The organism is Corallococcus sp. Z5C101001, from assembly GCF_007352635.1.
In the GTDB taxonomy this organism is placed as follows: domain Bacteria; phylum Myxococcota; class Myxococcia; order Myxococcales; family Myxococcaceae; genus Corallococcus; species Corallococcus silvisoli.
Genome location: NZ_VKLU01000016.1, coordinates 115,344 through 170,708, shown reverse-complemented (window position 1 = coordinate 170,708; position 55,365 = coordinate 115,344). Strand labels below are relative to the sequence as shown.

General features: G+C 72.1%; 54 protein-coding genes and 1 pseudogene (2 of these 55 running past the window's edge). 16 read left to right on the top strand and 39 right to left on the bottom strand.

Annotation, left to right across the window (positions count from 1 at the left end; genetic code table 11):
• The 3 genes in view from FOF48_RS31370 to FOF48_RS36630 are tightly spaced (each overlapping or abutting the next) and all read right to left on the bottom strand, a layout consistent with a single transcriptional unit that may run on beyond the window.
• Positions 1-1,697: the 5' portion of a cbb3-type cytochrome c oxidase subunit I gene (locus tag FOF48_RS31370; protein WP_143907710.1), read on the bottom strand. It extends 37 nt beyond the left edge of the window; 1,697 of the gene's 1,734 nt are visible here — the first part of the coding sequence; it begins with the start codon at positions 1,695-1,697; its stop codon lies off the left edge, out of view.
• Positions 1,694-2,527, bottom strand: coding sequence for a cytochrome c oxidase subunit II (locus tag FOF48_RS31365; protein ID WP_186002146.1), 834 nt, complete (start codon positions 2,525-2,527; stop codon positions 1,694-1,696). Before FOF48_RS31365 ends, FOF48_RS31370 begins: the two co-directional genes overlap by 4 nt.
• The gene (locus FOF48_RS36630; protein ID WP_186002145.1) at positions 2,527-2,820 is read right to left on the bottom strand and encodes a hypothetical protein; all 294 of its coding nucleotides are present in this window, start codon (positions 2,818-2,820) and stop codon (positions 2,527-2,529) included. Before FOF48_RS36630 ends, FOF48_RS31365 begins: the two co-directional genes overlap by 1 nt.
• 251 nt (positions 2,821-3,071) lie before the next feature.
• Here FOF48_RS36630 and FOF48_RS31360 point away from each other — a divergent pair, with 251 nt between their 5' ends.
• The gene (locus FOF48_RS31360; RefSeq protein ID WP_255442879.1) at positions 3,072-3,656 is read left to right on the top strand and encodes an SCO family protein; all 585 of its coding nucleotides are present in this window, start codon (positions 3,072-3,074) and stop codon (positions 3,654-3,656) included.
• 395 nt (positions 3,657-4,051) lie between these two features.
• Here the strand turns inward: FOF48_RS31360 and FOF48_RS31355 are convergent, their stop codons facing one another.
• From FOF48_RS31355 to FOF48_RS37630, 11 genes are all read right to left on the bottom strand, one after another.
• Positions 4,052-4,468, bottom strand: a complete 417-nt coding sequence (locus FOF48_RS31355; RefSeq protein ID WP_143907706.1) for a hypothetical protein — start codon at positions 4,466-4,468, stop codon at positions 4,052-4,054.
• A gap of 130 nt (positions 4,469-4,598) precedes the next feature.
• Positions 4,599-5,057: a hypothetical protein gene (locus tag FOF48_RS31350; RefSeq protein WP_143907704.1), complete on the bottom strand. Its 459-nt coding sequence runs from the start codon at positions 5,055-5,057 to the stop codon at positions 4,599-4,601.
• Positions 5,058-5,276: 219 nt separating this feature from the next.
• Positions 5,277-5,858 carry a Fis family transcriptional regulator gene (locus FOF48_RS31345; protein WP_143907702.1) on the bottom strand — a complete coding sequence of 194 codons (582 nt, stop codon included), beginning with the start codon at positions 5,856-5,858 and terminating at the stop codon, positions 5,277-5,279.
• A gap of 139 nt (positions 5,859-5,997) precedes the next feature.
• Positions 5,998-7,356: a universal stress protein gene (locus FOF48_RS31340; RefSeq protein WP_143907700.1), complete on the bottom strand. Its 1,359-nt coding sequence runs from the start codon at positions 7,354-7,356 to the stop codon at positions 5,998-6,000.
• Between the two features lie 254 nt (positions 7,357-7,610).
• Positions 7,611-8,030 (bottom strand): type II secretion system protein GspG, encoded by a 420-nt coding sequence (locus FOF48_RS31335; protein ID WP_143907698.1) that lies wholly within the window; start codon positions 8,028-8,030, stop codon positions 7,611-7,613.
• Positions 8,031-8,050: 20 nt separating this feature from the next.
• Entirely contained in the window at positions 8,051-9,511 is a 1,461-nt protein-coding gene (locus tag FOF48_RS31330; protein WP_143907696.1) for an adenylate/guanylate cyclase domain-containing protein, read from the bottom strand.
• 180 nt (positions 9,512-9,691) lie between these two features.
• The gene (locus FOF48_RS31325; protein WP_143907830.1) at positions 9,692-10,813 is read right to left on the bottom strand and encodes a hypothetical protein; all 1,122 of its coding nucleotides are present in this window, start codon (positions 10,811-10,813) and stop codon (positions 9,692-9,694) included.
• A gap of 19 nt (positions 10,814-10,832) precedes the next feature.
• Positions 10,833-11,393: a Uma2 family endonuclease gene (locus tag FOF48_RS31320; protein ID WP_143907694.1), complete on the bottom strand. Its 561-nt coding sequence runs from the start codon at positions 11,391-11,393 to the stop codon at positions 10,833-10,835.
• Positions 11,394-11,676: 283 nt separating this feature from the next.
• Positions 11,677-12,543 (bottom strand): tryptophan 2,3-dioxygenase, encoded by an 867-nt coding sequence (locus FOF48_RS31315; protein WP_143907692.1) that lies wholly within the window; start codon positions 12,541-12,543, stop codon positions 11,677-11,679.
• A gap of 128 nt (positions 12,544-12,671) precedes the next feature.
• The gene (locus FOF48_RS31310; protein ID WP_143907690.1) at positions 12,672-13,196 is read right to left on the bottom strand and encodes a cell wall protein; all 525 of its coding nucleotides are present in this window, start codon (positions 13,194-13,196) and stop codon (positions 12,672-12,674) included.
• A 180-nt stretch (positions 13,197-13,376) separates the two neighbouring features.
• Complete coding sequence (locus FOF48_RS37630) at positions 13,377-13,874, bottom strand: hemerythrin domain-containing protein (RefSeq protein WP_268903983.1); 498 nt, start codon at positions 13,872-13,874, stop codon at positions 13,377-13,379.
• 184 nt (positions 13,875-14,058) lie between these two features.
• On the opposite strand from FOF48_RS37630, the gene FOF48_RS31300 reads away from it, so the two are divergent.
• Genes FOF48_RS31300 through FOF48_RS31290 form a run of 3 tightly spaced genes read left to right on the top strand, consistent with a single transcriptional unit; the run spans position 14,059 to position 16,628 of the window.
• The gene (locus FOF48_RS31300; protein ID WP_143907687.1) at positions 14,059-14,781 is read left to right on the top strand and encodes a lysophospholipid acyltransferase family protein; all 723 of its coding nucleotides are present in this window, start codon (positions 14,059-14,061) and stop codon (positions 14,779-14,781) included.
• The gene (locus FOF48_RS31295; protein ID WP_143907685.1) at positions 14,774-15,652 is read left to right on the top strand and encodes an alpha/beta fold hydrolase; all 879 of its coding nucleotides are present in this window, start codon (positions 14,774-14,776) and stop codon (positions 15,650-15,652) included. Before FOF48_RS31300 ends, FOF48_RS31295 begins: the two co-directional genes overlap by 8 nt.
• Before the next feature lie 37 nt (positions 15,653-15,689).
• Complete coding sequence (locus FOF48_RS31290) at positions 15,690-16,628, top strand: proline dehydrogenase family protein (protein ID WP_143907683.1); 939 nt, start codon at positions 15,690-15,692, stop codon at positions 16,626-16,628.
• A 35-nt stretch (positions 16,629-16,663) separates the two neighbouring features.
• Here FOF48_RS31290 and FOF48_RS31285 read toward each other — a convergent pair whose 3' ends face one another.
• From FOF48_RS31285 to FOF48_RS31250, 8 genes are all read right to left on the bottom strand, one after another.
• A complete protein-coding gene (locus FOF48_RS31285; protein ID WP_143907681.1) occupies positions 16,664-17,029 on the bottom strand; it encodes a monovalent cation/H(+) antiporter subunit G in 366 nt (121 codons plus the stop codon).
• Positions 17,026-17,313: a monovalent cation/H+ antiporter complex subunit F gene (locus FOF48_RS31280; RefSeq protein ID WP_143907679.1), complete on the bottom strand. Its 288-nt coding sequence runs from the start codon at positions 17,311-17,313 to the stop codon at positions 17,026-17,028. Before FOF48_RS31280 ends, FOF48_RS31285 begins: the two co-directional genes overlap by 4 nt.
• Positions 17,314-17,325: 12 nt before the next feature.
• Positions 17,326-17,823: a Na+/H+ antiporter subunit E gene (locus FOF48_RS31275; protein ID WP_143907677.1), complete on the bottom strand. Its 498-nt coding sequence runs from the start codon at positions 17,821-17,823 to the stop codon at positions 17,326-17,328.
• Positions 17,824-17,902: 79 nt separating this feature from the next.
• Positions 17,903-19,270 carry a complex I subunit 5 family protein gene (locus FOF48_RS31270; protein WP_143907828.1) on the bottom strand — a complete coding sequence of 456 codons (1,368 nt, stop codon included), beginning with the start codon at positions 19,268-19,270 and terminating at the stop codon, positions 17,903-17,905.
• Positions 19,270-19,635 carry a sodium:proton antiporter gene (locus tag FOF48_RS31265; RefSeq protein WP_143907675.1) on the bottom strand — a complete coding sequence of 122 codons (366 nt, stop codon included), beginning with the start codon at positions 19,633-19,635 and terminating at the stop codon, positions 19,270-19,272. Before FOF48_RS31265 ends, FOF48_RS31270 begins: the two co-directional genes overlap by 1 nt.
• Positions 19,632-20,075: an MnhB domain-containing protein gene (locus tag FOF48_RS31260; RefSeq protein WP_143907672.1), complete on the bottom strand. Its 444-nt coding sequence runs from the start codon at positions 20,073-20,075 to the stop codon at positions 19,632-19,634. Before FOF48_RS31260 ends, FOF48_RS31265 begins: the two co-directional genes overlap by 4 nt.
• 7 nt (positions 20,076-20,082) lie before the next feature.
• Positions 20,083-22,362, bottom strand: coding sequence for a hydrogen gas-evolving membrane-bound hydrogenase subunit E (gene mbhE, locus FOF48_RS31255; protein WP_143907670.1), 2,280 nt, complete (start codon positions 22,360-22,362; stop codon positions 20,083-20,085).
• Between the two features lie 145 nt (positions 22,363-22,507).
• Positions 22,508-23,389 (bottom strand): AAA family ATPase, encoded by an 882-nt coding sequence (locus FOF48_RS31250; protein ID WP_143907668.1) that lies wholly within the window; start codon positions 23,387-23,389, stop codon positions 22,508-22,510.
• A 247-nt stretch (positions 23,390-23,636) separates the two neighbouring features.
• Between FOF48_RS31250 and FOF48_RS31245 the strand changes: the two genes are divergently transcribed.
• Positions 23,637-24,191, top strand: coding sequence for a hypothetical protein (locus FOF48_RS31245; protein WP_143907666.1), 555 nt, complete (start codon positions 23,637-23,639; stop codon positions 24,189-24,191).
• 3 nt (positions 24,192-24,194) lie between these two features.
• On the opposite strand, the gene FOF48_RS31240 is transcribed toward FOF48_RS31245, so the two are convergent.
• The 14 genes from FOF48_RS31240 to FOF48_RS31165 all read right to left on the bottom strand — a co-directional run bounded on the left by FOF48_RS31240 (position 24,195) and on the right by FOF48_RS31165 (position 39,223).
• Complete coding sequence (locus FOF48_RS31240) at positions 24,195-24,596, bottom strand: cytochrome C oxidase subunit IV family protein (protein ID WP_143907814.1); 402 nt, start codon at positions 24,594-24,596, stop codon at positions 24,195-24,197.
• Between the two features lie 14 nt (positions 24,597-24,610).
• Complete coding sequence (locus FOF48_RS31235) at positions 24,611-25,240, bottom strand: cytochrome c oxidase subunit 3 (protein WP_143907664.1); 630 nt, start codon at positions 25,238-25,240, stop codon at positions 24,611-24,613.
• Positions 25,230-26,837 carry a cbb3-type cytochrome c oxidase subunit I gene (locus tag FOF48_RS31230; RefSeq protein ID WP_143907662.1) on the bottom strand — a complete coding sequence of 536 codons (1,608 nt, stop codon included), beginning with the start codon at positions 26,835-26,837 and terminating at the stop codon, positions 25,230-25,232. Before FOF48_RS31230 ends, FOF48_RS31235 begins: the two co-directional genes overlap by 11 nt.
• Positions 26,818-27,858, bottom strand: a complete 1,041-nt coding sequence (gene coxB / locus FOF48_RS31225; protein ID WP_143907660.1) for a cytochrome c oxidase subunit II — start codon at positions 27,856-27,858, stop codon at positions 26,818-26,820. Before coxB ends, FOF48_RS31230 begins: the two co-directional genes overlap by 20 nt.
• Positions 27,855-28,217: a hypothetical protein gene (locus FOF48_RS31220; RefSeq protein ID WP_143907658.1), complete on the bottom strand. Its 363-nt coding sequence runs from the start codon at positions 28,215-28,217 to the stop codon at positions 27,855-27,857. The genes coxB and FOF48_RS31220 overlap by 4 nt, the downstream gene beginning before the upstream one ends.
• Entirely contained in the window at positions 28,214-29,404 is a 1,191-nt protein-coding gene (locus FOF48_RS31215) for a hypothetical protein (protein ID WP_143907656.1), read from the bottom strand. Before FOF48_RS31215 ends, FOF48_RS31220 begins: the two co-directional genes overlap by 4 nt.
• On the bottom strand, positions 29,401-30,366 hold the full coding sequence (locus FOF48_RS37365) for a cytochrome c (RefSeq protein WP_255442878.1): 966 nt from the start codon (positions 30,364-30,366) through the stop codon (positions 29,401-29,403). The genes FOF48_RS31215 and FOF48_RS37365 overlap by 4 nt, the downstream gene beginning before the upstream one ends.
• Positions 30,363-30,893 (bottom strand): DUF3341 domain-containing protein, encoded by a 531-nt coding sequence (locus FOF48_RS31205; RefSeq protein ID WP_143907654.1) that lies wholly within the window; start codon positions 30,891-30,893, stop codon positions 30,363-30,365. Before FOF48_RS31205 ends, FOF48_RS37365 begins: the two co-directional genes overlap by 4 nt.
• A complete protein-coding gene (gene nrfD, locus FOF48_RS31200) occupies positions 30,890-32,314 on the bottom strand; it encodes an NrfD/PsrC family molybdoenzyme membrane anchor subunit (RefSeq protein ID WP_143907652.1) in 1,425 nt (474 codons plus the stop codon). Before nrfD (FOF48_RS31200) ends, FOF48_RS31205 begins: the two co-directional genes overlap by 4 nt.
• The gene (locus FOF48_RS37360) at positions 32,311-35,550 is read right to left on the bottom strand and encodes a TAT-variant-translocated molybdopterin oxidoreductase (RefSeq protein WP_255442876.1); all 3,240 of its coding nucleotides are present in this window, start codon (positions 35,548-35,550) and stop codon (positions 32,311-32,313) included. Before FOF48_RS37360 ends, nrfD (FOF48_RS31200) begins: the two co-directional genes overlap by 4 nt.
• Positions 35,538-36,188: a cytochrome c3 family protein gene (locus FOF48_RS31180; RefSeq protein ID WP_143907650.1), complete on the bottom strand. Its 651-nt coding sequence runs from the start codon at positions 36,186-36,188 to the stop codon at positions 35,538-35,540. Before FOF48_RS31180 ends, FOF48_RS37360 begins: the two co-directional genes overlap by 13 nt.
• Before the next feature lie 209 nt (positions 36,189-36,397).
• Positions 36,398-37,354: a protein kinase gene (locus tag FOF48_RS31175; protein WP_161666304.1), complete on the bottom strand. Its 957-nt coding sequence runs from the start codon at positions 37,352-37,354 to the stop codon at positions 36,398-36,400.
• A gap of 118 nt (positions 37,355-37,472) precedes the next feature.
• Positions 37,473-38,069: a hypothetical protein gene (locus FOF48_RS31170; RefSeq protein ID WP_143907646.1), complete on the bottom strand. Its 597-nt coding sequence runs from the start codon at positions 38,067-38,069 to the stop codon at positions 37,473-37,475.
• Positions 38,070-38,236: 167 nt separating this feature from the next.
• A complete protein-coding gene (locus FOF48_RS31165) occupies positions 38,237-39,223 on the bottom strand; it encodes an SDR family oxidoreductase (protein WP_143907644.1) in 987 nt (328 codons plus the stop codon).
• A 287-nt stretch (positions 39,224-39,510) separates the two neighbouring features.
• On the opposite strand from FOF48_RS31165, the gene FOF48_RS31160 reads away from it, so the two are divergent.
• Positions 39,511-40,044, top strand: coding sequence for a DUF1440 domain-containing protein (locus FOF48_RS31160; protein WP_161666306.1), 534 nt, complete (start codon positions 39,511-39,513; stop codon positions 40,042-40,044).
• 67 nt (positions 40,045-40,111) lie between these two features.
• Here FOF48_RS31160 and FOF48_RS31155 read toward each other — a convergent pair whose 3' ends face one another.
• Positions 40,112-40,711, bottom strand: a complete 600-nt coding sequence (locus FOF48_RS31155) for a DUF2378 family protein (protein ID WP_161666307.1) — start codon at positions 40,709-40,711, stop codon at positions 40,112-40,114.
• 134 nt (positions 40,712-40,845) lie between these two features.
• Positions 40,846-41,238, bottom strand: a complete 393-nt coding sequence (locus FOF48_RS31150; RefSeq protein ID WP_161666308.1) for a response regulator — start codon at positions 41,236-41,238, stop codon at positions 40,846-40,848.
• 198 nt (positions 41,239-41,436) lie between these two features.
• Here FOF48_RS31150 and fdh point away from each other — a divergent pair, with 198 nt between their 5' ends.
• The 3 genes from fdh to nrfD (FOF48_RS31130) are packed head-to-tail and all read left to right on the top strand — an operon-like array spanning position 41,437 to position 46,719.
• Positions 41,437-44,700: a formate dehydrogenase gene (gene fdh, locus FOF48_RS31140; RefSeq protein WP_255442873.1), complete on the top strand. Its 3,264-nt coding sequence runs from the start codon at positions 41,437-41,439 to the stop codon at positions 44,698-44,700.
• A 4-nt stretch (positions 44,701-44,704) separates the two neighbouring features.
• On the top strand, positions 44,705-45,505 hold the full coding sequence (locus FOF48_RS31135; protein ID WP_186002144.1) for a 4Fe-4S dicluster domain-containing protein: 801 nt from the start codon (positions 44,705-44,707) through the stop codon (positions 45,503-45,505).
• Positions 45,502-46,719: an NrfD/PsrC family molybdoenzyme membrane anchor subunit gene (gene nrfD, locus FOF48_RS31130; RefSeq protein WP_143907637.1), complete on the top strand. Its 1,218-nt coding sequence runs from the start codon at positions 45,502-45,504 to the stop codon at positions 46,717-46,719. The genes FOF48_RS31135 and nrfD (FOF48_RS31130) overlap by 4 nt, the downstream gene beginning before the upstream one ends.
• A 126-nt stretch (positions 46,720-46,845) precedes the next feature.
• Here the strand turns inward: nrfD (FOF48_RS31130) and FOF48_RS31125 are convergent, their stop codons facing one another.
• Entirely contained in the window at positions 46,846-47,457 is a 612-nt protein-coding gene (locus FOF48_RS31125) for a molybdenum cofactor guanylyltransferase (RefSeq protein WP_143907635.1), read from the bottom strand.
• Positions 47,458-47,636: 179 nt separating this feature from the next.
• On the opposite strand from FOF48_RS31125, the gene glp reads away from it, so the two are divergent.
• The 7 genes and pseudogenes from glp to epsX all read left to right on the top strand — a co-directional run.
• A complete protein-coding gene (gene glp, locus FOF48_RS31120) occupies positions 47,637-48,890 on the top strand; it encodes a gephyrin-like molybdotransferase Glp (RefSeq protein WP_143907633.1) in 1,254 nt (417 codons plus the stop codon).
• A pseudogene (gene mobB, locus FOF48_RS37355) lies at positions 48,887-49,345 on the top strand (molybdopterin-guanine dinucleotide biosynthesis protein B); the annotation flags it as partial. The gene glp and the pseudogene mobB, both read left to right, overlap by 4 nt.
• A 24-nt stretch (positions 49,346-49,369) precedes the next feature.
• Positions 49,370-50,344 (top strand): formate dehydrogenase accessory sulfurtransferase FdhD, encoded by a 975-nt coding sequence (fdhD, locus tag FOF48_RS37350; RefSeq protein WP_370456616.1) that lies wholly within the window; start codon positions 49,370-49,372, stop codon positions 50,342-50,344.
• 358 nt (positions 50,345-50,702) lie between these two features.
• Complete coding sequence (gene epsZ / locus FOF48_RS31110) at positions 50,703-52,112, top strand: exopolysaccharide biosynthesis polyisoprenyl-phosphate hexose-1-phosphate transferase EpsZ (protein ID WP_235685913.1); 1,410 nt, start codon at positions 50,703-50,705, stop codon at positions 52,110-52,112.
• Positions 52,113-52,226: 114 nt separating this feature from the next.
• Positions 52,227-53,780 (top strand): exopolysaccharide biosynthesis flippase, encoded by a 1,554-nt coding sequence (wzx, locus tag FOF48_RS31105; RefSeq protein ID WP_201756460.1) that lies wholly within the window; start codon positions 52,227-52,229, stop codon positions 53,778-53,780.
• 14 nt (positions 53,781-53,794) lie between these two features.
• Positions 53,795-54,430 carry an exopolysaccharide export protein EpsY gene (gene epsY, locus FOF48_RS31100; RefSeq protein WP_143907628.1) on the top strand — a complete coding sequence of 212 codons (636 nt, stop codon included), beginning with the start codon at positions 53,795-53,797 and terminating at the stop codon, positions 54,428-54,430.
• Between the two features lie 4 nt (positions 54,431-54,434).
• Positions 54,435-55,365: the 5' portion of an exopolysaccharide export protein EpsX gene (gene epsX, locus FOF48_RS31095; RefSeq protein WP_143907626.1), read on the top strand. Its footprint extends 377 nt past the window's final position; the window shows 931 of its 1,308 coding nt (coding positions 1-931); its start codon is at positions 54,435-54,437; its stop codon lies beyond the right edge, outside the window.

Genomic DNA, 55,365 nt, shown 5'->3' with positions numbered 1-55,365 from the left:
ACCGGCTCCGCCGCCAGTCCCCCCGAGGGCAGCGGCTCCGCCTGTCCAATCCAGTCGCGACCCAGTTGCTGCTGTACCTCCGGTTGCGACAACGCGTGCGGCCCGCGCAGCACCACGGCGGCGGGCCCCGCGTCCGTCCACTCCAGCGTGCCCACCCGCCACGGATTCGGCTCCGAGGCCCGGCCCCACCCGAGCGTCCGCACCAGGTTCACCACGAACACCAGCTGCACCGCGCCCAGCAGGAACGCGGCCACGCTGGTCCACCGGTTCAGCGTGAGCAGGTGCGCGAGGAACGCGTACTGGTACGGGTCATAGAGCCGCCGCAGCTGGCCCGCGTACCCCGCGACCAGCTGTCCGCCAAAGACGGCGATGAACAGCACCGCGCTCGCCACGACGTGCACCTTCGCGAGCCGCTCATCCAGCGCGCGGCCATACATCCGGGGGAACCAGAAGTAGAGCCCCGCGAACACGGCGAGGAAGCTGGCCGCGCCCATCGTCAGGTGGAAGTGGCCCACCACCCACATCGTCCCGTGCAGGGGCACGTCCGTCGCCACCGCGCCCAGCGCCAGCCCGGTGATGCCGCCCAGGCCGAAGACAATCATCGTCGCCAGCGCCGCGAGCATCGGCGACGTGAGCCGCACGCTGCCCCGCCACAGCGTCATCAGCCAGTTGAGGAACATCACCTCCGCGGGCAGGGAGATGAGCAGCGTGAGCACCATGAACGTGCGCCCCAGCACCGGCGCCATCCCGCTGGTGAACAGGTGGTGCGCGTACACCGCGCCGCTCAGCGCCGTCACCGCGCCCATCGCGCCCGCCGTCAGCCGGTAGCCATGCGCGGGCTTGCGGCTGAAGAAGGCCACGAAGTCCCCCACCATGCCCCACGCGGGCAGGATGAGGATGTAGACCTCCGGGTGGCCGAACAGCCAGAAGAGGTGCTGGTAGACCACCGGGTCCCCGCCCCCGCCCACCGCCGCCGCGCCCGCGATGAAGAACTGCGTGCCCGCCACCCGGTCCAGCAGCAGCAGGCCCGTGGCCGCCGCCAGCACCGGCACGAACAGCACGTTGAGCACCGCGCCGTAGAACAGCCCCCACACCACCAGCGGCAGCCGCCCCCACGTCATGCCCGGCGCGCGGCAGCGCACCACCGTGACGACGAAGTTGAGCCCGTAGAGGAACGCGGACACGCCCACGCACAGCACCGCCACCGTCACCAGCGTCTGGCCCAGGCCCGGCGTGAACGCGGGCGTCGCCAGCGGCGGATACGACGTCCAGCCCGCGCTCGCCGGCCCCAGCCGCACGACGAACGACGCCAGCATCAGCGCGCCGCCCCCCGCGTACGCCCAGAACCCGAGCGCCGACAGCCGGGGCAACGCCATCTGACGCGAGCCGATGGCCAGCGGCAGCACGAAGTGTCCCAGCGCGCCGAAGAGCAGCGGCGTCACCGCGAAGAAGATCATCAGCAGGCCGTGCATCGTGAACACGGCCGTGTACGTGGGGGGCGTGATGGCGCCGCCGGACTCGGGCAGGGCCCAGGCGAGCCCCGGCACCGGCTGCCCCGGCCAGCCCCACTGGAAGCGGATGACCATGGCGAGCAGGCCGCCCACCAGCAGGAACAGGAAGCCGCCCCACAGGTACTGCCGCGCCACGCGCTGGGGGTCGGTGGTCCACAGCGAGCGCAGCAGCGCCCCCGGCGTCATGGCGTCCTCCAGGCCCAGCCCCAGTGGGCCGCCGTGTCATCCGCGTCGTAGGTCTGGGCCGCCTGCCGGCCCGCCTCGCGCAGCCAGGCCGCGTACGCCTCCGGCGACATCGCCGTCAGCATGCCGCGCATCCGGTAGTGGCTGGTGCCACAGTGCTGGTAGCAGGCCGCCTCCCACGCACCCTCGCGAGCGGCCTGGAACCAGGTCTGGTTCACGCGGCCCGGAATCGCATCCAGCTTCACGCGGAAGGCCGGCAGCGAGAAGCCGTGCACCACGTCCGTGGAGACCAGCTGCACCCAGACGGGCACGCCCGCCGGGATCCGCAGGTCGTTCCACGTCACCACGTCGTCCTTCGTGCCGAACGTCCCGTCCGCGCCCGCGTAGCGCGCTTCCCAGGACCACTGATGCGCGTTGATTTCGATGCGCACCGTGCGCGGATCCTCGGCGGGGACGCGGAGGTTCCAGAGCACGTCGCGCAGGTAGCCCTCGGAGCCCAGGAACAGCGTCCCGTCCACGACGCCGAAGACGCCGAGCGCCAGCCCCAGCACCCACGCCCGCGAGCGCCGCGTGCCGCCATCCGGCGCCACCTTCCGGGCGCCCCGGAAGCGCAGCACCGCCACCAACAGCCACCCGAGCATCACCGCCGCCAGCGCGAAGTCGAAGCCGTGGCTCCTGGCCAGCAGCGCGTCGATGCGGTCCCCCGTCGCGCTCGCGTTCTCCGGGGGTGAAAGGCTCCACGCTCCACGCGAGGGCGCCACCGCCAGGGGAGCCTGCGCATCCGGCGGCGCGGATGTCGCAGCCACGGCCGTCGAGTCACTGGACGCGGGCATCACGGATGCTCCTGTTCCACGGGCGCCGGGGTCCGCTCCTCACGGGCCGCCCGCCGGGCCGCCCAGAGCCCCAGGCCCACCAACGCGAAGGGCACGAACATCAGCGCCAGCAGCAGCACGCCCGCTCCCCCAGGGGACTCCGGTGCGCGGGCCGTGCACGAGGGACACGCCAGCACCTCCACCGGCGCGAGCGCCACGACGCACCCGAGGAGGCACCCGGACAGCGGCCGGAGTCCTCCCCACCTGCCCCACGGAGAGCGGCCACCCTGAAGCTGGAAGAAGGCGCGGACCATGTCTGGACCTTCCGGCTAGCACGCACCTGGAGTCCCCTCAAGGCGCACCCCATCCCCGCGCCCCCACCCCGAAGCGGCCACTCTCCCTCATGCCTCGCATGCGGCCAGCCCCTAGCCGCCCCGAGCCTGGCGCTTGTGCGCCCCCCGCCGATGCCGTTACCTGCCGCCCCATGTCCGCCGAATCGCCCTCCTCCCCCGCCGCGCCCCGTCCCCAAAGCCTCCGCCGCTCCTGGGTCTGGGCAGGGGTCGTGGTGGCGTCGCTCGGGATGCTCGCGGTGGCGATCCACGACCTGGCTGACGCCCGCTCCACGCCGCCCCCTCGGCTGGGCGCCCTGCCCGACTTCACCTTCACGCGGCAGGACGGACAGCCCTTCGGGTCGAAGCAGCTCCGCGGCCAGCCCTTCATCGCCAACTTCATCTTCACCCGCTGCCCCACCGTCTGCCCCGTCTTCACCCAGAAGATGGCGCGCGTGCAGGAGCACACCGCGGGGCTCGGGCAGAAGCTGCGGCTGGTGTCCTTCTCCGTGGATCCGACCTACGACACCCCGGAGCGGCTCGCCGAGTACGGCGAGAAGTACCGCGCGGACTTCGCCCGCTGGAACTTCCTCACCGGCGACTACGCGACCCTCAAGGACACCATCGTCCAGGGGTTCAAGATCAGCATGGGCCGCGAGCCCGGCGCCGCCGAGGACGACCTGCTCTCCATCTTCCACGGCACCCACTTCGTGCTCGTGGACGGCACCGGCGAGATTCGCGGCTACTACGACAGCGCGGACCCCGAGGCCACCCAGCGCCTGGAAACCGATGCCCGGCGGCTCGCCAGCGAAGAGGGCTGAAACCCGCCGTTCCTGATCGCGCCCACACTGGAAGTATGGCTTTCGAGGTCGCGTTCAACCCGCATTCCATGGCCCCCCCAAGGCCTCGGAAGGGCCCCACGAAGCCGGAGGGCCGGTGCGGGACCGGGGCCGACGGAGGATCGGCCGGCGCCCGGCGGAGTCCGGCACGCCCCACTCCAGCAAGAAGGCCCGCGCCCCACCCGGAACGGATGGAGGACGGGCCCACGAAGCAGCAGGGCCGGCGCCCCACCCGGAACGGATGGAGGACCGGCCCTCGCCCGGCGGAGTCGGGCATGCGCCTCCGAAACGGAGGCCCGCAAAGCCGAAAGGCCGGCCCCCACCTCGCGGTGAGTACCGGCCCTCGTGCCTGAGTCACGCCAACTTCAGCGGGGAACTCAGTTGATGAGCGCAGCCTGCGCGTGGGCGAACAGGTTCTGCACGTTCTGCTGCGCGGGAGCGGAGGCCAGCGCGCCGACCTTGTCCGCGCCCTGCTTCACGACGCCCGCGATGTCCGCGATGGACTTCACGGTGGGGGCGAACTTGGTCAGCTGGGACAGACCGGCCAGGGGGCCCTTGGAGAGCAGGGACGCGCCGGAGTCGATGAACTTGTCGACGAACGGCTTCGCCAGCTTGCCCAGACCGAACGGGAGCTTGTCCAGGAGGCCGCCCGCGATGCCCTTCAGGCCACCGGCCAGGGCACCCACCGGGTTCTGCACGAAGTTCAGGGCCTTGCCCGCGATGTTCGCGACGCCGCCGGCCACATTGCTGACCGTCTTCGCGATGCTGCTGACAATCTTGCCGATGCCGCCCATGGTAATACCCCCTGCTTAAGTCTGGTTTGGAGAGTGTGTGCCGAAGTGAAGCTGCAAAAGGATTCTCGGAAGGGGAGGGGAAATGTTTCCTCCGAATTTCCGATCAATTTCACGGGGATTCCGGGCGACCTCAGCCGCGGGTTCCGCCGCCACCCTTCTTCAGCTGGTCCATCAGCTCCTGACGCTTCGCCTCGTCCTCCGGCACCTTGGGGTGACCCTCCCCCGTAGGGTTCAGGCTGGGCTTGCCCGCGGTGGAGTTCCCCTTGCCGGCCTCGAACTCGGACTTGGCGAACGGGTTGCCCTGGCCGGGCAGCTCACCCTTGGCACCCGCGACGAGGAACTCACCCACCTCCTCCACCGTGTGGACCGGGAAGCCGTTCGCCTTCAGCTCCTCGTCGGAGACGACGTTGAGCATGGGCTCCTTGTCCTTGTCCTGCGCGTACTCGAGGACCAGCTCGACGTAGTCCTCCAGCTTCATGCCCACGGCATCCGCGATGCGCTTCGTCTCGGGATCCTTGAGCAGCTCCGCGCGGACGACTTCCACGGGACGGGACAGACCACGCTTCTTGCCAGGGGCTTGCTGGGACATGGTGATTCGCTCCGGAGAGGAGAGGAAAGAGGACCTGAACAACTCTAGCCCATCTTTCCAGTAGTACCCATTCCCTCACCCGGAGTGCATTCCGGCCCCCTCCGTCCCCCCTCCAGCCGGGCCCCGCGCCTCCCCTCTGTCGGGCCCGGCCCACGGCCAGACACGCCCTCAGGGGAGGGGGGCCGCGACCGGGGCGGGCAAGGCCCCGGGGCGTCCCGGTCAGCGGACCGCGTTGCGGGGCGCGCCCTTGCGGGTGGACGACGAGGCCTTGCGCTTGGGGAGGATGCGGGTGACGGAGCCGGGGCGGCGGGCCACGGCGGCGGCGCGCTCCTTCTCCTCGGCGGCCTTCAGCGCCGCGGCGCGCACGGCCAGCTGCTCCGCCTGCTGCGCCCAGCGGCGCTTGAGCGCGTCACGCAGGCCGTCCGTCTGCAGGTCCACCTGCGCCTGGTTCAGCCGGTAGTGGAGGTCCTCGCGCAGCGTGCCTCGCGTGAGGGCCGCGGTCGCCGTGCCCGACACGCCCACCACCACCTTGGGCCGCTCCTCCTGCATCTGCAGGCAGCGCAGGATGAGCCCCTGGGCTTCCAGCGGCAGCTTCGCCGCGTCCGCGATGAAGACCACGCCGTTGGGCTGCCGCAGCGCCGCGGACAGCTCCGGCGCCTGACGCACCTCCGTGAGGGAGACGCCAAAGTTGCGCGCGGCTTCCTCCGCCCAGGCCCTGCGCTCGTCCTCGGTGCCTCCGTGGATGAGCAGCGATGCACGGTTGGAGACGAGGTCCTCTTCTCGATAACCGCGAAGAGCCACGGGATGCCCTACCCTTCTGGGAAAGCGGGTCCTCCCAAAGTCTAACGCCCTCCTGGGTCGCCTGTTCAATCCCTTACTTGCGATAAAAAAACATGGACCCGCGCCCCGGGGACCCGAGAACTGAACACGCATTCATGGGTCAGGCGGCGGGCACCACCATCACCGGTCGGCGGCAGCGCAGCACCAGCTGGCGGGCCACGGCGCCCGCCAGTCCGTCCGTCACGACTTCGTGACGGTGCGAGGTGCCCACGCAGACCAGGTCCACGCCCTCGCGCTCCGTGGCCTGGCAGATGGCGGTGGCCACGTCCTCCCCGCTGACGCCCTCCACGCTCCAGTGCACCGCCAGCGCGTCGGCGTCCTGGGGGACCTGCTCCCAGAGCCGGCCCAGCACGGCGTCCCGTTCGCCCGCGGGCTCCGGCAGCACGCCGTGGAAGTCCCGGGGGCCCCGCTCACGGCCCCGGAGCCGGTGCACGTGCAGCAGGTGCACGCGGCCCCCCGGGCCCACCAGCGAGCACGCCTGCGCGATGGCCCGCCCGGACGCGGGGCTGAAGTCCACCGGCACCAGCGCGCTCCGGGGCGGAGGGAGGCGGCGGGGCTCGCGCGCCCCCGGCGGGATGCACGCCACGGAGCGCTCCGAGTGGCGCAGCACGCCCTCGGACACGGAGCCGTGCCACAGCCGCTGCATGCCGCCGCGCAGGTGCATGCCCACCACCGTCAGCTCCGCGGCCCGCGCGTGGGCCACGTGCAGCAGGTGGTCCGCCGGGCGGCCATAGCCAGGCTCCAGCACCACCTCCACGCAGCCTTCGCCCTCCAGGTCTCCCACGCGCTCGCGCACCTCGCGCTGGAGCACGCGCTCCACCAGGGGGTCCAGGCCCTCCATGTGGCGGGCCCAGGGGTCCAGCCGCTCCACGTGCACCGGCGTATGGACGCCCAGCCGCGCGCGCTCCTCCATGGGCGAGCACACGAAGGTGGCCAGCACGTCGCACCCGCCCACGCGCCGCAGCTCGCGCAGGAAGGTGAGCGCCGCGTCCGAGGTGACGGAGCGCGGATCCACCCCAACCGTCACCAGCAGCCGGCGCCGGCCCCGGGCCCAGTCCAGGAGCGCCTTGTCCTGGCGCACCGCCAGCACCGGGGCACAGCCGTGCCGGGCCAGCCGCTCGGCCAGGGACGTCTTGCGCCAGGGGGACGTGCGCCAGCCGTCCGCGGCCACCACCACCAGCCGGGCGTCGCGGCACTCCTCGTCGCCCAGCAGCGTCTCCACCGAGGCGCCTCGCTGCATGCGGGGCTCCACCGTCCCGGTGAGGGTCCGGAGGCGCACGACCTCCTCGGCGAGCCCCCCCTCCGCGGCGGAGAGGGCCTCCGGCGCGTTCGCGTCCGGGACCTCGTCATCCACGCCCAGCAGCAGCAGGGGCTCCCCCAGCCGCTCGGCGACGGTCGCCGCGACGGTCGCCGCGTGCACGGCCTCGGCGGACAGGTTCGTTGCGCAGATGATGGCCATGGCGGCCCCCCTCCGAGGAGGCGATGCCCGCTGGGCCTCCTCTCGCGGGAAGGATGCGCACGCGGCCCGCGCGGTGGCGGCTCGCCGGGCATGCCGGCCCGTCCGCCCTTCCGACCTGCCTGCCCCCTGCCCCACCGCCTGGGCGTGCAGGCGCCCCTCCACGCACGCCGGTGCCGTTCCCCCTCCCAGGCAGACCCCCGCGCGGAGGGGCCGCCGGCCTCCACCGCGCGGCCCTACCGGCCCGCGGCGCGGACCTAGCGCAGCAGCTCCTGGTGCCCGTCGTGGTTGGTGTGGTCCTGGTCCTCGCCCACGCCGCCGCGCAGGTTCTCCCGGCCGAAGGTGGCCAGGAACACGCCCTGGGCGTTGCTCGCGTAGTGGTACGCCCGGCCCCACGGGTCCGCCGGCACGGCGGGGAGGTAGCGGGGCACCAGCAGCGCGTCCAGGTCTCCCTCCTCCGGCAACCGGCCCTCGTGGTCGGACTGGTAGCGCTCCAGCGCGGCCAGGATGACGGTGAAGTCGGCGTGGATCTGCCGGGCCAGCTCGGGGTCGCGGCGGCGGAAGGCGGTGAACACCAGGGCCACGACGAGCGCCAACCCGAAGACGACCGCCACCCAGGGCAGCGGGGAACGGCGGGACTTCTCGGGGACGGCGGAGGCGGAGGACGTGGCGGCCATGGCGCGCCCACCCTACCGCGTCAGAGGGCGCGGTACAGCGGCACCGGCTGCTGCTTGCCCTTCAAGCGCACCGGCGGCAGGTCCTCGAAGGCCGTCTCGTTGGCGTCCACCAGCTCGCGCGTCCGCTCGCCCACCAGGATTTCCCCCGGCCCGGCCAGCGCGCACAGCCGCGCGGCCACGTTCACCGCGTCGCCAATGCAGGTGTACTCCGCGCGCAGCGCGCTGCCGATGTTGCCGGACACCACCACGCCCGAGTTCAGCCCCACGCCCAGCTCCAGCACCAGGGGCCGGCCCTCGCGGCCGTGGGCCACCCACTCGGCCTCCGCCGCCGCGCGCAGCTCCGCCACCGCCTCCATCATCATCTTCGCGCACTGGAGGCCCCGGAGCGCGTCGTCCGGGCGGCCCACCGGCGCGCCGAACACCGCCATCAGCCCGTCCCCCAGGAACTTGTCCAGCGTGCCGCCGCAGGTGAGCACCGCGTCCGACAGCCGGCCCAGCACCTGGTTGAGCACCGCCACCACCTGCTCGGGAGGGAGGCTCTCCGCCAGGCCCGTGAAGTTGCGGATGTCAGCGAACAACACCGTCACCTCGCGCTTCTCCCCGGCCAGCACCGCCGCGTCCGCGCTCTTGAGGATCTCCTCCACCACCGCGTCGGACGTGTAGCGCGCGAACAGCTTGCGCATGCGCTCCGTCTCGCCCGTGCGGCGCACCACGCTCTCGATGCGCGCCGCCAGCTCGTCCATGGACGCGGACTTGTTCACGTAGTCGTCCGCGCCCGCGCGCAGGCCCCGCACGCGCTCCGCCTCGCGGTCGTTCGCGGTGAGCATGATGACCGGGATGGCGCTGCGAGGGCCCTCCTTCAGCCGCCGGCACAGCTCCACGCCATCCAGCCCCGGCATCTCCAGGTCGCTCAGCACGATGGCGGGCTGCAGCCGGCCCATGCCCTCCAGGGCCTCGTAGGGGTCCTGGAAGCAGAGGACCTCATAGCCCAGCCCCACCAGCCCCTCCTGCACGAACGCGCACGCCAGGGGGCTGTCGTCCACCACCACCACCCGGCGGCGGCCCTCCATCGCGGGACGCGGCAGGTCCTGCCGTCCGGCGATGCGGTTCTGCAACCCCAGCGCTTCGTAGATCTGCTTGTAGGTGCAGTGGCCCTGCTCGACGAGGATCTCCCCCAGCCGCCGCCCGTCGCGCCGCTGCCGCGCCAGGGCCTCGCTCAGCTGCGCGAGCGTCACGTATTTGAGGCCCACCAGGAGCTCGCCCAGCGGCGGCTGCGCGGGCCCCTTCTCCGGGTTCAAGCCCAGGGCCTCGCCGAGCGCGTCCTGGATCTGCTCGCGCGACACGTAGCCCAGGGAGATGAGCGCCTCGCCCACGCGCTGCCCGGTGAGGGCCTGGAGCGCGAGCGCCTCCTGCACCTGCCCCGGCGTCACGACGCCCAGCTTGAGCAACAGGTCACCGAAGAGGGGGTTCGAAGCACTCACGCGGCAGCCTCCATCCGCCAAACGTAACCCAACCCCGCGCGCCGCGAAGCCTCCTCGCGCGCCGCGAACGTCCACGTCCATCCTTTCGCGCAGCCCCCACGTCCGGCACCCGACGGCATGCCCCTCCCTCCGGGCGAGCCCCATCCGCCAAGCCCCCCCACCGGCGAACGCCGCCGCCCGTCAGTGCTGGAACACGCGGCCAAAGGCGAGCGCGGTCTCCAGGATGATCAACGCGACGATCATCACCTCCAGGATGTGCGAACGGTCGATGTCCACCTCGCCCTTGAGCAGGCCGTACGTCTGCGCGAGCAGCAGCTGCTTGCGCGTCACGGAGCCCTGCCACGCGGGGATGCGCATCCGGCGCACGGCGCCCTCGTAGACCTTGGCCAGGTAGAAGTCGCCAATGATTTTCAGGCTGTTCTCCACCCGCTCCACGAACTCATTGAGGTCCACGAGCGTGCCCAGCGTCTCGCGCGCGAGGTCGCGGTAGGGGCTGCGGAACAACGCCATCCAGCCGCGCTTGCGCGCCTGCACCTCGTCGTGGATGCGCGCGATGTGCTTGTCCAGGCGCTCGTCGTAGTAGCGGAACTCCAGCAGCTGCGCGTTGGCGATCTCCAGCAGGTCCGGGATGTCTCGCGAGCCAGACGGCTCGTAGACGAACGCGCTGTTCCAGTCCACGACGACCAGGTCATGGGCGGTGTAGCTGAAGCGCACCTGGGTGACGGCCTCGCGCTCGCGCGGCGCCAGGTCCGCCGGGGTGATCTCCCCCAACAACAGCCGCGCGATGTCCGCGCGCTGGAACAGCTCCTCCGCGGACGGGTTGCCCTGGATGCGTTCAGCGAAGATGACGGTGTAGCTCTCGCTCTGGTCCCACAGGTGCGGCCCCTGCACCGCCGCCGAGATGGTGCGGCGCACCCCCTCCACCAGCTCCAGCGCCAGGTCCTCCAGCGCCTGGCTGTCATAGAGCTCGTCGGCCACCTGGGTCAGGGTCTCCCAGGTGGTGCCAGGCGGCACCGGCACCCGCAGGATGATGGACGCGGCGCCGTGGTCGAACAGGCGCGCGGTGGCGTCCACGGTGACGGGGCCGTCACGCAGCGCCAATGGCTTGCGGCCCAGCTCATAGGCCACGGGCGGGTTGGGCAACTGGATGTACTGGCTGTTCTCACGCGACAGCTTCAACCGGCGCGAGTCCTCCGACAGCGCCTTGCGCGCGCGCTCCAGGTCGATCTCCTCCGCGATGTCGAACGTGCGGTAGCAGAGGATGTGGGCCTGTTCGAAGAGCAGCGGCACTTCCGCGGACACGGACATGGTGCCCGTCAGCCTACTCCGCGATGTCGTCCCACAGGACCCCCAGTTCCAGCGCGAACACCTCGAATGGCTCCGCGCGGACGGTCTCCACGTCCTCGTGGGTGCCCATCAACAGGTAGTGCGCCCCTTCGAGCCGGAGGACCTCCAGCGTGCGCTGGAGGGGATCCACCAGCCAGACGTACTTCACGCCCTCGCGCGCGTAGGCCGCCAGCTTCCGGCCCCGGTCCAGCCGGGCCGTGGAGGGGGACAACACCTCGCACAGCCAATCCGGCGCCATCGTGATGCCCACCACCCTGGGAATCTTGGGCATCCGCTCCAGACGCCACCCCGCGAGGTCCGGCACCAGGATGTCCCGCCTCAGATGCAGCTCCGGCTCGAGGAGGAACAGCCACCCTCCAGGCCCGCTGCGTCCCCGGTCGAAGGGCTCTCGCAGCTCACCCGCAAGCTCCAGGGCCGTGCGGGCGTGCGGTGCCGCGGGCCGGGGGCTCGCGTGCAGGACCCCATCGACGATCTCCCCCACCTGGTTCGAGGGGAGCGCTTGGAGGTCGGCGTAGGTGGCGGGCTTTTGGGTCATCTCTGGAAGAAGGAACCTAACAGGTAGGGCCATGCCCGGACACTCTCATGCCCGTCTGACACGTGTACCCCGGCGGCGGGGAGCCACGAAAGGCCCCGTCCGGGAGACATCCGGATGTTTCACAAGATGTCTTTCAGTCGCCGTCACCCTGGGGCCCGGCCTGGAAAGGGGGACGCGGACTCCTTCGCGCGTTGAGAGGGTTTGACCTCTCCCAAGCCAGGAAGCCCGTGGCCTCGCGGACACCCCGCCTCCGCACGTCCGCGGGGCATGCGGGGGCCCGAGCCTACGCGGGGCCCCGGGGCTTCGACGGCGGCGTCAGCGACGTGCGCACGTCCCACAGCTCCGGGAAGAAACGCAGGTCCAGCGCCTTGCGCAGGAAGCCCACGCCCGACGAGCCGCCCGTGCCCTGCTTGAACCCGATGATGCGCATCACCGTCATCATGTGCCGGTAGCGCCAGAGCTGGAACCGCTCCTCCGTGTCCACCAGCTTCTCGCACATCTCATACGCATCCCAGTGCGTCTCGGTGTCCTCGTAGATGCGGCGGAACACCTCCATCACCTGGGGACTCTTCTCATACGGCTGACGCCAGTCGCGCTCCACGTGGCTCTTGGGCACGTCGTGGCCCATGCGCGAAAGGTGCCGCAGGAACTCATCGTAGATGCCGGGGGACTGCAGCAGGCGCTCCAGCTCCGCGTGCACGCCCTGCACGTGCCGGAAGGGCCCCAGCGCCGCTTCGTCCTTGTTGCCCAGCAGGAACTCCAGCGCCCGGTACTGGAAGCTCTGGAAGCCCGACGCGTGGCCCAGGGTGTCGCGGAACTCCAGGTACTCATTGGGCGTGAGCGTCTCCAGCACGCTCCACTGCTCGAAGAGCATCCGCTGGATGTGCGCCACGCGCGCGAAGATCTTGAAGGACGGCTCCAGCCGGTCCGCCTGGATGTAGCGGATGCAGGCGGACAGCTCGTGGAGGAGCAGCTTCATCCACAGCTCGCTCGTCTGGTGCTGGACGATGAACAGCAGCTCGTCGTGATGGGGCGGCTGCGAGCGGGGCACCTGCGCGGACAGCAAGCGGTCCAGCTGCAGGTAGTCGCCATACGTCGTCCGTCCCGCGAGGTCCGTGACGATTCCAGGCTCCAGATCGCGTTTGTTCATGGCCCGGGCACTCATGCACCCCAACCACCTCGCGGCGCAAGCACATCCTCCGCGCGGATACTCCAGCCACGCACCTCCGTTCGGAAGACGTGGTCCACCTTCTGCCCGGGCCGGGGCAAACGTACTGCTTAACCGTTCTTCTGAGCGGCTTCCGCCAGCGCCTTGGAAGCGGCGCGACCCCGCGGCAGCTTGATGTCCTCGACGCTGTTGGGGTTGGCGTAATCCGCCCACTCCGCGGGACGGCGGTTGGTCTTCTCCAGCATGCGCAGCTTCTGGTAGTGCGCGGCGCAGTAGCCCTTGGTGCGGCTGGGCTTGCCGCAGCCCTTGATGGCGCACTCGCGGGCGCCGCCCTCCGCCACCGCCGGCTTGCGGCCCCGGCGCTTGCCACCCACCGCCGCCACCGGCGCGCTCACGGCCGGACGCCCCGCGGGACGGCCCACGGGACGACGCCCCGCCTTGCTCGCCGCCGGCGCGCTCGCGCCGAAGAGGGGGCCCACCACCTGGGCCAGGGGAGCCAGCCGCTCGGCCACGCTGCGCAGCGCGTCCAGGTCCGCCGTCCCCGACTCCAGACGAGACACCACGTCGCGCAGGGGCTTGAGTTGAACTTCAATCTCGTTGCGAATCATCTCGCGGAACGCCTTGTCAACTGACATTTCGACCAATCCTCGGTTTAAGGGGGGAGCATTGCCTTGGCGTGAACCGGCACGCCGGACTACCAATACCTTCCAGAAAGGCGATTGTCGAAGGAAGCGATAAAAAGTTGTGACGCCACTGCGTATCAGCAGGCGTGAAAGGCCCGGGAAATGGGGCTCGGAGCGCTTTCAAACGCCCTTTCACACGTCCCAATGCAGGGGTTCCAACAACGCCCCACGACTGGAAGCGGGGGTGCGCTGCGAGCGCTCCAGCAGCTCCTCGTACGTCAGGGCGAGGTCATGTCCCAGTTCCTCCAGCTCGTCGGCGTCGAGCGAAGTCACCAGTCGGGGCAGCAACAGATGTTCCGTACCCTGCACATGCGCGACCACCTGGTCCTCCAATGCACAGAGCCGCGCCTGCCACTCGATTCCGCGAGGCGTCAGCTCCTGCAATTCCTCCAGCAACTCACGCAGCGTGAGGTGGTCCTCCGCCTCCTCGCGGGCGCGGGAGCGGCCCTCGACGCGCGCCAGCAGTGGGTAGATGTGACGTTCCTCCAGGCGACAATGCAGGCGCAGGAGGTCCGAGAGGGCCGCCTGTCGCCACTCCAGCTCCCCCGCGTCCGTCTCCGTGTCCAGCCGCTCCAGGAGCGCCTCCAGCTCGCGGTGTTGCTCCAGGAGGATGTCGAATGGCCCCACCATGCCTCCAAGCATCGGCACGGCCCTGGAGGCAGACAACCGCACGGGGTGGGTGGTCGTGAAAGGCAGGCTGCTGGCGGGCACGCCCGGGCGGACGGGCGCCCGGTGACGGCGGCGGCGGAGCCCCCGTCCGGCAGGCTGGCGCCACGGTGCCGGGCCGCGAGGGCGGCTGCATCTTGGCTCCACCGTGGAAAATCCACTCACCCGCCTCCGGCAGGCCGTGTTCCATGTCGCGGAAGGCGGCGCCGCCCTGTCCGCGCGCTATCACCGGGCCCGTCTGGTGGGTGTTGAACACCTGCGCTGCCAGGGCCCCCTGCTGCTCGTGGGCAACCACGGTGTCTGGGGATACGAGACCCCGGCGTTCTTCCACCTGCTCCACCGGGCCACGGGGCGCTATCCGCTGGGGTTGGCGGAGCGGGGGTTCTTCAAGATTCCCCTCGTACGCACGGTGCTGCCCTGGCTGGGCGGGGTGGAGGGCACGCCGGAGAATGCGTTGCGTTCGCTGGCGGACGGGCAGCTTGTCGTCTGCTATCCCGGGGGCGCGCGGGAGACCTTCAAACGCAGTCAGGGCCGCTACCGCCTGAGATGGGAGCGCACGCTGGGCTTCGCCCGGCTGGCCATGCGGGCCGGGGTGCCGGTGGTGCCCTTCGCGGGCTTCGGGGTGGATGACACCTTCTTCTGGCCACCGGACGAGGAGCGGTGGTGCCTGCGGTTGGCCGCCGAGGCCAAATACCGCATGCCCCTGGTGATGGGATTGGGGCCCCTGCCGCTGCCAGTACAACTCACCTTCGCCGTGGGTGAACCCCATCCGCCGCCACCGTCGGGGGCGCCGGAGTCGAGGGTGAGGGCCTTCCGCGACAGCGTGGCCGCCAGCGTCCGCCGCCTGCTCTTGAGGGCCAGCCATGTCTGATGCCTCCGCCACTCCCCCGGGCCGCGACCGCGCGCCCCCGCTGGTTCCGGCCGTGGAAGACATCCAGCGCGGCTATGAGCGGCTGGAGCGCGAGGAGCGCCGCGTGCGGGGCACTCCGGTGCGTCTGTTCACCTTTCCCGGGGGCAACAGGGATGTCTCACGCACGGTGGTCTGTCTTCCGGGGCTGGGCGCCAGTGGCCGGTCCTTCGCGCCCATGGAGCCGCTGGCGGAGGCGTGGCGGCTGCTGTTGTGGACGCCGCCGCTCAAGACACCCGCGACCCACACGCCGTTGCAGTGGAACCTGTCCGTGTTGAACCACCCGGAGGCCCAGCTCCCGGAGCGCTTCGCGCTGATGGGTTCGTCCTATGGCAGCCTGGTGGCCATCGGCTATGCGCTGGAGCACCCGGAGCGGGTGAAGGCGCTGGTGCTGGTGTCGCCGGTGGCCAGCGTGCGCCGGTGGCGGCGGCTGGCGTTGACGCTGTCCACGCTGGTGCGGGCCCCTCGGCCGCTGGCGTATGTGTTCGCGCCCACGGTGGCCCGGGTGATGGGCGGCCGTTCGCTGCCGCCGGAGGCCCGGGCGGAGATCGTGCGCGAGGCCCGGCGTCTGTCGTCGCTGGAGCTGCTGCGACGGCTGCGCGACATCCTGGGCGCGGACTTCCTGCACCGGCTGGGGGAGCTGCGGGTGCCCACGCTCATCATCGAGGGCGGACGCGACCTGCTGGTGCCCCCTTCGGCCGCGCGCGACGTGGCGGCGCACGTGCCGGGCGCCCGGCTGGAGTTCCTGGAGACGGCCAGTCACCTGCCGTACATGAGCCATCCCGAAGCGTTCAATGCCCGTGTGTCGGACTTCCTCGCGCGGCACCTCGACTGAGCAGGCGTTATCTCCAGGGGTGGGGGAGCCCACTCGCATGACCACCGCCGCCGACCACCTGTCCCGCTCCGCGCTGCTGTTCCTGTCGCGCCAGTCCCAGCTCAAGGACATGGCCACGCGGTTCAAACCCTTTCGCCAGCTGGCTTCGCGCTTCATCGCGGGGGAGACGCTGGAGGAGGCGGTGGACGCGGTGCGGGCCCTCACGGCGCGCGGGTTGATGGCCAGCTTCGACCACCTCAACGAAGCGGTGCGCACGCCCCAGGAGACACGCGACGAAGTGCGTCAGTATCAGCGGCTGCTCGCGCGCATCGACCAGGTGGGCGTGAAGGCCAACGTGTCATTGAAACTGACGCAGTGCGGGTTGTTGTTCGACCGGGGCCTGGCGCTCCAGAACGCGCGGGCGGTGGTGGCGGACGCGGCGGCGCGCGACTCCTTCGTGCGCGTGGACATGGAGGAGAGCGCGGTGACGCAGGCGACCCTGGACATCGTGCGGGACCTGCGCGCGGAGTTCGGCGAGCCGCACGTGGGCGCCGTGCTCCAGAGCTACCTCCGGCGCACGGAGGCGGACGCGAAGGCCCTGTGCGCGGAACGCGTCCGCATCCGGCTGTGCAAGGGGGCCTACCTGGAGGGTCCGGACGTGGCCTTCCCGGACAAGAAGGACGTGGATGCGAGCTTCGTGCGCTGCATGCGCATCCTGTTGGACAGCGGCGTGTATCACGGCATCGCCACGCATGATGAGCGGATGATTGACGCCACGCGGGAGCACGCCGCGCGCAACCGCCTGCCCAAGGACGCGTTTGAATTCCAGATGCTGTATGGCATCCGGCGCGACCTCCAGGAGCGGTTGGTGAAGGAGGGCCACCCGGTGCGTGTCTATGTCCCGTATGGGAAGCACTGGTACCCGTATTTCATGCGACGGCTGGCGGAGCGCCCGGCCAACCTGGGGTTCGTCCTGCGCCACCTGACGAAGGGGTGAGGCGAGCGCGCCCCCTCTTCATGGGGCCGCCCGTGTCACCGGCCGGGCGGCTCCGGTGGCGCGTCCTTCCTTCCGTGTCCGTGGGACCCGCGCGAGCGCGCCTTCTCGTGGGCGACCTCGGGGCGTCCCTCCGCCAGCCAGGCGATGGCGTGGGCGGAGCTGGGGATGGTGAGCATCAGGAACGCGGAGACGAGCAACCCGCGCAGCATCAACTGCACGTCCCCCGTCGCGAGCGTGGCGCCGATGATGACCAGCACCGAGCCGAAGGGCACCGCGCCCGCCGCGTGCACCCGCGTGAGCACCGAGGGCAGGCGGTACATCCCGATGATGGCGCCGGTGATGAAGAGCAGGCCCAGCGCCACCAGCCCATCCGCCACCCATTGCTGGAGCACGGTCATCATCGGGAGTCCTCCTCGTCGTGGAAGGCGCGGCCGTGGTGCAGGTAGCGCGCTCCCGCCACCGTCTGCACGTAGGAGAGCAGCGCCAGCACCAGGGCCGCGTCCAGATAGCCGGCCTCGCCGCGCGTGGCGCCATACAGGGCCAGCGCCGCGCCGATGACCAGGCCCAGGGTGTCCACCGACATGAGCACGTCCGCGGCGGAGCGCTGGCGTGACGCGAGGAGCACCAGCGTGCCCAGCAGGCCCACCAACCAGAGGATGGCCAGGGTGAAGAAGGTCTCGTGCACCGGGTCCTCCCGCTACGGAAACACCGCGCGCTGATAGTGCTGGTAGAAGTGCTCCTGCTGCTGGCGGAGCTGGTCCGGGTTCGAGGCGTCCAGCGCGTGCATGCGCATCACGCGCCGCTCCCAGTCCAGCTCCAGCAGCACCGTGCCCGGGGCCAGGGACATGATCCACGAGGACACCTGCACGCCGCGCGCGGTGCGCTCGCCCATGGGGACCTCCACCACGCCCGCGTGGTCCGCGCGGCAGTGGCGCCCGAAGATGATGCCCAGCACCTGGAGGCAGCTCTTCACCACCAACACCGTCAGGGCCCAGGCGAAGCGCGGCAGGTGGCGCGTGCGCCGCCAGGCTTCGCGACCGCCCACCACGGGAGGCAGGCCCGCCAGCGGGAACAGCCGCACCACGCCCGTGGCCAGCACCGCGCCCAGCGCGAGGTCCACCGGATGGAAGCTCCCCACCATCAGCGCATACAGCAGCGCCAGGGCCAGCACCTGCGCGACGATCCGGTGGTTCATGGCGGCGCCCCCTCGCGCACACTGGCTTCGGGGCCTGCTCGCGGCGCCCGCTCCCGCGCTGGACCCACCCCACGGTGACTCATGGCAGCGCCCCCAGTCCCGCGATGGCGTCGCGCCCCGCTCGCAGCAGCGGCTCCGGCCACAGGCCCACGGCGATGAGCGCCAGGGCCAGGGCGTACACCACCGCGCCCGTGCCCCGGTGCAGGGCCGCGCCCTCGCGCAACCAGGCCTCGCGCTGATAGGCGCGGAAGAGGGCCAGCAGGGACAGGATGCTCGCCAGCACCACCAGCCCCGCGAGCAGCGCGTGCCCCCGCTCCAGCGCCGCGCGCAACAGCCACGCCTTGGACCAGAAGCCCGCGGTGGGCGGCACGCCGGCCGTGCTGAAGGCCGCGACCGAATAGGCCTTCCTCGCGCGCTCACCGCCCCGGTCCTGCGCCAGGAACAGCGCCGTCTTGTCCACCGACCCCGCCAGCGCCAGCGCCACCGCCGCGGCCAGCCCCTCGCGCCCCCCCAACCCCAGCGCCGCGATGATGAGCCCCGCCTGCGTGATGGACGCGTACGCCAGCACCTCGCGCGTGTCCCGCCGGGAGAGCGCCAGCAGGGAGCCGTAGAGGATGCTCGTCGCGCCCAGGATCTCCAGCAGCGGCCGGGCCTGCGCCAGCGCCCGCGGCATCACGTCCGCGCCGAAGCGCAGCAGGCCATAGCTGCCAATGTTCGCCAGCGCCCCCGCCAGCAGCGCCGCCACCGTGGGGCCCGCGTCCCGGTACACGGCGGGCGCCCAGAAGTGGAACGGGAAGAACCCCAGCTTCACCCCGAACGCGCACAAGAGCAGCGTGCCTGGCACCACCATCCCGAACGGCGCCCCCGCCTGCCCCGACGCGATGATGGACTGCATGTCCAGCGTGCCGGTGGTCAGGTACAGCATCACCACCGCCGTGAGGAACAGCGTGGACCCCATCAGGTTCACCACCACGAAGGTGAACGCGGCGCGCAGGTTCCGGGGCTTCTCGCCATACGACGCCAGCGCGAACGCGGCCGTCATCGCCAGCTCGAAGAAGACGTAGAAGTTGAACGCGTCCGAGGTGAAGAACACGCCCGTCAAGCCCGCGCCCAGGAACAGCACCAACGCCGGAAAGCTGCGCGACGTGATGCCCCCCGCCACGTGCTCGTAGACGAGCGTGCCCAGCAGCACCGCCGTGGACACCAGCGCGAAGACGAGGGACAGCGGATCCGCGCGCAGGCGGATGCCCACGCCCACCGGCCAGTCGCCGGTGACGAACTCCGGCGGGTGCGCGCTCCACGCCTGCGGCAACAGCCACGCCGTGCACACCAGCGTCCCCGCCAGGCCCGCGATGGCCAGCCACGCCACCCACGCGCGGCGCCCGTCCAGGAACGCCAGCACGACGGCCATCACCCATGGCAAGAGCAGCGGCCCCCAGAGCGGCATCACGGCCCTCCCTTCTCGGCGGTGTGCACGCGCTTCAGCTCCGCCTCCGCCAGCCGGTCCGTGCGCAGCGACCCGTGCGCGCGCTGCGTGCGGTGCACCAGCGTGAGCAGCAGCGCGGACACCGCGAAGCCGATGACGATGGCCGTCAGCGCCAGCGACTGGAGCACCGGATCCGTCACCGGCCACCCCTCCTGCACGCCCAGCGCCTCGCCGCGCTCCGGGAAGGCGCCCGCGAGGATGAGCAGGACGCTGGAGTTGGTGATGAGCACCGTGCCGCACGCCACGCGCACCAGCTCGCGCTCCAGCACCATCCGCACACCGCAGGCGAACAGCAGGCCCACCACCAGGGACGCGATGAGGATCATGGCCCGGTCTCCTCTCCCCTTCCGGTGCTCAGGGCGAAGCGGTCGATGACCGTGACGACCAACCCGAAGACGATGAGCATCAGCCCTCCCTCGAACACGAGCGCGGTGTGCAGGTGGAGCCCGCCCATCCCCACCTCGGGCTCCCCCGGCCGGGGGAAGAGGGTCATGGGCGTGTACCCCGCGAGCACCGGCAGGAACGCGGTGCCCACCACGAGCAGCAGGCCCACGCCCGCGAGCGGCGCCGCGTACCGCACCGCCGCGTAGCGCCGGGCCTGCTCGCGGCCCGTCACCACGTACTGCAACAACACCGCGAGCCCCGCCAACGCCCCGGCCGGGAAGCCGCCGCCCACCGACGCGCCTCCCTTCAGCCAGAAGGCCAGGGCGATCATCAACGACGGCCACAGCAACAGGCGCGACAAGGGCGGGACGAAGGAACGCATGGCTTCTTCAGCGCCTCCCCTTCAGGCTCAACAGGCTGGTGACGCCCAGCAGCGCCGCCAGCACGACGCTCATCTCCCCCACCGTGTCCAGGCCTCGGAAGTCGGTGAGCACGGCCGCGACGACGTTGGGGGAGTGCGCGGCCTCCGCCAGCTGCACCGTGCGCGCGCCCACCCGCTCGGCCTGGAGGTGGGACAGGGCGCTCCAGCAGAGGAGGAAGGCGCTCGCGCCCGCGACCCCGGAGGCGATGCGGTCGCGGCCCCTCGGGTTCTGTGACTCCTGCTGCGCGCGCTTCAGCCGGCCGACCGGGAGCAGGGCCAGCAGGCCCGCGAAGAGCAACGTGAAGGTGGTCTCCACCAGCACGGAGGTGAGCGCCACGTCGGGCGCGGCGGCGAAGGCGAACACCATGGCCAGGCTGAAGCCCACGCAGGAGAGGAGCAGCACCAGCACCAGGTGGTCCTTCGCGCGCAGCGTGGCCAGCGCGGCGGCGGACGCGAAGGCCAGCGCCATCACCAGCGTCAGGTCCGCCCACCCCACCGAGCCCACGATGAAGCGGCCCCGCAGCGGCGTCACCGCCAGCACCGCGATGCCCAGCAGGCCCGTGGGCACCAGCACGGACGCCACCCGGTCGCGCAGGTCGCGCACCTCCTTCTCGTGCAGCCAGGTCGACAGCGTGTCCAGTTGGTGCAGCAGCACGCGGTAGCCCCGCGCGGGCCCCACCCGGGACGTGCCCTCCAGCACGCGGGAGAGCGCGGGGGTCCACGCGCGGCGCGTGGCGAACAGCGTCGCGCCCAGGGCCCAGGCCCCCACGGCGAGCAGGTTCTCCGCCCGCGCATCCAGGTGGTACGCGAGCGCCAGCGTGGACGGCGTGCCGCGCATCGTGGCCGCCGCGGCGCGGGCCGGTGCGACGAGGAGCCCCGGGAGCACGCCGCCCGCGAGGATGAGCGCGGCGAGCACGACGACGGGCGCGACGAGCAGCCGGGGCGCGGAGGGCACGTCCTGGCGCGGTCCGCCGAAGAGGCCCCACCACAGGCGCAGCGTGTACGCGAGCGTCAGGCCCGCGCCCACGAGCCCCGCCGCCATGAACGCGGGGCCCCGCTCCACCAGCGCGTGGAAGAACACCTCGTCCTTGAAGAAGCCCACCGTGAGGGGCAGCGCGGCGAGCCCCGCCGCCGCGACGGCGCTGGCGCCCGCGAGCACGGGGAGCGAGTGGCGCAGGCCGCCGACCTCCGACAGCTTCTTGCGGCCCGTCACCTGCGTCACCGCGCCCGCGGTGAGGAACAGGGCCGCCTTGCAGGGCGCGTGGGCGGCGACGTAGAGCGGCGCGCCTTCCGACCCCAGCGCCACCAGCACCAGCGCGTAGCCGTACTGCGCGATGGTGGAGTACGCGAGCACGCGCTTGAACGGATCCGCCACCAGGGCCATCAGGCTGCCCATGCCCAGGGACAGGAAGCCCACGGCGAGCAGCCCGTCGCGCACGGCCGTGGCGGGGGCGAACAACGGGAAGAGGCGCTGGAGGAGGAAGACGCCCGCGGCCACCATCGCGGCCGAGTGCAGGTACGACGACACGGGCGTGGGCGCGGCCATGGCGCGCGGCAGCCAGAAGTGGAACGGCACCTGCGCGCTCTTGCCCAGCGCGCCCACGGCCAGACACACCAGCGCGCCGGTGGACGCGGGGCTGCTCGCGGCGCGCTCGATGACGAGCGGCAGGGAGAAGGTGCCGTACTGGAGGCCCAGCGCCATGGCGCCCGCGAAGAAGACGACGGAGGTGGCGCCGGTGAGCACCAGCGACAGGAGCGCGGCGGCGCGCGACTCGGGGTCGTCGCGGTCGAAGCCGATGAGCAGGTACGAGACGATGGTGGTGAGGTCCAGCGCCACGAACAAGAGCAGCAGGTCATCCACGGTGACGAGCAGCACCATGGCGGCCATGAAGGCGAGCAGCAGGAACTGGAAGCGCACCTCGTCGCGCGCGGGCCGGCCCTCTTCCTCCAGGTGGTGCGGCATGTACGCGCGCGAGTACAGGACGACGAGCGCGCCCACGCCGAGCGCCATCGCGGCGTAGAGGTTGGACAGGCCGTCGCGCGTGAACTCCAGCGACAGGCCCCAGGTGGGCGCCCAGGGGAGCACGAGGCGCGCGGGCCCCTGCCTCCCCTCCCAGACGAGCGCCCCCAGCGCGACGAGCGCCCCCGCCGCGCCAACCCAGGCCGCGGCCGCGGTGCGCCACCGGCCCGCGGCATACGCGAGCGGCGCGCACGCCAGGGCGAGGAGGATGGGCAGGAGCAGGGGCATGGGTGGGCGCGCGGACCCACGTTAGGAGTGGTCCACCGATGCAGCCGCACAACCGTCATCCCTCCACGCGGAGCGTCACCTCGCGGTCAGTCGTGGCGTGGATGTCGTGCGCTGGTGGACAGCCCGGCCCCTTCCGGCCCCGGTGCTACAGCGCGTCCAGCAACTCCCGGCACTCGCGCCGCCAGTGGAGCGAGGCCGCTGGCACCGGCCGCACCCGCACGGAGCCGTCCGCGGGCTCCCGGGACAACAGCCGCACCTCTTCCGGACGCAGGTGCTCCAGCAGGTCCGGCGAGTGCGTGGCCAACACCACCTGCACCGGCTGGCCTCCCGTGGACTCGCCCCGCGTCATCGCCCGCAGCAGCTCCAGCACCTCGCGCACCAGTCCCGGATGCAGGGCGCGCTCCGGCTCGTCCAGCGTGAGCAGCTCCGGCAACGGCCGCTGGTAGGGCAACACCAGGAACGCCAGCAGCCACAGCACCCCGTCCGACACATGGCTGGGCCCGAACCACACGTCCGGACTCCAGCGGTCGCGGAAGCGCAGACGGAACGAGCGGTCCTCCAGGTCGCGCGCCACGTCCACCTCCGACAGGGACGGCACGCGCTTCGCCAGCTCCTCCGAGATGGCCTCGCGCGTGGACATGGGCAGCGCCGCGAAGACGCTCGCGAGGTTGCCGCCCTTGCGCTCCAACCACGTCGCCTTCGCGGAGGAGCTCCCCTCGCGCAGCGCCTCCATGCTCAGCGACAGCTGCTGCGTGGAGTGGCCCTGGCCAGGCAGCGTGTCCATGACGCTGAAGGGATACTCCACGCGCGTGCGGTCCCCGTGCACGTACGTCCACTCGATGGAGAGCGGACGCGACTCATCCCGTCGCCAGAAGTCCGCCGACTCATAGGCGAGCTGGTGCTGGAGCCCCTCCAGCACCGCGGTCTTCCCCGACGCCGTGGGCCCCACCAGGACGGTCAACGGCTCCAACGAGAGCCGCACCCGCAACAGGCACCGGAAGTGCTCGAAGTCGACAGAGGCGATCACACCTTGAAGCCTAGCGGCCTCCCCCCAGGGGCCGTCCATTGGCTCGGCCCGGACCCACGCCGTGACACAGGGAGTCCTCCACACCCTCCCTCCAGGCGGCCGGGCCCTCCCCGGGCGCCCGCCCCTGGGCGGAGGGCCCGCCTCCCCTCGGGGGCTGGCGGGTCCCGCCCGAGCGGGGCCATCCCTACCCTTGAAACAAGGGAATCAGCGCGGAAGAAACACGCTGAGACAGGAACAGGAGCGCCTGATGCGAACGCGCGGACGACGGAGGACCCGGGCCGTGGACCTCGCGGTGGCGCCGTGGAACCTCGTGCGGGACGCCGTCCTCCCAGGCGCCATGGCCGGAACACTGGGCGCCTGCGCGATGGCGCTCCTCGCCTGCGCGTTCACCGGCGTGTTGCACGGCGAGCCCTCGCGGCCAGCGCTGAGCGTGGCGGGGCTCTTCCTCCGCGACGGCACGGCCCGGGGCGCGGGGGCGGTGCTGCTCGGGGTGTTGGTCCACTTCGCGGTGGCGGGCGGACTGGCCACGGGCTTCTCGCTCCTGCTGCCACGCCGAGGCACCGCCGTGGCGGCCCTCTTCCTGGGGCTGCTCTACGGCCTGGCCGTGTGGGCCGTGATGGCGCACCTGGTGATTCCCTTCGGCTCGCCCCCGCTCTCGCGCGAGGACCCCTCCGCGCTGCTCTTCCTGCTGCACCTGGCCTTCGGGGCCTCGCTCGGGACCGTGCCTGCCTTCCGGCGCGTCCTCACCCGCGCGGACCGCCTGCGCCACCACGTCCTGGCCCTGAGGACCGCCCCGCGCTGAGGCTCACGGCGACCGGGGACCCGCGGGCTCCGGCGGCCATGCGCCCCTCGGGTCCTCCATCCTCCCGGGCAGGGGCTCCACCGCGAACGGGCCCGGCGGAATCGTGGGCCGGAAGCGCGTGCGCGTCTCCAGCAGGCACACCGTCAGCAGCACCGCCACGAACACCACCGCCGTGAGCAACACCAGCCCGTTGCTCGCGCGCTGCTCTCGCAGGTGCATGTAGAACAGGGCGATGAGCAGCCCCTTCACCCCCGCGATGAACAGCGCCACCGGCAGCGACCACGCGCCGTGAGGCAGCCGGTGCAGCAGGTACGTCAGCGTCGTCAACGCGAGCAACACCGCGCCCACGCCCAGCACCGCGGGCACCCCCAGCTGACGCCCCGGCTTCTCCACCGCGTCCTCCATCACGGGCCCGCTCCTCATGACAGGTACAGGATGGGATAGACGAACAACCAGATGACATCCACCAGGTGCCAGTACATGCCGCCCAGCTCCACCGGCGTCGCGGACTCCGCGCCGAACGCCCCTCCCGCCGAGCGCACGCCCAGCACCGTCAGCACCCCCACGCCCACCGTCACGTGCACCGCGTGGAGGCCCGTCAGCAGGAAGTATAGCGTGAAGAAGAGGCTCGCCCCCACCCGGGGCACCTCTCCGAACCGGTACGCCGCGCCCGGCAGCCCGCCGTCCTTCACGTGCTGCGCGTACTCCACGCCCTTCACCCCCAGGAACACGACGCCCAGCAGCGCCGCCGCCAGCAGCAGCACGCCGCCCAGCCCCGGCCTGTCCTCCCGCACCGCGTGCACCGCGAGCGCCACCAGGACGCTGCTCGTCACCAGCAGGAAGGTGTTCAGCGTGCCCAGCCCCACGTTCATCGTGAGCTGCGCCGCGCGGAACACCTCCGGGTACACCGAGCGATACACGCCATAGGCCGTGAAGAGCCCCGCGAACAGCAACACCTCCGTCGCGATGAAGACCCACATGCCCAGGTACGCCGCCTGACGGCGCGCGCCCTCGGAGCCCCAGTGCCCCGTGACGGCCTCAGGCGGCATGCGGCACCTCCTCCCGCGCGTACTCGTGCGGGCCCGTGGGGAACTCGGGCGTGACCGGGAAGTTGTGCGTGGGGGGTGGAGAGGCGGACTTCCATTCGAAGCCCTCGCTGCCCCACGGGTTGTTCCCCGCGACGGCGCCGTAGCGCAGGCTCCACGCGAGATAGCCCGCGATGCACACGAACCCGAAGGCCAGCAGCGACGCACCCGCCGTGGAGGCCACGTGCAGCGACTGGAAGTGCGGCGGATAGTCCGCGTACCGCCGGGGCATCCCCATGTTCCCCAGCAGGAACTGCGGCACGAACGTGGCGATGAAGCCGAAGATGATCAACACCGCCGCGCCGTTGGCCAGCCTCCCGGGGAAGCAGCGCCCGGACATCTTCGGGAACCAGTAGTGCAGCGCCGCCAGGAACGCCATCACCGTCGCCCCCACCATGATGAAGTGGAAGTGCGCCACCACCGAGTACGTGTCGTGCCAGTGCAGGTTCAGCGACGTGGTCGCGTACGCCACCCCAATCATCCCCCCGAAGAAGAGGAAGAACATGAACCCCAGCGTGTAGAAGAGCGGGGCCTCCATCGCGATGGAGCCCCGGTAGAGCGTGCCCATCCACGAGAAGATCTTGATCGCCGTGAAGATGGCCACCAGCATCGACATCGCGCCGAACGCGCCGGAGCCGAAGGTGGACTGGCCCGACGCGAACATGTGGTGGCCCCAGGTGAAGAAGCCCACGAACGCGATGCCCAGCGTGGAGTAGACGACCATCCGGTAGCTGAAGGCGTTCTTGCGGCTGAAGGCGCTCACCGCCTCGCTGATGACGCCCATGGACGGCAGCACCATGATGTAGACGGCCGGGTGGCTGTAGAACCAGAACAGGTGCTGGAAGAGCAGCGGGTCGCCGCCGCGCGCGGGGTCGAAGATGCCCGCGTCCACCACCCGCTCCAGCGCGACGAGCACCAGCACCATGCCGAGCACGGGCGTCGCCAGCACCTGGATGATGGACGTGCCGTAGATGGCCCAGACGAACAGCGGCAGCTTCATCCACGTCAGGCCCGGCGCCCGCAGCGTGTGCACCGTGGCGATGAAGTTGAGCCCGGTGAGGATGGTGGAGAACCCGATGATGAACACGCCCAGCAGCACCGGCAGCACCGCCGTGCCCGTGGTGGTGCTGTAGGGGGTGTAGAAGGTCCAGCCCGTGTCCGCGCCGCCCTCGAACATGCCCCACAGCGTGACGCTGGCGCCCAGCACGTAGAGGTAGACGGACGCCAGGTTGAGCCGGGGGAAGGCCACGTCCCTCGCGCCGATCATCAGCGGCACCAGGAAGTTGCCGAAGGCGGACGGGATGGCCGGAATCATGAACAGCCACACCATGGTGACGCCGTGGAGCGTGAACATCCGGTTGTATGCCAGATGCCCCATGATGGTGCGGCCCGGGGTGAGCAGCTCGATGCGCAGCGCCAGCGCGAACACCCCGCCCAGGAAGAAGAAGCTCAGCGTCAGCCCCAGGAACATCAGGCCGATGCGCTTGTGGTCATGCGTCGTGAGCCACGACCACAAGGTGCGGCCGTCCGTCAGGTAGGACTCAGCGGCCGGTGGGGACATAGACGGGCTCCTCCGCCGCGGTGACGCCCGGGCGCATGGGACGCAGGGACTTGATGAACTCCACCAGCGCGCCGGAGTCCTCCGCGCTCAGGCGCCCGTGGTAGCCGGGCATCACGGGCGCGTAGCCGGCCACCACCTTCGCCAGGGGGTCCATCATCGACTCGGTGAGGTACGCCTCGTCCGCGAGCACGACGCCGCCGCCCTCCAGCGGCTCCCTCCGTCCGTACAGCCCCAGCCACGTGGGGCCGATGTGCGGCGCGCCCGTCACGGTGTGGCATTGCAGGCAGCCCTGCGTGGCGGCGATGTGCTCGCCCCTCGCGGCCATCGTCTCCGGTCGCGGCCGGGTGCTGGCGCCGGGCAGGGCGGCCACGGGGATGTTGCTTCGCTGCGCGTCCCGCCAGGACTCGAAGTCCGCGGGCGACAGCACCACCACCTCCCCGCGCATCTGCGAGTGGTCCAGCCCGCAATACTCCGCGCACAGCACCGGGTGGCGGCCGGGCTTCGGGGCCTCGAACCAGAGGTCGGTGTAGCGGCCGGGCACCGCGTCGCGCTTCATGCGGAAGTCCGGCACGTAGAAGGAGTGGATGACGTCGCGCGAGGTGATGAGCAGCCGCACCGGGCGGCCCGCGGGCACCACCAGCGTGTCGATGGCGCTGGGGCCTCCGGGATAGGTGAACTTCCACATCCACTGCTTGCCGGTGACGTACACATCCAGCGCGTCCCGGGGAGGGCTCATCACCCAGACGAACTGCCGGAAGCCCAGCACGAACCAGAGCAGGAACAGCGACAGCGGCACCCCGATGAACAGCGCCTCCAGCCACACGGGCGCGACGATGCGCGGCGTGGGGTCCGTCGCCGTGCGCCGGTGGTAGCGCGCCAGGAAGACGACGCCGACGCCCCCGATGCCCGCCGCCACCGCGAGCGTGGTGAGGAACAGGGCGTAGTGCAGGTGATCCACCTGGACAGCGAAGGTGGACCCTTGTTCGGGGAGGAAGAACAGGCGGCGCAGCAGCTCGTTCATCGCTCGCCCTCCCCGTCCGGGCTGGAGAGGAGCTGCTCCATCGCCGCTTCGAGGGGCTGGTGGATGAGGCCCGCGTCCACGTCCGCCCAGCCATAGCCGTCCAGCTTCGCGCGCTGCTCCGCCTTCAACACGTCCGCGCGCCGGTCCAACGTGAAGGGAGCCTGGTTGACCATGCCCACCTGCCAGGTGCCCGGGGCCACGGGCAGGGGGTTCTCGGACGCGGGCCGCCAGTACACCCACAGGCCCCAGGCCGCGACGCTGGCCGCGGCGAGCAGCCCGAGCGCCACGGCGCCCACGCGGATGAGCCAGGCGGTGGGCAGTCGCTCCATCTCAGGAGGCGGTGGCCGGGTCTCCCTCATGGCGGGCGCACCTGGAGCGAGTGGACGAGGTACGGGTCTCCCACCGGCACCGGGTACGTGCCGCGCGCGCACCAGAGGGCCAGGGCCACGGACAGCCCGCCCACCCCCACCCACGCGGTGAGCGCCGTCCAGGGGAAGGTGACGCGCTCCGGAAAGAGCGAGGGGAACAGCAGCCACGCCACGTCCACGGCGTGCATGAAGAGCAGCCACAGCGCCACGCCCGCGAGCATGCGAGGCCGCGCCTTCAGCTCGCGCGACAGCAGCAAGGCGAAGGGCAGCACGAAGTGGCCCAGCACCAGCAGCAGCGACAGGACGCCCCAGCCGCCCTCCAGGCGGACGCGGTACCAGCTCACCTCCTCTGGCAGCGAGGCGACCCAGATCAGCATGAACTGCGAATAGGCGATGTAGGCCCAGAAGCAGACGAAGGCGAACATCAGCGTGCCCAGGCGGTGGTAGTGGCCGGGGGACAGCAGGCTGCCGAAGTGCAGCGTGTCGCGCGTGGCCACGCCCGCGACCACCAGCAGCGCCAGCGCGCCCACGAAGGCGCCGGAGAAGACGTGGACGGCGTACATGGTGGACTGCCACGTCGCCTCCAGCGACATCATCCAGTCCAGCGTCATGAAAGAGAACGTGAGCGCCAGCGCGGGCAGCGAGCCCCCGCCCAGCCGCCGCTGCCACAAGGTCCAGCGCACGTCGCCCGTGGCGTCCTGGCGCAAGGACCAGCGGTGCAGCAGGTGGCCCACGACTCCCCAGGTGACGAAGTAGAGCGCCGCGCGCCCCAGGAAGAAGGGCACGTTGTTGTAGGGCCGCCGATGCTCCAGCACGTGCAGCGTGTGCGCCCCCAGGTCCGCCGGGGGCTCGACCCACGGGAACAGGTGCCGCAGACCCAGCGCGAGGGGCACGAAGAGCAGGAGGAACAGCGGCGCGGTGGCGGCCATCACCTCCTGCGCGCGGCGCAGCACCACGGGCCAGCGCGCCTTCGCCGCGTGGAAGGTGGCGAGCAGCAGCAGCGCGCCCAGGCACAGCCCCAGCCAGTAGGTGAAGCCGAAGAGGTAGCCGGCCAGGGCGTCGCGCACGTCCAGGAAGGCGCCGAGCGCGGTCGCGGCCAGCCCCCCCACGCCCAGCGCCGCGCTGATGGTCAGCGCGCGCTGCCCTCCCTCGAAGCGTGGAAGCACGGGGGCCGTCATGGGGCGTGGACCTCCTGGCGAAGTCGCGCCTGCACGTCGGCGGGCGCGGCGGAGAGCGGCGCGCGCTGGCTGCGGCCCAGCGCGCGCAGGTACGCGACCACGGCCCAGCGCTCCTCGGTGGAGAGCTGCGCGCCGTAGGCCGGCATGACGCCGAAGCCCTCGGAGATGACGGCGAAGTAGAAGCCCACCGGATGCGGCAGGTCTCCCGTGGCGGAGCGCTCGTCCAGCCGCCCCTCCATGGCGATGCTGCGGGGCCCCACCAGCGCCACCTGCCGGGCGCGCGCCGACTCCGCCGACGTCACCTGGCTCGCTTCCGGCGCACCGGGGATGCGCGGAGGCCGGTGGGGTGCCCCCCACGCGACCGGCACTCCCGCGTCGCCCATCCCCTGGATGGAAGCGGAAGCGCCAGGCGTCCCCGCGTCGGACCTCCCGCGCGTGTCCCGCACGGCCCCCCACCCGTCCACCTCGCGCGGCAGCGGGAACGCCCCCGGGCCCACGCGCTCGGCCACGGCCCGCGTGCCCGTGTACGGCGCCTCCGCCTCCGCGATGCCGTAGACCTCCTGCGTCGCGTGGTCGTGGGGGACGAACAGCCCGGGCGGCCGGCGCTGCGGCATCTTCCGCGCGACGAGGCTGTCCCCGTCCCCCGTCAGCCCATGGCACACCGCGCACCAGGTGTCGTAGGCCGCGCGCCCCGTCTCCAGCAGCTCGCGGGTCAGCGGCACCGGCACGGCGCGGATCCACCCGCCTCCGGCCGCCAGCCCCTGCCGCCGGGTGGGGTCCTCGCGCGCCGGAGCCCTCCACTCCTGGGCCACCGTGCCCGGCACCAGGGGGCGCATCGCCCGGCCGTCCTCGAAGAACGCGCTCTCCCGGAACGCCTCCGCGCGCGGCTGCGAGGCCATGGGGTCCGTGTCGTCACACGCCGCCATGCCGCCCAGCAGCGCCATCAGCCCCCACCCCCTCATCGCGCCCCCTCCACCACCACCGACACGTGCCGCGCCCCCAGCTCGCGCAGCGCCGCCTCCGCCGCCGGTGCGTCCTCCGCCTCCACCGCCACGCTCGCCCAGAAGCCATCCACGGACGCGCTGCGGAAGGACTCCACGTCGAACACCGGGTGCGTGACGTGCGGGAAGCCGAACATCACCATCAGCGCCCCGAAGACCATCAGCGCCGCGCTCAACACGCCCAGCTCGAACGTGATGGGCAGGTTCGTGGGCGCGCTGTGCAACGGCCGCCCCCCCACATCCAGCGGATAGTCCACCGCGTTCGTGAACCACTGCGTGACGTACGCGAGCACCGCGCCGCCCAACCCGGCGACCAGCGTCAGCAGCGGCAGCCTCGAGCGCTTCAAGCCCAGCGCCTCGAACGTCTCCTCCACCGGGAACGGCGTGTGCGCGTCCAGCCGCGCGAAGCCCCGCGCGCGCAGGTCCTTCAGCGCCACCACCAGCGCCTCGCTGGACGTGAACTCCCCCAGCACCCAGTGCAGGCTCATGGAGCACCGCCCTTCGGGCGCTCGTGCTCCCGCCGGAAGCGCAGCGACGCGTCCACCTCGCGCTGGAGCTCCTTCGTCTCGCTCACCGACACCGGCGGCACCAGCTTGAGGAACAGCAGGAACGCCGTGCCGAAGAAGGCCACCGTGCCGCCCAGCAGGCTCCAGTCCACCCACGTGGGCCGGTACGGCGCCCAGGACGAGGGCAGGAAGTCCATGCTCAGCGACGCCACCACGATGAGGAAGCGCTCGGTCCACATCCCCACGTTGATGAGCAGCGACGCCACCCACAGCACCCCGACGTTCGTGCGCAGCCGCGAGGACCAGAAGAGCTGCGGCACCAGCACGTTGCAGGTCACCTGCATCCAGAACAGCGGCGCGTAGGGCCCGAAGAACTCCGCCTGCGTGGCGTGCATCTCGAACGGGTTCCCGCTGAACCAGGCGAAGAAGTGCTCCTGGATGTAGCCGTACGCCACCATCCACCCCGTGGCGAGCAGCACCTTCGCCATGTTGTCCAGGTGCAGCGGCGTCACCACGTGCTCGATGCCCAGCGCCTTGCGCGCGGGGATGAGCAGCGTGAGCACCAGCGCGAAGCCGCTGAACACCGCGCCCGCGACGAAGTACGGCGGGAACACCGTCGTGTGCCAGCCGGGCAGCTGCGACACCGCGAAGTCGAAGGACACGATGGTGTGCACGCTCACCACCAGCGGCGTGGCCAGCCCCGCCAGCAGCAGGTAGCCCGTGCGCCACTGCCGCCAGTGCCGCGCGGACCCGCGCCACCCCAGACTCGCCAGCCCGTACCAGAAGCGCGCCCGGGGCGTCTTCGCCGTGTCCCGCGCGGTGGCCAGGTCCGGCAGCAGCCCCAGGAACCAGAACAACAGCGACACCGTGAGGTACGTGCTCACCGCCGCGATGTCCCACGTGAGCGGCGAGCGGAACTGCGGCCACGCCCTCAGGCTGCTGGGGTACGGCACCAGCCAGTAGAACTTCCACGGCCGCCCCAGGTGCAGCAGCGGGAAGAGCCCCGCGCACGTCACCGCGAAGAGCGTCATCGCCTCCGCGAAGCGGTTGATGGACCCGCGCCACTTCTCCTGGAGCAGCAGCAGGATGGCGCTGATGAGCGTGCCCGCGTGGCCAATGCCGATCCACCACACGAAGTTGGTGATGCCGAACGCCCACGCCACCGGGATGTTGTTGCCCCACGTCCCCACGCCCACGAGCAGCGTGACGCTCACCGCCACCGTCAGCAGCGCGGTGCCCGCCAGCCCCACCGCCAGCAACGCCCACCACCCGCGTCGCGGCGGCTGGTGCACGTACGCCAGCAACGACTCGCTGTACTCGCGGTCGGAGTGGTGCCCCTCCAGCAGCGGGTGCTCCGTGAGCGGGTCCCCGGGCGCGGGCACCTGTGGATCCGCCGCGCTCATGCGCCCCCCTTCGGCGCCGGGTTCTTCAGGCGCACCAGGTGCACCGTGCGCGGCCGGGTGCCCAGCGTGTTGAGCAGCTTGTAGTGCCGGGGGTCCTGGTGCTTCCGGCGCACCTCCGACTCCGGCGCGAGCAGGTCCCCGAAGGTGATGGCCTCCGTGGGACAGGCCTGCTGGCAGGCCGTGCGCACCTCGCCCTCGCGCACGTCCCGGTGCGCGGAGCGCGCGACGGCGCGGGCCCGCTCGATGCGCTGCACGCAGTACGTGCACTTCTCCATCACCCCGCGCGAGCGCACCGTCACGTCCGGGTTCTGGCGCAGGCCCGCCAGGGGTTCGCGCTGCTGGTACTCCAGGTAGTTGAAGCGGCGGACCTTGTAGGGGCAGTTGTTGGAGCAGTACCGCGTGCCGATGCAGCGGTTGTAGACCATCTGGTTGAGGCCCTCGTCCGAGTGGACGGTGGCGTTCACCGGGCACACGTACTCGCAGGGCGCGGCCTCGCAGTGCACGCACGCCACCGGCTGGGTGATGACGCCCGGGTCGTCCGGGTCGCCCAGGAAGTACCGGTCGATGCGCAGCCAGTGCATCTCCCGGCTCTTGAGCACGCCGTCGCGTCCCACCACCGGCACGTTGTTCTCCGCCTGGCAGGCCACCATGCACGCGCTGCATCCGGTGCACCGGTGCAGGTCGATGGCCATCGCCCACTGGTGCCGCTCGCTCCTCCGGGAGGCGGGCACCGGCGGGTACAGCCGCTCACCCTCCTCCTGGAGGGACTTCAAGGCCCCGGGCCGCGCGCGGAAGGCCGCGTCCGGCAGCTGGAGCGCCAGCTCGCGGCCCTCCATGCTCCAGTGCTCCTGCGTGAGCGCCAGGGCGTGGTGACGGCCCGCCTTCGTGACACGCAGTCCCGGCGCGCCCCAGGGCGCGTCCCGGTGCCGCAGCCGGTACGCGTTGACGCCCACGCCCTGGCCCACCGGGCCCACGCGCTCGCGGCCCTGGCCCAGCGCCAGCGTCACGGTGTCGTCCGGCTGGCCGGGGAGCACCAGCACGGGCACCTCCAGCGCCTGCCCGAAGAGCTCCAGCCGCGCCACGTCCCCCTTCTCCAAGTCGAGCGTCCGGGCGGTGGCGGGCGACAGCAGCGCAGCGTTGTCCCAGGTCAGCTTGGTCATCGGCTCCGGCAGCTCCTGGAGCCACGCGTTGCCGGCGAAGCGGCCGTCGTACAGCCGCGAGTCCAGCACCAGCCCCAGCTCCAGCCCTGGAGCTGCCGCCCCTGGCGCACGGCGCGCCTCGGCCACCACCGCCGCCGCGTCCAGCGCGGCCCGCGCGGGCGGTGCCTGGGTGCCGGGGATGACGCCGTCCGCGAGCCACGCCTCCCACCGCGCCTCGAAGTCCGGAGGTGAACCCGAGCGCTCGCGCCACAGGGACTGGAGCAGCTCGTACGGGCTCCGCGACTCCAGCCCCGCGAAGGCGGCCAGGACCTCCACCTCCTGCACCGCGCCGGGAAACAGGGGCGCGATGAGCGGTTGCAGCAGCGACGCGGTGCCGTCCGGGGCGCGTCCGTCGCGCCAGGACTCGAAGGGATGCGTCGCGGGGACGAAGGTGGAGCAGCGCGCCGCCGTCTCGTCCTCGTGGAGTCCGTGGTACAGCCGGAAGGGCGCGCGGGCCAGCGCCTCCTGGAGGCCCGCGTCCACCGCGGCCGTGTAGACCGGGTTCCACGCGGTGATGATCAGCGTGTCCACCCGTCCCGCGCGCAGCTCGTCCACCAGCGAGGTCAGCGCCTCGGGCCCTCCCGGTGGGAGCGCCACGGGCTCCACCAACCGGGGCGCGTTGCCCAGCGCTTCGTCCACCGCGAACGCCAGCGCATGCGCCAGCGCGGGCTGCCGAGCCCCCACCGTCACCCGCCCCTGTCCCCGGTGCGCGAGCAGGTCCCTCGCCGCGCCGCGCACCCAGGCGCGCTGCGCCTCGGTCAACGCGCCCTCGGGGACGCGGAGGTCCGCGAGCCTGGCTCCCGCTCCAGGCGCCGGTGCGCCCGCCGTGGCATTTGGGCGCTCGAGCCCGGCTCCCGCTCCAGGCGCCGGTGCGCCCGCCGTGGAACCCGGGCGCTCGAGCCCAGCTCCCGCTCCAGGCGCCGGTGCGCCCGCCGTGGCACCCGGGCCCGCGAGCCCGACTCCCGCTCCAGGCGCCGGTGCACCCGCCGTGGAACCCGGGCGCTCGAGCCCGACTCCCGCTCCAGGCGCCGGTGCACCCGCCGTGGCACCCGGGCCCGCGAGCCCCGCGCCCACCTCCGCCGCCAGCGCGACCATCACCGCGACGCCCTGCGAGGGCTTCATCCGCTGCCGTGCGTCCGCGAAGGCGCCCGTGAGCGTCAGCGTGCTCTCCGCGACCCACAGCCGGTTCATCGCCTCCGGGCCGCGCGCCCTCACGAAGTCCCGCGCCGCACGCAGGTGGCCGGGCTCCGTCGTGGCGAGGAAGTCATCGTCCAGCGCCACCACCACCGCGCGCCCCACGTCGTGCACCACGTCCAGCGGCCGTCCATACGCCAGCCGCGTGCCCTCCACGCGCCCGTCCGCCAGGGCCGCGCCACAGGGGATGATGCGCGCCCGAGGGAAGCGCTGCTGGATGCGCGCATGCAGCGCCTGCACCAGCGGGCTGCCGGTGGGCTCCACCAGGAAGCGCAGCCCCGCGCCTCCGTCCTCGCGCGAGGCCTGCTTCAACAGCGCATCCCGCACGGTGCTCCACGCGACCTCCACGCCCTGGAGCCGGGCCGTCCTCGCCCGCGCGGGGTCGTACAGGCCCAACAGCGCGGCCTGCTCGAAGACGCCCGCCGCGCCCAGGCTCGCCGGGTGCGACGGGTTGCCCTCCACCTTCGTGGGCCGCCCCTCATGGCTCGCCACCACCAGCCCCACCGTGCGCCCGTTCCACTCCAGCCCCGTGGCGAAGTGCAGCGGCACGCCGGGCGTCAGTCCCTCCGGCGGCTTCGAATAGGGGAGGATCTTCTCCGGAGGCTGCCGGAAGCACCCGGTGAAGCCCGACGCCGCCAGCGACGCCGCCGCCATCTGGAGGAAGGTGCGCCGCGCCAGCCCCTCGGGAGCCAGGGCCGCGCCCTCGGGGTGCTCGCGCGACACGGCCTCGTGGCCGGGCCCTCCCGCGCGCCACTCCTCCAGGCTCCGCCACGCGCGCGGGGCCCCGTCTGGCGAGGACGTGTCCTGGACCTCCAGCGATGCGGGGCCGGTCAGAAGTGGCATGTGTTGCAATCCGTGCGGGGGTGCACGTCGAGCGCGGCCTGCACCGCGCGGCCGGTCGCGCGCGCGTCGCCAGGAGGGCGCCACGTGAGGTTCGCGACCTCGGACACCGGGCGCAGCCAGGGCGTCGGGTCGCGGTGGCAGTCCAGGCACCAGCCCATGGTGAGGGGCGCCACCTGCTGCACCGCCGCCATGGTGTCCACGCGCCCATGGCAGGTGACGCAGCCCACGCCCTTGTTCACGTGGATTTGATGGCTGAACCAGACGTAGTCCGGCAGCGCGTGCACCCGGTTCCACCGCAGGGGCATGCCGTCGAAGCCGCTGGCGCGCACCAGCTCCAGCTTCGCGCTCTCGTTCCACACCTGCGCGTGACAGCCCAGGCAGCGCTGCGTGGGAGGCACCCCCGCCACGGGCGAGCGCCACGCGCCGTCATGGCAGTAGCCGCACGGAATGCCCTCGTCGCCCACGTGGTGCCGGTGGTCGAACGGGATGGGCTGCTCCCGGGGCGCGAACGAGCCACGGCCCAGCGGGTTGCGCGCCAGCAGCAACAGCCCCGCCAACGACACCGCGGGCACCCCCAGCGCCAGCGCGATGAGCGCGCGCAGCCATGAGTCCGTCCCAGGGTGGAACAGCGGTGCCATGCCCTCCTCCGTCCAGCGCGGCGGGCCTCCGCGACTGCTCACGCCGGAGGTGGGCACGACTGTGGGCGCGGCATGACGACAGCCACCAGCGCCTCCATCCCGTCCCGTCGCGTTTCGCACGGCGAGGACGCAGGACGTTGGCTACCCTACAGGTCACTCCGACGGGGGAACGACCGCGCGAGCCCGCACGCGGATCATCCGCGGCCCGCTCAGGACTTCAGCGCGCGCTCACGCACCGGCACGGAGGCGGTCATCACCGACGCCGCGCCCACGTACAGCTCCACCGGCGACAGCGGGCCCGACCCCGGCAACGCCGCCAGCTCCCGCACCACGTCCTCGCGCCCGTGGCACGTCCCGCCGCGCTCCAGACATGCGCGCAGGTCCGCCTGGAGCCGCGCACCGGCGTCCCCTTCGACGGGCGCATCCCGCAGCAACGGCCGCAGCACGTCCCGCAGCGCGGGAGACACGTCGCACGAGGCCGCCGTGTCCCCGGCATCCTCCGGGCCCCCGGGGCGGCCCGTCACCAACTCCCACAACACACGGCCCAGGGCGCGCAGGTCCTCCCGCGCCTCCGCGGACGCGCCGCCCGCGTCCTCCGCGACGGGCGCCACCACGTCCGGCCGCGAGGGCGACGTGAACCGGCGCAGCAGCCGGTGCGCGGGCCTCAGCCCGAAGTCCGTCAGCGTCACCTCGCCCCGAGGCCCCACGCGGATGCGGTGCGCGCACACGTCCCCGTGCACCACGCGCGACGCGTGCGCGGCCTGCAGCGCGCCCGCGACCTCCGCGCCCACGTGACACACGAACGCCTCCGACAGCCGCCCGCCCCGCCCCACCACCCGCCTTCGCGCCGTGGCCAGCGAACAGCCGGGGACGTAGTCCGACACCACCGTCAGCGTGTCGCGCGCATCCACCTGGAAGCCGTGGAGCCGCGCGATGCCCGGATGCCGCAGCGGCACCGCCCGCGCCAGCGCCTCCTCCAACGGACGCCGCGTCTCCGGCGCCAGCCCCGACGCCAGCAGGAACGTCTTCACCACCAGCGGGCGCGCGACCCCGGGGCCTTGCTCCAGCGGCCACACCAGGGACACCCATTCGCCCAACGGACCCCGACCCAGCGGATGGAGGGGTGCGAACGCGGGCAGCCGGGAGACGAACGGAAGCACGGACATGGCGAGCTCCAACCCAACACATCCAACCCGGGACGTCAATCCAGACCGCCCTACGTCCCAGGTCCTGCTTTCCCCGACACCCGGGCCCATGGCCCAGGGTGCCGGAGAAGGCGGGAGGCTAGAAGTAGCCGCCGACCGTGGTGTTGATGCCGATGGTCACGTCGTTGCCGGAGAAGTTGCCCTGCTCCGAGCCCAGGCTGCCCACGCGCTGGCTGATGAGGGCGCGCACCTGCGGGCCCGCGCCCACGAAGAAGTGCGGCGCGACGTGGAACAGGATGGGGGCGTTGAAATCCAGGACGAAGTTCACGTCGCTGGCGCCCGGCACGTGGGCGAACTGCACGCCGAAGCCCGCCTTGGGCCAGAACGACACGCGCTCGTTGAGCGGCAGGTGGTAGCCCACGCGGCCCAGCACGCCCAGGCCCACGACGGTGGAGTCACCGAAGCCGAAGGCCACGAGCGCGGAGGCGCCCACGGACAGGTTCTGCTGGAGGAAGTAGTCCGCCGACGGCTCCAGCCGGACCAGGAACACCTCCGAGGCCGTGTTGTAGCCCAGGAAGCCATTCAGCTCCTGGCTGACGACCACCTGGCCCTGCTGACCGAACGAGGACGAGCGGCCCGGGTCACTGTCCAGGTTGCCATCCGCCGCCACTGCCTCCGCCGACACCGCGAGCCCCGCCACCAGCGCCAGGCCCGTCCACTTGCTGTTTCCACGCATCGAGGTTGCTCCTCACGTTCGCGCCCGGCCGACCCTTCCCGGTACGCATGCGACGCCTCTTCTAATCAAAGAGCGCCGCAACGCGAGGATGTTTTGCCGCCGCCTGACACTTCGCCCAGACAGCCCCTTCCTTTGACCGCGCTGGAATTCCTGATCGCGCCCCGGCCTCAGCGCGCGACGCGGGCCAGGCTCCGCGCGCCCAGCACCGCACCGCCCGTCAGCACCGCCAGCCCCAGCGTCGCCGTGAAGCGCAGCCACGCGGGCGTCGGAGGGACGCTGCCCCGAGGCCCCACCCCTTCCTCCATGGGGAAGAAGAGGTTGCCCTCGGGCCGGTGCGGCGGCGCGCGCGTCATCCGGGGCCGCGCGCCGAAGCGGCCCAGCACCGCCCTGCCCACCGACGGCGCCAGCCGGTCGAGCCACGGCATCCATCGCCCCAGGAAGAACACCGGCACCGACGCGCGGCCTGGACGCCGCGCCCTCCGCACCACCGCCCTGGCCACCCGGTCCACGTCGTACGTGGGCGGCAGCGGCGCGGGCATGCGTCCCAGCGTCGTCGCCGCGTGGTCGAACAGGGGCGTGTCCAGGGACGGCGCCAGCACGTTGGACACGTGGATGCCCGTGCCGGCCAGTTCCACCTCCAGCGCCCGCGCCCACCCCAGCGTCGCGTGCTTCGCGGCCGCGGATGCCGACAGGAGCGGCGCCGCCCCCGACGACAGCAGGCACTGCACGTTGAGCACATGGCCGTGCCCGCGCGCGCGGAAGTGCGGCAGCACCGCCCGGGCGAAGCGGAAGGCGCCGAAGCACGCCACGTCGAACACGCGCGTGAGGTGCTCCCAGGGGAGCTGGTCGAAGAAGCCGTACGACCGCACCGCCGCCGCGTTCACCAGCAGGTCCACGCGGCCGTAGTGCGCCACGCACTCGCGCACCACCCGCTCCACGTCCTCCGCCACCGTCACGTCGCCCTCGGACACCAGACACTCGCCGCCGCGCTGGAGCACCTCCACGCGCAAGGCCTCCAGCGCCGCCTGCCGCCTCGCGGTGACGCACAGCCTCACCCCGGCCTCCGCCAGCCGCACCGCGGACTGCCAGCCCACGCCACTCGATGCGCCGGTGACGATGGCCACCTGTCCCCTCAAGTCCTCGCGACGTGCCATGCGCTTTCGCCCCCCTCCTTCACAGGTGGGCCCTCCAGAGAGCCCCGGCACGCCGCGAGCCTCCGGAAAAGCCGTCCAGCAGGGGGCCCGCCCGCCCGGCCGCCCCTCATGCCAGGGTCGAGGCGGGCCTCGCCCTCCCTCTCTCCGCCATGCACCCGGCCCGGGGCCACCCCACCCTATGGACCAGGGAGCACGCACAGCCCCCGCCCTCCACCGCCGGAGGACAGGGCCGGACGGAGCACCGCGTCTGGCTGAAGCCGTCCCCCCCGACACCGAAAGGACCGCCCATGATCCGCTGGAACCGCCTCCCTCCGTTCGCCCGCGAGGAGCGGCGCTCAATCTGGAAGGACGTCCTCATGGGCGCGGTGGGCGGCGCCGTGGGCACCTTCGCGATGAACCAGTCACAGGCGCTCATCGCGAAGTGGAGCAAGTCGAAGGACGAGGACAGCTCACAGTCATCCGCGCGGGAGCCCGCCACGGAGGTGGCCGCGCGCAAGCTGGCGGAGCCCGTGGGTGTGCACCTGGAGGGCGAACGGAAGAAGGCCGCGGGCAACGCCGTGCACTGGGGCTACGGCACGCTGTGGGGGGCCCTTCACGGCGCCCTGCACGGCCGCGCGCCGCTGGCGGGGAAGCTGTTCGGCGTGGGCTTCGGCCTGGGCCTCTTCCTCTTCGGCGACGAGCTGGCGGTGCCGCTCCTGCGCCTCGCCCCGCCGCCCCACAAGGTCCCGGCGAAGTCACACCTGAGCGCGCTGGCCGCCCACCTCGTCTACGGCACCACCACCGAGGGCACCTACCGCCTCGTGCGCCGCGCCCTGGCCTGAGCCCCGCGCGCGACGGCGAGCGCCACCGGCCCCCGTGCCCTCCAGGAGGGCGGGGGGCTCGCGCGGCTCACGACCAGGAGACTTCGTAGATGGCGTCCACCAGCGACTGCGCCTTGCCGCGCACCTGCACGTCATGCACGCCCGTCACCTCCAGCGCGGACTGGAGGATGCCCTCGTTGTACGGCACCGGCATCAACGAGCGCTTCATCACGACCCGGCCCGACGTGGGGCCCGTCCACTCCACGGTGCGCTCGCCGAAGTTCAGCGCCGTGCGGTAACCGGAGTGCATCAGCTCCAGCAGCCGCTTCGGGTCGCCTCCCGCCTGCTGCACGAAGTCGCGCGCGAACATGGAGTTGAGGAAGTCCAGCATCGCCTGCGTGCCAATCTGCCGCTGCGCCGCCTCATGGCCTCCGACGAGCGGCGACAGCTGTTCGGCCGCCACGTACGACAGCCGCAGGAAGCGCGGGAAGGGATAGGTCTGCATGGGCAGGAAGTCGGCGGTTTCGCCCACCTGCTCCAGACAGCGCGCCACCGCCTGGGGTCCGCCCAGAAAGCGCACCGCGTCCAGCACGCCCAGGAAGAACAGACCCCGGCTCGTGTCCTCCGACGTGGTCGCGGCAAGGCGCGCTTCCAGGTCGCGGGCGACGTCCTCGGGAAGTTCCAGCATGCCAGGAGGCATTAGCGTCGTCCTTTGATTGGGGGAATCCACCAGGCGGGAACCTGACGGGCCACGAGGATTCCACAGGTCACGCCCCACCGCGAGTCCCTGATGGGCTCGGAGCGCCCCTCGCGACACATGTTTCACGACGTGTGAGGTCCTTCCGGTCCTTCCTCGGATGACGGCAGGAAGTGGCGCACTGCTTCCAGCAGTGGATCCACCGCCACCGGCTTGCGCAGGTAGGCCACCGCGCCCGGCGGCCGGAAGGGGCTGCCGGAGAGCACGATGATGGGCACGCCCCGCAGCAGGTGCTCCTGGGACAACCGCAGGAGGAACGCCTGGCCATCCATCACCGGCATCATCAGGTCCAGCAGCACCAGCGACGGACGCGGGTGGGATTGGAGCCACGACCACGCGTCCTCGCCGTGCACGCACTGCGCGACGCGGTAGCCCTCCATCTCCAGCAATGTCGCGACCGCGTCACGGATGTCTTCCTCGTCTTCAATCAGCAAGATGAGGGGGGTCCTGTCTGTCATGCGGGTCTCCACTCGCTCCCCGACACGCCCGGCATTTCCGCTCCGCCTCTTGGGGGCGCGCACGCTCATGCCTGCCCGCCGGCTCGTTCCTAGGGGTTGCTGGACGGAAGCCCGGGCCTCCCCGGCACTGGTCCCCGCCCTCGCGCGTCCCCATCTTGGGGACGCGCGGTGGACCGCGCATCTCCCGGAGGAGCGGCCTTGAAGTTCCGTGAGCTGTTGAACGCTTGGCCCGTGCTGCGGCAGCTCGCCCGGGGGGACGGCCGGGCGCTGGGGGACACGGCGATGTCCGCGCGCAGCCGCGCGCTGGAGCCGCGCACGAAGTCCGCGGACACCGTGGTCAAGTCCATCTGCCCGTACTGCGCGGTGGGCTGTGGCCAGGAGGTCCACGTGCGCGGAGGGCGCATCCTCGACATCGAGGGCGACCCGCATTCGCCCATCTCCCGGGGGCGCCTGTGTCCCAAGGGGGCCGCCACCTTCCAGCTCGTCACGGGCACGCAGCGCGTCCAGCAGGTGCTCTACCGCCGCCCCGGCGGGACGCGGTGGGAACCCATCCCGCTGGAAGAGGCGATGGACCGGGTGGCGGAGCGCGTGAAGCGCACGCGCGACGCGACGTTCGAGCTGACGGACGCGAAGGGCCAGCGGTTGAACCGGACGCTGGGGATGGCGCACCTGGGAGGGGCGACGCTGGACAACGAGGAGAACTACCTGCTCAAGAAGCTGTTCAGCGCGCTGGGCGTCGTGCAGGTGGAGAACCAGGCGCGAATATGACACGCGTCCACGGTGCCCGGTCTGGGCATCACGTTCGGCCGCGGGGGCGCCACGACGTTCCAGCAGGACCTGCAGCACTCGGACTGCATCCTCATCCAGGGGTCCAACATGGCCGAGTGCCATCCGGTGGGCTTCCAGTGGGTGATGGAGGCGAAGGCCCGGGGCGCCAAGGTCATCCACGTGGATCCGCGCTACACGCGCACCAGCGCGGTGTCGGACCTGTACGCGCCCATCCGGGTGGGCTCCGACATCGCGTTCCTGGGCGGGCTCATCCACTACGTGCTGGAGCACGAGCGCTACTTCCGCGACTACGTCGTGCAATACACCAACGCGGCCACGCTCATCCGCGAGGACTTCCTGGACACGGAGGACCTGGAGGGCCTCTTCAGCGGCTTCCAGCCGAAGGACAACCGCTACGACCCGCTCTCCTGGCAGTACCAGGGCGCGGAGGGCGTGGTGCCCGCGGCGGGCCACAAGGAGCTGACGGACGAACCGGGCGCGGGCGGCGGCGGGGATGAGCACCGGGGGGCGCCGAGCGACGAGCACCAGGACCCCACGCTCCAGCATCCCCGGTGCGTGTTCCAGCTGCTCAAGCGCCACTTCTCCCGCTACACGCCCAAGGTGGTGTCGCAGGTGTGCGGCGTGCCGGAAGCGCTGTTCCTCCAGGTGGCGGAGACGCTGTGCGCCAACTCCAACCCCGAGCGCACCAGCGCGTTCTGCTACGCGGTGGGCTGGACGCAGCACTCGGTGGGCGTGCAGTACATCCGCGCCGCGGCCATCCTCCAGCTGCTCCTGGGCAACATCGGCCGGCCCGGAGGCGGCATCCTCGCGCTGCGCGGGCACGCGTCCATCCAGGGCTCCACGGACATCCCCACGCTCTACAACCTGCTGCCCGGCTACCTGCCCATGCCGCGCGCGCAACCCCAGGACCGGCTGGAGCAGTACCTCCGCGACAACACGTCCGGCGGCGGCTGGTTGAGCGAGTTCCCCAAGTACGCCGTGTCGCTGCTCAAGGCGTGGTTCGGAGACAAGGCCACGCGGGCCAATGACTACCTCTTCGCCCACCTGCCCCGGCTGACGGGAAACCACTCGCACATGCAGACGGTGGCGGACATGGCGGACGGGAAGCTCCAGGGCTACTTCGTCATGGGGGAGAACCCGGCCGTGGGCAGCATGAACGGGGCGCTCCAGCGCAAGGGGCTGCGCCAGCTGGACTGGCTGGTGGTGCGCGACTTCACCCTCATCGAGACCGCGGAGTTCTGGCGCACGGCGCCTGAAATCCAGGCCGGGCAGGTGCGCACGGAGGACATCCAGACGGAGGTGTTCTTCTTCCCAGCCGCCGCGCACACGGAGAAGGACGGCAGCTTCACCAACACGCAGCGGCTGCTGCAATGGCACCACAAGGCGGTGGAGCCGGCGGGGGACACGCGCAGCGAGCTGCACTTCGCCTATCACCTGGGCCTCAAGCTGCGGCGGCTCCACGCGGGCTCCACGGACCCCAAGGACGCGCCGCTGCTGGACCTGACGTGGGACTACCCCACGCGGGGGCCGCACGCGGAACCCTCCGCGGAGGCGGTGCTGAAGGAGATCAACGGGTACACGGTGGCGGACGGCCAGCCGGTGGACGGCTTCATGGCGCTGAAGGACGACGGCTCCACGGCGTGCGGCTGTTGGATCTACTCCGGCTGCTACCAGGACGGCGTCAACCAGCCCGCGCGACGCAGGCCCGGACAGGAGCAGACGTGGGTGGCGCCCGAGTGGGGCTGGGCGTGGCCCGCCAACCGGAGGCTGCTCTACAACCGCGCGTCGGCGGACGTGGATGGCAAGCCGTGGAGCGAGCGCAAGCGCTACGTGTGGTGGGACGCGGAGGCGCGGAGGTGGACGGGCGAGGACGTGCCGGACTTCATCGCGGACCGGCCCCCGGAGTACCGGCCGCCCGAGGGCGCGACGGGGCTCGCGACCCTCGCGGGGAATGATCCCTTCCTGATGCAGGCGGACGGCAAGGGCTGGCTCTTCGCGCCCAGCGGGCTGATGGACGGGCCGCTGCCCACGCACTACGAGCCCATGGAGTCGGTGGTGCCCAACCCGCTCCATGCGCAGCAGTGCAGCCCCACGCGCGAGGAGTGGAGGCGCGGGGACAACCCCTACCACCGGGCCTGGGGCGACCCGCGCTACCCCTATCTGGTCACGACGTACCGGCTCACCGAGCACCACACCGCGGGCGGCATGTCGCGCTGGCTGTCGTGGCTGAGCGAGCTGCAGCCGGAGATGTTCTGTGAAATCTCCCCGGAGCTGGCGCGGGAGAAGGGGCTGGCGAACGGGGGCTGGTGCACGCTCCTCACGGCGCGAGGGGACATCGAGTGCCGGGCGCTGGTGACCGAGCGCCTCCGCCCGCTGCGGGTGAAGGGGGCGTGGGTGCACCAGATTGGCCTGCCGTACCACTGGGGCGTCACCGGGCGCGTGCGGGGCGACGCGGCCAACGAGCTGACGTCCTTCGTCGCGGATCAGAACGTGGACATCCAGGAGTCGAAGGTGTTCACGGCGGACCTGAAGGCGGGGCGGCTGCGCACGGGTGAGCGGGCCGCGGCGGGGGCACGGCCGCCGCCGCTCACGGTGCCGGAGGTGCCGCGCGACGTGTCACCACCGGGCCCGGTGGACCACTCGGAAGCACAGGAACCCGGGGAGAAGGAGTAGGCGTATGGGCAGCCGCAAGGGGTTCTTCACGGACACGACGCTCTGCATCGGCTGCAAGGCGTGCGAGGTCGCGTGCAAGCAGTGGAACCAGCTCCCGGACGACGGCTTCCACTTCACGGGCATGTCGTACGACCAGACGGCGCACCTGGGTGCGTCGACGTGGCGGCACGTGGCGTTCGTGGAGCGGCCCGCACCGCTGCAGGGGCAGACGTCGGGCGCGGGGGACTTCTCGTGGCTGATGATGTCGGACGTGTGCAAGCACTGCCAGCGCGCGGCGTGCCTGGAGGCGTGTCCCACGGGCGCCATCGTGCGGACAGAGTTCGACACCGTGTACGTGCAGCCGGACGTGTGCAACGGCTGCGGCTACTGCGTGTCCGCGTGTCCGTTCGGCGTGGTGGACCGGCGCGAGGATGACGGGCGCGCGTGGAAGTGCACGCTCTGCTACGACCGCATCGGCGACGACCAGACGCCCGCGTGCGCGAAGGCGTGCCCCACGGCGTCCATCCAGTACGGCGACCTGGACGAACTGCACGCGCGGGCGGAGTCGCGGGTGCGCGCGCTGCATGGCCGGGGCGTGACGGACGCGTACCTGTACGGCAAGGACGCGGAGAGCCAGCCCGGGACCGGTGGGCTCAACGCGTTCTTCCTGCTGCTGGACAAGCCGGAGGTCTACAACCTGCCGCCGGATCCGGTGGTGCCGACGAAGAAGGCGCTGCGCGCCTGGGCCTCCGTGGCGGCGGGCGCGGTGGGGATGGTCGCGGTGGCGGTGGGCGCGGCGGTGTTCGGGCGGGAGGGGCGCGGATGAGCGACGACACGCTGCTGGACCGGCTGCAACGCAAGGCGGACGGGCGGAACATCGACCCGCGCGCGGGCATCCTCGAAGGCGAGGGGGCCCAGCAGCGGGTGAAGGATCCGGAGCCGCCGAAGCCAGGGCCGGAGGTGCTGGCCACGGTGCCCTCGCGGTCGGGGCCGGACAGCGCCGAGGCCCCGAGTTACTACGGCCTGCCCGTGTTGAAGGAGCCGCTGTGGATCTGGTCCGTCCCCGCGTACTTCTACGTGGGCGGGGTGGCGGGCGCGGCGAGCGTGCTCGGCGCGGCGCTGGAGCACCTGGGGGGACGGCGGCTGGAGCGGCTGGCGGGGCGCTGCCACACGGTGGCCACGGCGGGGGACCTGGTGAGCGCGGGGCTGTTGATCCACGACCTGGGCCGTCCGTCGCGCTTCCTGAACATGCTGAGGGTGTTCCGGCCCACGTCGCCCATGAGCATGGGGTCGTGGGTGCTGGCGGGCTCGGGGGCGGCGAACACGGCGGCGCTGGCGCTGCGGCGACGGCCGGGCGCGTGGGGGAGCCTGGGGCGCGCGGCGGGCGCGGTGGGCGCGGCGTTGGGCCTGCCGCTCGCGGGCTACACGGCGGTGCTGGTGAGCAACACCGCGGTGCCGCTGTGGCAGCAGGTGGGCCGGGTGTTGCCGCTGTTCTTCATGGCCTCCGCGACGGCGAGCGCCGGGAGCCTGCTGTCGCTGTTCCCGCACACGGAAGCGGAGGAGCGGGTGCTGCGCCGCTTCCGGGTGGCGGGCAAGGTGGCGGAGGCGTTCACCCGCGAGGCGGTGGAGCTGGAGGCGCGGCGGGTGGTGGAGGTGGGCAGGCCGCTGCGCGGGGGCGCGTCGGGAGCGCTGTGGGCGCTGTCGCGGACGTGCTCGCTGGCGGGGCTGGGGGTGGACGTGCTGCCGGGACGCGCGCGGTGGAAGCAGGTGACGGCGGACGTGCTGTCCACGGTCGGCGCGGTGGCCGCGAGGTTCGGCATCATCCAGGCGGGCCGGGTCTCCGCGAGGGATCCGCAGGCGACGTTCCAGGGCCAGCGCCAGGGGCTGGGCGCGGCGCAGGTGGAGGGGAACACGGAGGCTTCGGATGGAAGGCCGCTGAGCTTCCCGTTGCCCGTGCTGGGGCAGGGAGCGCCGGAGCGCGCGCCCCGGCCGGACGCCCCCTATGCGCGCTTCATGGTGACGCCGCCGGAACCGTCGTGATGGCGCCATGTTGCCGCGACGTCACGGCGTCGCGCGGCGCTCCGCGCGACACTTCCGTCCGCCAGCAGCAGCCCCGCGTCCCGGCGAGGTTCCACCGTCACTCGCCCTCCGTCCGCCAACAGCCACTCAGCGCGCCGGCAACGTCACGCCGTAGCGCACCAGGTCCTCCGGCGTGTTCACATTCGCCAGCGCACGCAGCTGTGGATCCACCGCGCGCAACGCGGCCTCGGGCAACGTCCGGGTGCGGAAGCGCAGGAGCACGCGCCGCATCGACGGGTCCTCCGCCAGCGCCTCGCCCCACCGCGCCACCAGCCCCGCGCGGTACGCCGCGAGCAGCGGCTCCCAGCGTCCCTCGCGCTCGAAGCACACCGCGTCCACGTCCTCCGCTCGCGCGTCCAGCACGACCCGCGCCGCGGCCTCCGTGACGAACGGCATGTCGCACGCCACCGCGAACACCCACGGCGTGCGCGCCGCGCCCAAGGCCGCGTGGACACCGCCGGGTGCGCCCTTCCCCTTCACCGCGTCCGCCACCGTGCGCGCCCCGAAGCGCGCGTAGGGCTCCGGTGCGTTCGCCACCAACACCACGTCCGCGAAATGCGACCCCAGCGCCAGCAGCCGTTCAAGAGTCGTGCGCCCCTCCACGGTCAGCAGTCCCTTCGCGGCCCCACCCAGCCGGGTCCCCTGCCCCCCCGCCAGGATGGCCAGCGTCACGTCGGGAAAGGTCGCGGATCCGTCCATGTCCGCGGGACCCTACACAGCTTTCCCTTCGTGCACTCCCTGTCCCAACCTCCAAGAAAACACGCCACTCCTGGGATTTCGCCAGGTCCTGGGGGGAGGGAGCAGCCGCGAATCCCACGCTCGCCGTGGACAAGGGCCGCGCCCCACGTCGTAGAGTTCCGCCTCCCCTCTCTGGACGCATGCCGCTGACTCCCCTCTCCGCCGCGCGAATGGCCGCACTCGAAGCCATCGCGCCCGCGGCGCCCGCACATCTTCCATTGATGGAAGCCCATGGACGGTTCCTCGCCACCCGCATCGCGGCCTCGCGCGCGCTGCCCGGCTGCGACAACTCCGCCATGGACGGGTGGGCCGTGCGCGCCGAGGAGACCCGGGGCGCCAACCGCGACCGTCCCGCGCGCCTGCGCGTCGTCGACACCGTCTACGCGGGCCACCTCCCCCGCCGCGCCCTCCAGCCCGGCGAGGCCGCGCGCATCTTCACGGGCGCCCCGCTCCCTCCCGGCGCCGACGCCGTCATCCGCCAGGAGGCCGCGCGCGCCACCGATGACGGCGCCCACGTGGACCTCTTCCTCCACGTCGAGCCCGGCCATGACCTGCGCCGCGCCGGTGAGGAGGTCAGGTCCGGCGCGCCGCTGTTCTCCGCCGGACAGCGCGTGGACGCCACCGTGCTGGGCGTGCTCGCGTCCCTGGGGGAGGCCACCGCGCTGGTGCGCCCCGCGCCGCGCGTCGCCGTCATCGCCACCGGGGATGAGCTCGTGCCTCCGGGGCAGCCCGCGCAGCCGCACCAGGTCTTCGAAAGCAACCGCATCCTCGTGGCCGCGCTCGCGCGCGAGGCCGGCGCGGACGTCACGCAGCTGGCCCGCTCGCGCGACGACGAGGCCGAGCTGCGCGCGCGGCTGGAGCAGCTGGCCCCCCAGGTGGACGTGCTCATCACCACCGGCGGCGCCTCCGTGGGCGACAAGGACTGCGTGAAGCGCGTGCTCGCCCGGATGGGGGCCCACTTCGTCGTGGATGGCGTCGCCCTCAAGCCGGGCAAGCCCGTGGCCGTGGCCCGCCTGGGAACCACCGCCGTGGTGGTGCTGCCTGGCAATCCGGGCGCCGCCACGGTCGCGTTCGATCAATTCGCGCGGCCCCTGCTCTTCAAGCACCAGGGCGTGCTCGAGCAGCGCCGCGTCACCCGCGCCCGCCTCTCCGAGGGACGTCACAAGCAGGCGGGGCTCACCTACCTCGTCACCGTCGCGGCGCTCGACGCGCGCGACGGCGGCGCCGAGCCGTGGGCCCGGCTGCGGCCACAGGGCGCGGGGCAGATCCTCCAGAACGTGGCCGCCCGGGGCTGGGCCGTGCTGCCCGCGGGCCGCGCCGACTTCGCCGAGGGCGAGTGCGTGGACGTGCAGCTCTTTGATCAACCGGACTTCCAGGCCGTGGGGGCCGCGTGAAGCCGCCCCCTGCCCTCGGCATCATCGGCTGGTCCGGCGCCGGCAAGACGACGCTCCTGGAGCAGCTGGTGCGGGCGCTGTCCTCGCGAGGCCTTCGGGTGGCGTGCGTGAAGCACTCGTCGGATGCGCATCCGCTCCACCGTCCGGGCAGCGACACCGCGCGACTCCAGGCCGCGGGCGCGGTGCTCGTGGGCTTCGCCACGCCGGACGGCACGCAGCTCACGACCCAGGAGGCCCTGTCCTCCGCGCGGCTCGCGCGCTACGCGGACCTCGTGGACCTGGTGCTCGTGGAGGGCTGGAAGGACGGACTGCTGCCGAAGCTGGAGGTGTGGCGTGAGGGGCTGGACGCGCCGCTCGCGGCCTCGCGTCCCGGCGTGCTCGCCGTGGTGACGGACGCGCCCGCGCCTCCGCCCGCCCTGGCCCACCTGGAGCGGCTGCCCGCCGACGCGAGCGCCGTCGCGGACTTCGTGCTCGCGTGGATGCGCGAGCACGCCCATGCCCCGCCCGTCTCCGCGGAGCCGGTCGCCGCGCCCGCGCGGGGCCCCGAGCCGCGCGGCGTCACCCACCGCGCCGTGCGCCGCTTCGACGGCGACGCCCTCCGCGCCACCGAGGACGACCGCATCGCCGTGGAAGAGCCCCTGGAGATCCGCGTGAGCGGCGACACCGTCGCCACCACCATGCGCACCCCGGGCCACGACCGCGAGCTCGCCGTGGGCTTCCTCTTCGCCGAGGGCATCCTCCAGGACGCCGAGGACCTGGGCAGCCTCTTCCACTGCGGCCACCCCGGTGAAGACGGCTACGGCAACGTGCTGGAGGTCGTCCCCGCCGCCGGCGCGGTGCTCGACCTGGAGCGCGTGGACGCCACCCGCCGAGGCACCCTCACCACCTCCGCCTGCGGCGTGTGCGGCCGCCGCGACGTGGACGACCTGATGGCCACCTGCGCCCCCGTCGCGCCCGGCCCCGTCCTCTCCGCCCACACCGTGGCCCGCGCCACCGAACGCCTGCGCGCCATCCAGCACGCTTTCGAACACACCGGGGGCCTCCACGCCGCCGCCGCGCTCGACGCCCACGGCGGGCTGCTCGCCGCCTACGAGGACGTGGGCCGCCACAACGCCGTGGACAAGGTGGTGGGGGCCCTGGTGCTCGCCGGCGCCGTGCGCGCCCCTCGCCGGCTGCCCGCCCCGCCCTTCCCCGCCGCCCCCACCGTCCTCGCCGTCAGTGGCCGCGCCAGCTTCGAGATCGTCCAGAAGGCCGCGCGCGCCCGCATCCCCGTCGTCGTCAGCGTCTCCGCCGCCAGCTCGCTGGCCATCGACCTGGCCCTGCGTGCCGGCGTGACGCTCGCTGCGTTCTCAAGGAACGGCCGCTGCAACGTCTACACCGCCGTGGAGCGGCTGGAATTTCACCCCCAACCCCTGGGAATCCCTCATGACTTCCGCCATGACCCACCCCGGTGAAGGGGCCTGCGACCACCTGTCAGACCGGCATCGTACATGCAGTCAAAGCGCCGGCCGCGACCTCCAACACACCCCTGGCGATCCCCTCTCCGGGTCCGACGTCACCATCTCTGGAAAGGCTCGCAAAAATAGGGCTGTCGCGGTTGTTCAAGGATTTACCTGATGTCGTGTATTTCTTGCTGAACCCAGGTTGCGCCGCGACGCACAATTTGGCAGTCTTGCATTTCCTCCTGATTAAACTTTTCTAGCCTTGACGGTATCCTCTGCGAAACCCGACGGGTCGAAGCAGAGGGGGGTGGACACGATGAGCAGTGCGACTGCAAGTGCCGAGGTCAAGGCTTCCCCGGCGACGGGGAAGATGACCGCGACCGAGGTCACCGACCCGCCGCGCCTGGCTCCTGGCTTCGCGGCGAAGCTGAACCTCACCGTGGACGTGGTGTTGCTGGTGGCGGTGCTGGTGGGCTCGGCGTGGATGCGCGGAGGGCTGACGTACCCGCCGGGCTGGGAGCTGCCGGGCATGGTGACCACCGCCGTGCTGGTGTGGCTCATCACGGGCACCGCGCTGTGTCTGTATGACTCGCGCTTCGCCGAGCGCAGCAAGCTGGACCACGTGGCGCTGGTGTCCGTCACCACGCTGGCCGTCGTGACGATGCAGGCGGTGCTGGAGCTGGCGATGCCCGCCGCGGCGCACGTGGGCCTGGCGCCGCTGCTGTTCATCTTCTGGCCGGTGGCGCTGCTCTTGCGCCTGGGCGTCTTCCGCCAGGTGGCCTCGCAGGAGGCGCCCACGGAGGAGGTGCTCATCGTCGGCACCGGCGCCATGGGCCGCTACACCGGCGAGGACCTGCTCAAGCGGGGCCGCCACAAGATCCTCGGCTACGTGCGCTTCCCGGAGGACCACGCCTCCGGCGACAGCCTGCCCGCCGGGGTGCTGGGGCCCGCGGACGAGCTGGAGCGCCTGCTGCGGACGCTGCCGGTGAGCGAGGTCTACATCGCGGGCAACACGCTCAAGCAGGGCGAGTCCATGCAGGCCGCCATCAAGCTGGCCGAGCGCTTCGGCGTGCCGTTCGCGCTGCCGGCGCACTCGTTCCGCCTGGACCGCGCGCGCCCGGTGGAGTCCCGCGCGGTGGCGGACGGCTACCTGCACTTCGCCGCGGTGGCCCCGAAGCCGCACCAGATGGCGATGAAGCGCCTGTTCGACATCGCCGTGTCCGCGGTGGCGCTGTGGGCGCTCCTGCCGCTGTTCGCGGTGGTGGCGGCGGCCATCAAGCTCACCTCGCGCGGCCCCATCTTCTTCAAGCAGCTGCGCACCGGGCAGCACGGCAAGCCGTTCTACATGCTGAAGTTCCGCTCCATGGTGGTGAACGCGGAGGAGCTCAAGGAGCGCCTGGCCGCGCAGAACGAGCAGACCGGCCCCGTCTTCAAGATGAAGAACGATCCGCGCATCACCGGCATCGGCCGGTTCATCCGCAAGTTCTCCATCGACGAGCTGCCCCAGTTCCTCAACGTGCTCCGGGGTGAGATGAGCATCGTGGGCCCCCGCCCGCCGGTGCCCAGCGAGGTGGCCAAGTACGAGACCTGGCAGCGCCGCCGCCTGTCGGTGCGCCCGGGCCTCACCTGCATCTGGCAGGTGTCCGGCCGGAACCAGATCTCCTTCGAGCAGTGGATGTACCTGGACATGCAGTACATCGACCACTGGAGCCTCACCGGCGACCTCCGCCTGCTGCTGCAGACGGTGCCGGTCGTCATCACCGGCCGCGGAGCAAGCTAGCGACCGGGGGTGTCTTTCCGGGCCCGGCGTTGACGCGCCGGGCCCGTTTGTCTTTCCATGGGGCGGGCCTTCCTCCCCTTGAGTGCGAAGCAGCCTTCGAAGGCCCGCGTCTCCATGACCGTGAACAGTCAGACCTCCTCCACCGCTGAAGCCGACGACGGCGCGCGCGCGAACGAAGTGCGCGGCGCGGTCCGCAGCACCCTGCAGTTGGGGGGCTCGCTGATGGTGACGTACGCCATCGCGCTGGGCATCCGCGCGCTGATGCCGCGCTACCTGGGGCCGGAGGCGTTCGGCTACTTCAACTGGTCGGAGGCCTTCGCCGCCACGTTCTTCGTCGCGACCAACCTGGGCCTGGAGACGTACATCCGCAAGGAGGTGCCCGTCCGCCCGGAGCACGCGAGCGACTTCTTCGGCACCACCATGCTGCTGCGCCTGGGGATGACGCTCATCCTGATGGTGGCGCTGGCGCTGGTGCTCCACCACACCGGAGAGCCGCCGGAGGTGCAGCACCTGGTGCAGTGGTTCGCGCTCGCCCAGTCGCTCATCGTCATCAACGCCTCCATGGCCGCGCTGCTGCACTCCAAGGGCAAGGTGGCGGGCCTGTCGGTGTCCAACGTCATCACCAAGATTGTATGGGGCGGCGGCCTGGCGCTGATGGCCGCGCTGGGCGTGGGCCTGCAGTGGCTGGCCGTGCCCATGGTGGCGTCCGAAGCGGTGAAGCTCCTCATCAGCTGGAAGCTGGCGAAGGAGCACCTGGGCCTGAAGTTCCGCGTCGACCTCGCCGCCACGAAGAAGGTGATGAAGGCGTGCCTGCCGTTCTTCCTCACCGCGGCGGCGCTCGCGTGCAACGGGCGCACGGACATGTCCCTGTTGGGCAAGCTGGCGTCGAAGGAGGAGGTGGGCTGGTACGGCGGTGCGTTCAGCATCGCGGGGCTCACCTTCCTCATCAGCCCCATCTTCGGCTGGGTGCTGATGCCCATGATGTCGCGCGCCGCGGCCCGCTCCCCGGAGGAGCTGTCCCACCTGACGCGCCGCTCGCTGGAGGGGGTGCTCGCCTTCACCGTGCCGGTGATGATGGCCATGGTGCTGGGCGCGGACCTGTGGGTGCGCCTGATGTGCGGCCCCGGCTTCGAACCCGCGGCGCTGCCCCTGCGCGTGCTGTCGCCCATCTTCGTGATGGCCTACGTCACCATGGTCAGCAGCATCTGGCTCACCATGTCGAACAAGGAGTGGTGGGTGACGCTGGCGGCCACCATGGGCGCGGTGGTGAACCCGCTCTTCAACCTGGCGCTCATCCCCTGGCTGTACGGCCGCATCGGCCCGTCCGGCGGCGCCACCGCCACCGCGCTGTCCATGTTCCTCACGGAGGTCATCGTCACGGTGCTGTTCCTCAGCCGGATGGGAAGGAACTCCTTCGACCGGCGTTCGCTCCTCATGGTGGCGAAGACGGCCCTGGTGTGCGCCGTGTGCGTGGCCCTGGACCGCGTCCTGTCCGGCACCGTGGCGCCGTGGCCTCGCCTGGGGCTGACGGCGACCGCCTACGTGGCGGGCGTGCTCATCACCGGCGCCGTGCGCCCCGCGGAGCTGCTCCAGGTGGTGCGCATGGCGCGCCAGCGCGGTAATGGGGCTCCCGCCGAAGTGGCCGTGACGGCCGCCCCCACCGCGTGAGGACCTCCAGCGCCATGCCGTCCCATCCGTCCCGATTCCGCGGCTCCGTCTCCCGCGCGCTCGCGTGCGCGGGGTTGCTCCTGCTCGCCCCCGCGTGCACCGGCCTGGGCCAGTACACCTGGGTGAACGACTACACGGAGAAGCCCGCCGCGTCGGACGAGGCCTACCGCATCGTCCCCGGTGACGTGCTCAACGTGCGCGTGTTCGGACAGGACGCGCTCACCACGCGCGCCAAGGTGCGCGAGGACGGCCGCATCAGCCTCACCTTCCTGGACGACGTGGAGGCCGCGGGGCACTCGCCGGCCATGCTGGCGCAGCAGATCCAGACGCGGCTCAAGGACTTCATCAACCACCCCGTCGTCACCGTGGCGCTGGAGGAAGCGCGCCCCATGTCGGTGACGATGCTGGGAGAGGTGGCCAACGTGGGCGCGCACGTGCTGGACCCGGGCGCGACGCTGCTCCAGGCGCTGGGGGCCGCGGGCAGCTTCACCGACTACGCCCACCGCGACCGCATCTTCGTGCTGCGCCGGGACGACCCGCAGGTGGATCAGCCCACCCGCATCCGCGTGCGCTACGAGGACATCATCCGCGGCGAGGGCCGCGCGGCGGCCTTCCGCCTGCGCCCCGGCGACGTGGTGGTGGTGGAGTAGCCGGATGCTGGACGCGGCCCTCGCGAGCCTGTGGCTGGAGGTGGCCTCCGCCTCCGTGACGTACGACGCCGCGGCCCGCGTGGACACCCGCATGCGCTCCATGGAGGCGCAGGCCACCGGGGCGGCCGTCGCGCCCGTCGCGGGGGACATGGACATCGTCCCCACGGTGGGCCTGAAGTACGACGACGGCAGCGCGGTGGCGCGGGTGCAGTACGCGCCGCGCATCTCCTTCCGCGAGGCCACCACGAACCCGCGCACGGAGGTGCAGCACGTGGGGCGCCTGCTGGGCGACTGGCGGCCCTCGCGCGGCCTCACCCTGCACGGCACCCAGGAGTTCGTGCTGGGCCAGGTGAACCTCTTCACCCACCTGCCCCTGGGCGGGAGCCAGGGCGGCGACACGCCGGGGGACCCGGGGACGGACATCCCCATCCAGCCGCTGCCCCAGGGCACGGATTCGGTGTTCTTCCTGTCGTCCCTGACCACGCTGGCGGCGGAGACGGGGTGGCTGGGCCGGGGCGTGCGGCTGTCGGGCAGCGCGGGCTTCTCCGCCAGCGGCGGCCTGGACGCGACGGCCCGGGCGGCGGTGCCCTTCCAGTACGGCCCGCGCGCGCAGCTGTCGCTGGGCTGGACGCCCGCGCCCCGGCACACCCTGGCCACCACGGTGGGCTTCACGGACTCGCGCTTCTCCACCGGCGCGCACGCCACCGTGACGACGCTCACCGGCGCCTGGACGCAGCGGCTGGACCGGCGCACGTCGTTCGAGATGGGCGTGGGCGTGGGCGTGGCGTACTCGCTGCGGGCCACGGAGGCCCCCGCGGACACCGACCCGCCACCCGACCAGACCCCGGCGTGGGGACGGCGGGTGCGGACCCAACAGGTAGGAGGCGAGGAGCCGGAGGTGACGCCCCCCGCGACGCTTCAGCTCCTGCCGGACC

Bases quoted from the DNA above. Each gene is read 5' to 3' on its own strand.
- FOF48_RS37365 (WP_255442878.1), bottom strand. From the start codon at position 30,366: ATGAGGGGGTGGGGGCTGATGGCGCTGCTGGGCGGCATGGCGGCGTGT.
- coxB (WP_143907660.1), bottom strand. From the start codon at position 27,858: ATGAACGAGCTGCTGCGCCGCCTGTTCTTCCTCCCCGAACAAGGGTCC.
- FOF48_RS31270 (WP_143907828.1), bottom strand. From the start codon at position 19,270: ATGCCGCTCTGGGGGCCGCTGCTCTTGCCATGGGTGATGGCCGTCGTG.
- fdhD (WP_370456616.1), top strand. From the start codon at position 49,370: ATGCGCGAGCACGCCCATGCCCCGCCCGTCTCCGCGGAGCCGGTCGCC.
- glp (WP_143907633.1), top strand. From the start codon at position 47,637: ATGCCGCTGACTCCCCTCTCCGCCGCGCGAATGGCCGCACTCGAAGCC.
- FOF48_RS31355 (WP_143907706.1), bottom strand. From the start codon at position 4,468: ATGGGCGGCATCGGCAAGATTGTCAGCAGCATCGCGAAGACGGTCAGC.
- FOF48_RS31365 (WP_186002146.1), bottom strand. From the start codon at position 2,527: ATGCCCGCGTCCAGTGACTCGACGGCCGTGGCTGCGACATCCGCGCCG.
- FOF48_RS31165 (WP_143907644.1), bottom strand. From the start codon at position 39,223: ATGGCACGTCGCGAGGACTTGAGGGGACAGGTGGCCATCGTCACCGGC.
- FOF48_RS31180 (WP_143907650.1), bottom strand. From the start codon at position 36,188: ATGGCACCGCTGTTCCACCCTGGGACGGACTCATGGCTGCGCGCGCTC.
- FOF48_RS31150 (WP_161666308.1), bottom strand. From the start codon at position 41,238: ATGACAGACAGGACCCCCCTCATCTTGCTGATTGAAGACGAGGAAGAC.
- FOF48_RS31245 (WP_143907666.1), top strand. From the start codon at position 23,637: ATGCGAACGCGCGGACGACGGAGGACCCGGGCCGTGGACCTCGCGGTG.
- FOF48_RS31215 (WP_143907656.1), bottom strand. From the start codon at position 29,404: ATGACGGCCCCCGTGCTTCCACGCTTCGAGGGAGGGCAGCGCGCGCTG.
- epsY (WP_143907628.1), top strand. From the start codon at position 53,795: ATGCCGTCCCATCCGTCCCGATTCCGCGGCTCCGTCTCCCGCGCGCTC.
- FOF48_RS31240 (WP_143907814.1), bottom strand. From the start codon at position 24,596: ATGGAGGACGCGGTGGAGAAGCCGGGGCGTCAGCTGGGGGTGCCCGCG.
- FOF48_RS31235 (WP_143907664.1), bottom strand. From the start codon at position 25,240: ATGCCGCCTGAGGCCGTCACGGGGCACTGGGGCTCCGAGGGCGCGCGC.
- FOF48_RS31160 (WP_161666306.1), top strand. From the start codon at position 39,511: ATGATCCGCTGGAACCGCCTCCCTCCGTTCGCCCGCGAGGAGCGGCGC.
- FOF48_RS31340 (WP_143907700.1), bottom strand. From the start codon at position 7,356: ATGGCCATCATCTGCGCAACGAACCTGTCCGCCGAGGCCGTGCACGCG.
- FOF48_RS31265 (WP_143907675.1), bottom strand. From the start codon at position 19,635: ATGATCCTCATCGCGTCCCTGGTGGTGGGCCTGCTGTTCGCCTGCGGT.
- FOF48_RS37360 (WP_255442876.1), bottom strand. From the start codon at position 35,550: ATGCCACTTCTGACCGGCCCCGCATCGCTGGAGGTCCAGGACACGTCC.
- FOF48_RS31155 (WP_161666307.1), bottom strand. From the start codon at position 40,711: ATGCTGGAACTTCCCGAGGACGTCGCCCGCGACCTGGAAGCGCGCCTT.
- FOF48_RS31220 (WP_143907658.1), bottom strand. From the start codon at position 28,217: ATGAGGGAGACCCGGCCACCGCCTCCTGAGATGGAGCGACTGCCCACC.
- nrfD (WP_143907637.1), top strand. From the start codon at position 45,502: ATGAGCGACGACACGCTGCTGGACCGGCTGCAACGCAAGGCGGACGGG.
- FOF48_RS31290 (WP_143907683.1), top strand. From the start codon at position 15,690: ATGACCACCGCCGCCGACCACCTGTCCCGCTCCGCGCTGCTGTTCCTG.
- mbhE (WP_143907670.1), bottom strand. From the start codon at position 22,362: ATGCCCCTGCTCCTGCCCATCCTCCTCGCCCTGGCGTGCGCGCCGCTC.
- FOF48_RS37630 (WP_268903983.1), bottom strand. From the start codon at position 13,874: ATGGTGGGGCCATTCGACATCCTCCTGGAGCAACACCGCGAGCTGGAG.
- FOF48_RS31315 (WP_143907692.1), bottom strand. From the start codon at position 12,543: ATGAACAAACGCGATCTGGAGCCTGGAATCGTCACGGACCTCGCGGGA.
- FOF48_RS31350 (WP_143907704.1), bottom strand. From the start codon at position 5,057: ATGTCCCAGCAAGCCCCTGGCAAGAAGCGTGGTCTGTCCCGTCCCGTG.
- FOF48_RS31285 (WP_143907681.1), bottom strand. From the start codon at position 17,029: ATGATGACCGTGCTCCAGCAATGGGTGGCGGATGGGCTGGTGGCGCTG.
- epsZ (WP_235685913.1), top strand. From the start codon at position 50,703: ATGACCGCGACCGAGGTCACCGACCCGCCGCGCCTGGCTCCTGGCTTC.
- FOF48_RS31230 (WP_143907662.1), bottom strand. From the start codon at position 26,837: ATGTCCCCACCGGCCGCTGAGTCCTACCTGACGGACGGCCGCACCTTG.
- FOF48_RS31125 (WP_143907635.1), bottom strand. From the start codon at position 47,457: ATGGACGGATCCGCGACCTTTCCCGACGTGACGCTGGCCATCCTGGCG.
- FOF48_RS36630 (WP_186002145.1), bottom strand. From the start codon at position 2,820: ATGGTCCGCGCCTTCTTCCAGCTTCAGGGTGGCCGCTCTCCGTGGGGC.
- FOF48_RS31260 (WP_143907672.1), bottom strand. From the start codon at position 20,075: ATGCGTTCCTTCGTCCCGCCCTTGTCGCGCCTGTTGCTGTGGCCGTCG.
- FOF48_RS31170 (WP_143907646.1), bottom strand. From the start codon at position 38,069: ATGCGTGGAAACAGCAAGTGGACGGGCCTGGCGCTGGTGGCGGGGCTC.
- FOF48_RS31135 (WP_186002144.1), top strand. From the start codon at position 44,705: ATGGGCAGCCGCAAGGGGTTCTTCACGGACACGACGCTCTGCATCGGC.
- FOF48_RS31335 (WP_143907698.1), bottom strand. From the start codon at position 8,030: ATGGCCGCCACGTCCTCCGCCTCCGCCGTCCCCGAGAAGTCCCGCCGT.
- FOF48_RS31295 (WP_143907685.1), top strand. From the start codon at position 14,774: ATGTCTGATGCCTCCGCCACTCCCCCGGGCCGCGACCGCGCGCCCCCG.
- wzx (WP_201756460.1), top strand. From the start codon at position 52,227: ATGACCGTGAACAGTCAGACCTCCTCCACCGCTGAAGCCGACGACGGC.
- FOF48_RS31320 (WP_143907694.1), bottom strand. From the start codon at position 11,393: ATGACCCAAAAGCCCGCCACCTACGCCGACCTCCAAGCGCTCCCCTCG.
- FOF48_RS31205 (WP_143907654.1), bottom strand. From the start codon at position 30,893: ATGAGCCTGCACTGGGTGCTGGGGGAGTTCACGTCCAGCGAGGCGCTG.
- FOF48_RS31275 (WP_143907677.1), bottom strand. From the start codon at position 17,823: ATGAACCACCGGATCGTCGCGCAGGTGCTGGCCCTGGCGCTGCTGTAT.
- FOF48_RS31310 (WP_143907690.1), bottom strand. From the start codon at position 13,196: ATGTCAGTTGACAAGGCGTTCCGCGAGATGATTCGCAACGAGATTGAA.
- nrfD (WP_143907652.1), bottom strand. From the start codon at position 32,314: ATGAGCGCGGCGGATCCACAGGTGCCCGCGCCCGGGGACCCGCTCACG.
- FOF48_RS31175 (WP_161666304.1), bottom strand. From the start codon at position 37,354: ATGTCCGTGCTTCCGTTCGTCTCCCGGCTGCCCGCGTTCGCACCCCTC.